The organism is Gilliamella apicola (assembly GCF_000599985.1).
Lineage (GTDB): Bacteria > Pseudomonadota > Gammaproteobacteria > Enterobacterales > Orbaceae > Gilliamella > Gilliamella apicola.
Genome location: NZ_CP007445.1, coordinates 1,211,104 through 1,267,535, shown reverse-complemented (window position 1 = coordinate 1,267,535; position 56,432 = coordinate 1,211,104). Strand labels below are relative to the sequence as shown.

At 33.9% G+C, this 56,432-nt stretch carries 59 protein-coding genes, 2 tRNA genes and 15 pseudogenes (2 of these 76 only partly in view); 19 read left to right on the top strand and 57 right to left on the bottom strand.

The features are described from left to right. Positions 1-100: the 5' end (the start) of a hypothetical protein gene (locus GAPWK_RS05835; protein ID WP_025315317.1), read on the bottom strand. The gene continues 209 nt to the left of window position 1, outside the view; the window shows 100 of its 309 coding nt (coding positions 1-100); it begins with the start codon at positions 98-100; its stop codon lies off the left edge, out of view. 332 nt (positions 101-432) lie between these two features. Further along, positions 433-804: pseudogene (locus GAPWK_RS15660) on the bottom strand (RHS repeat domain-containing protein); the annotation flags it as partial. 36 nt (positions 805-840) lie between these two features. On the opposite strand from GAPWK_RS15660, the gene GAPWK_RS05825 reads away from it, so the two are divergent. Next, complete coding sequence (locus GAPWK_RS05825) at positions 841-1,266, top strand: hypothetical protein (protein ID WP_025315315.1); 426 nt, start codon at positions 841-843, stop codon at positions 1,264-1,266. Positions 1,267-1,338: 72 nt separating this feature from the next. On the opposite strand, the gene GAPWK_RS05820 is transcribed toward GAPWK_RS05825, so the two are convergent. The 4 genes from GAPWK_RS05820 to GAPWK_RS14170 form a co-directional block, all read right to left on the bottom strand. Further along, entirely contained in the window at positions 1,339-1,680 is a 342-nt protein-coding gene (locus GAPWK_RS05820; RefSeq protein ID WP_038517266.1) for a hypothetical protein, read from the bottom strand. A 275-nt stretch (positions 1,681-1,955) separates the two neighbouring features. Further along, a complete protein-coding gene (locus GAPWK_RS05815; protein ID WP_238551149.1) occupies positions 1,956-2,645 on the bottom strand; it encodes an RHS repeat domain-containing protein in 690 nt (229 codons plus the stop codon). Between the two features lie 12 nt (positions 2,646-2,657). Continuing rightward, positions 2,658-2,888: a hypothetical protein gene (locus GAPWK_RS05810; RefSeq protein ID WP_025315312.1), complete on the bottom strand. Its 231-nt coding sequence runs from the start codon at positions 2,886-2,888 to the stop codon at positions 2,658-2,660. Beyond that, complete coding sequence (locus GAPWK_RS14170; RefSeq protein WP_025315311.1) at positions 2,882-3,679, bottom strand: RHS repeat domain-containing protein; 798 nt, start codon at positions 3,677-3,679, stop codon at positions 2,882-2,884. Before GAPWK_RS14170 ends, GAPWK_RS05810 begins: the two co-directional genes overlap by 7 nt. A gap of 60 nt (positions 3,680-3,739) precedes the next feature. On the opposite strand from GAPWK_RS14170, the gene GAPWK_RS05800 reads away from it, so the two are divergent. After that, positions 3,740-4,261 (top strand): hypothetical protein, encoded by a 522-nt coding sequence (locus tag GAPWK_RS05800; RefSeq protein WP_025315310.1) that lies wholly within the window; start codon positions 3,740-3,742, stop codon positions 4,259-4,261. Between the two features lie 242 nt (positions 4,262-4,503). On the opposite strand, the gene GAPWK_RS14165 is transcribed toward GAPWK_RS05800, so the two are convergent. The 8 genes and pseudogenes from GAPWK_RS14165 to GAPWK_RS15655 all read right to left on the bottom strand — a co-directional run. Further along, the gene (locus GAPWK_RS14165; protein WP_025315309.1) at positions 4,504-4,956 is read right to left on the bottom strand and encodes a hypothetical protein; all 453 of its coding nucleotides are present in this window, start codon (positions 4,954-4,956) and stop codon (positions 4,504-4,506) included. 330 nt (positions 4,957-5,286) lie between these two features. Next, a pseudogene (locus GAPWK_RS15550) lies at positions 5,287-5,667 on the bottom strand (RHS repeat domain-containing protein); the annotation flags it as partial. A 22-nt stretch (positions 5,668-5,689) separates the two neighbouring features. Then, complete coding sequence (locus GAPWK_RS05780) at positions 5,690-6,028, bottom strand: hypothetical protein (RefSeq protein ID WP_143421275.1); 339 nt, start codon at positions 6,026-6,028, stop codon at positions 5,690-5,692. A 395-nt stretch (positions 6,029-6,423) separates the two neighbouring features. Continuing rightward, positions 6,424-6,945 (bottom strand): annotated as a pseudogene (locus GAPWK_RS15545) (RHS repeat domain-containing protein); the annotation flags it as partial. Positions 6,946-6,990: 45 nt separating this feature from the next. Continuing rightward, a complete protein-coding gene (locus GAPWK_RS05770) occupies positions 6,991-7,284 on the bottom strand; it encodes a hypothetical protein (RefSeq protein WP_025315306.1) in 294 nt (97 codons plus the stop codon). A gap of 7 nt (positions 7,285-7,291) precedes the next feature. After that, positions 7,292-7,744, bottom strand: a complete 453-nt coding sequence (locus GAPWK_RS05765; RefSeq protein ID WP_146206970.1) for a DUF7587 domain-containing protein — start codon at positions 7,742-7,744, stop codon at positions 7,292-7,294. A 95-nt stretch (positions 7,745-7,839) separates the two neighbouring features. Continuing rightward, positions 7,840-8,304 (bottom strand): Imm9 family immunity protein, encoded by a 465-nt coding sequence (imm9, locus tag GAPWK_RS05760; protein WP_025315304.1) that lies wholly within the window; start codon positions 8,302-8,304, stop codon positions 7,840-7,842. A gap of 367 nt (positions 8,305-8,671) precedes the next feature. Then, positions 8,672-9,019 (bottom strand): annotated as a pseudogene (locus GAPWK_RS15655) (RHS repeat domain-containing protein); the annotation flags it as partial. 135 nt (positions 9,020-9,154) lie between these two features. Here GAPWK_RS15655 and GAPWK_RS05750 point away from each other — a divergent pair. Continuing rightward, positions 9,155-9,676, top strand: a complete 522-nt coding sequence (locus GAPWK_RS05750; RefSeq protein ID WP_025315302.1) for a hypothetical protein — start codon at positions 9,155-9,157, stop codon at positions 9,674-9,676. Positions 9,677-10,214: 538 nt separating this feature from the next. Here the strand turns inward: GAPWK_RS05750 and GAPWK_RS05740 are convergent. From GAPWK_RS05740 to GAPWK_RS05695, 8 genes and pseudogenes are all read right to left on the bottom strand, one after another. Next, positions 10,215-10,667 (bottom strand): hypothetical protein, encoded by a 453-nt coding sequence (locus GAPWK_RS05740; RefSeq protein WP_025315300.1) that lies wholly within the window; start codon positions 10,665-10,667, stop codon positions 10,215-10,217. Positions 10,668-11,020: 353 nt separating this feature from the next. Further along, a pseudogene (locus GAPWK_RS15540) lies at positions 11,021-11,539 on the bottom strand (RHS repeat domain-containing protein); the annotation flags it as partial. Between the two features lie 106 nt (positions 11,540-11,645). Continuing rightward, positions 11,646-11,954, bottom strand: coding sequence for a hypothetical protein (locus tag GAPWK_RS05725; protein WP_025315298.1), 309 nt, complete (start codon positions 11,952-11,954; stop codon positions 11,646-11,648). Between the two features lie 449 nt (positions 11,955-12,403). Next, positions 12,404-12,602, bottom strand: a pseudogene (locus GAPWK_RS15535) (RHS repeat-associated core domain-containing protein); the annotation flags it as partial. Between the two features lie 113 nt (positions 12,603-12,715). Continuing rightward, complete coding sequence (locus GAPWK_RS14505) at positions 12,716-13,219, bottom strand: CPCC family cysteine-rich protein (RefSeq protein WP_025315297.1); 504 nt, start codon at positions 13,217-13,219, stop codon at positions 12,716-12,718. Continuing rightward, positions 13,216-14,010, bottom strand: a complete 795-nt coding sequence (locus tag GAPWK_RS15315; protein ID WP_025315296.1) for an RHS repeat domain-containing protein — start codon at positions 14,008-14,010, stop codon at positions 13,216-13,218. Before GAPWK_RS15315 ends, GAPWK_RS14505 begins: the two co-directional genes overlap by 4 nt. 374 nt (positions 14,011-14,384) lie before the next feature. Next, the gene (locus GAPWK_RS05700) at positions 14,385-14,834 is read right to left on the bottom strand and encodes an SMI1/KNR4 family protein (RefSeq protein WP_025315295.1); all 450 of its coding nucleotides are present in this window, start codon (positions 14,832-14,834) and stop codon (positions 14,385-14,387) included. Positions 14,835-14,843: 9 nt separating this feature from the next. Further along, positions 14,844-15,083 carry an HNH/ENDO VII family nuclease gene (locus GAPWK_RS05695; protein WP_025315294.1) on the bottom strand — a complete coding sequence of 80 codons (240 nt, stop codon included), beginning with the start codon at positions 15,081-15,083 and terminating at the stop codon, positions 14,844-14,846. A 37-nt stretch (positions 15,084-15,120) separates the two neighbouring features. Between GAPWK_RS05695 and GAPWK_RS14500 the strand changes: the two are divergent. Then, positions 15,121-15,453 (top strand): annotated as a pseudogene (locus GAPWK_RS14500) (integrase core domain-containing protein); the annotation flags it as partial. A 122-nt stretch (positions 15,454-15,575) separates the two neighbouring features. On the opposite strand, the gene GAPWK_RS05690 reads toward GAPWK_RS14500, so the two are convergent. The 7 genes and pseudogenes from GAPWK_RS05690 to GAPWK_RS14135 form a co-directional block, all read right to left on the bottom strand. Next, on the bottom strand, positions 15,576-15,929 hold the full coding sequence (locus GAPWK_RS05690; protein ID WP_025315293.1) for a hypothetical protein: 354 nt from the start codon (positions 15,927-15,929) through the stop codon (positions 15,576-15,578). After that, positions 15,930-16,673: pseudogene (locus tag GAPWK_RS15310) on the bottom strand (RHS repeat domain-containing protein); the annotation flags it as partial. It lies immediately after the preceding gene. Between the two features lie 131 nt (positions 16,674-16,804). Further along, the gene (locus tag GAPWK_RS05680) at positions 16,805-17,308 is read right to left on the bottom strand and encodes a hypothetical protein (RefSeq protein WP_025315292.1); all 504 of its coding nucleotides are present in this window, start codon (positions 17,306-17,308) and stop codon (positions 16,805-16,807) included. Further along, positions 17,308-17,526 (bottom strand): annotated as a pseudogene (locus GAPWK_RS15530) (HNH/endonuclease VII fold putative polymorphic toxin); the annotation flags it as partial. The gene GAPWK_RS05680 and the pseudogene GAPWK_RS15530, both read right to left, overlap by 1 nt. A 99-nt stretch (positions 17,527-17,625) precedes the next feature. Then, positions 17,626-18,120: pseudogene (locus GAPWK_RS15525) on the bottom strand (RHS repeat domain-containing protein); the annotation flags it as partial. Between the two features lie 92 nt (positions 18,121-18,212). After that, on the bottom strand, positions 18,213-18,512 hold the full coding sequence (locus GAPWK_RS05670) for a hypothetical protein (RefSeq protein WP_025315290.1): 300 nt from the start codon (positions 18,510-18,512) through the stop codon (positions 18,213-18,215). A gap of 2 nt (positions 18,513-18,514) precedes the next feature. Further along, entirely contained in the window at positions 18,515-19,159 is a 645-nt protein-coding gene (locus tag GAPWK_RS14135) for an RHS repeat domain-containing protein (RefSeq protein WP_158413579.1), read from the bottom strand. 200 nt (positions 19,160-19,359) lie between these two features. On the opposite strand from GAPWK_RS14135, the gene GAPWK_RS15195 reads away from it, so the two are divergent. Then, the gene (locus GAPWK_RS15195) at positions 19,360-19,881 is read left to right on the top strand and encodes a hypothetical protein (protein ID WP_193363736.1); all 522 of its coding nucleotides are present in this window, start codon (positions 19,360-19,362) and stop codon (positions 19,879-19,881) included. A gap of 37 nt (positions 19,882-19,918) precedes the next feature. Here the strand turns inward: GAPWK_RS15195 and GAPWK_RS05650 are convergent, their stop codons facing one another. Continuing rightward, the gene (locus GAPWK_RS05650; protein ID WP_025315286.1) at positions 19,919-20,530 is read right to left on the bottom strand and encodes a hypothetical protein; all 612 of its coding nucleotides are present in this window, start codon (positions 20,528-20,530) and stop codon (positions 19,919-19,921) included. A gap of 10 nt (positions 20,531-20,540) precedes the next feature. Beyond that, positions 20,541-21,362: an RHS repeat domain-containing protein gene (locus GAPWK_RS14485; RefSeq protein ID WP_202961694.1), complete on the bottom strand. Its 822-nt coding sequence runs from the start codon at positions 21,360-21,362 to the stop codon at positions 20,541-20,543. A gap of 60 nt (positions 21,363-21,422) precedes the next feature. Here GAPWK_RS14485 and GAPWK_RS15050 point away from each other — a divergent pair, with 60 nt between their 5' ends. Beyond that, complete coding sequence (locus GAPWK_RS15050) at positions 21,423-21,671, top strand: hypothetical protein (protein WP_025315284.1); 249 nt, start codon at positions 21,423-21,425, stop codon at positions 21,669-21,671. A 65-nt stretch (positions 21,672-21,736) separates the two neighbouring features. Here GAPWK_RS15050 and GAPWK_RS05630 read toward each other — a convergent pair whose 3' ends face one another. The 17 genes and pseudogenes from GAPWK_RS05630 to GAPWK_RS05545 all read right to left on the bottom strand — a co-directional run. Beyond that, positions 21,737-22,051, bottom strand: coding sequence for a hypothetical protein (locus GAPWK_RS05630; RefSeq protein WP_025315283.1), 315 nt, complete (start codon positions 22,049-22,051; stop codon positions 21,737-21,739). Positions 22,052-22,508: 457 nt separating this feature from the next. Next, positions 22,509-22,701 (bottom strand): annotated as a pseudogene (locus GAPWK_RS15520) (RHS repeat-associated core domain-containing protein); the annotation flags it as partial. A 488-nt stretch (positions 22,702-23,189) separates the two neighbouring features. Beyond that, positions 23,190-23,606, bottom strand: coding sequence for a hypothetical protein (locus GAPWK_RS05620; protein WP_025315281.1), 417 nt, complete (start codon positions 23,604-23,606; stop codon positions 23,190-23,192). Positions 23,607-23,972: 366 nt separating this feature from the next. Continuing rightward, a pseudogene (locus tag GAPWK_RS15515) lies at positions 23,973-24,161 on the bottom strand (RHS repeat-associated core domain-containing protein); the annotation flags it as partial. Positions 24,162-24,392: 231 nt separating this feature from the next. After that, entirely contained in the window at positions 24,393-24,869 is a 477-nt protein-coding gene (locus GAPWK_RS05610; protein ID WP_025315279.1) for a hypothetical protein, read from the bottom strand. Positions 24,870-25,139: 270 nt separating this feature from the next. Then, positions 25,140-25,307: pseudogene (locus GAPWK_RS14480) on the bottom strand (RHS repeat-associated core domain-containing protein); the annotation flags it as partial. A 404-nt stretch (positions 25,308-25,711) separates the two neighbouring features. Next, positions 25,712-25,978 carry a DUF6881 domain-containing protein gene (locus GAPWK_RS05605; RefSeq protein ID WP_051516241.1) on the bottom strand — a complete coding sequence of 89 codons (267 nt, stop codon included), beginning with the start codon at positions 25,976-25,978 and terminating at the stop codon, positions 25,712-25,714. Between the two features lie 1,391 nt (positions 25,979-27,369). Then, positions 27,370-27,792, bottom strand: coding sequence for a hypothetical protein (locus tag GAPWK_RS05590; RefSeq protein ID WP_025315276.1), 423 nt, complete (start codon positions 27,790-27,792; stop codon positions 27,370-27,372). Positions 27,793-28,479: 687 nt separating this feature from the next. Then, the gene (gene comJ, locus GAPWK_RS05585) at positions 28,480-28,962 is read right to left on the bottom strand and encodes a competence protein ComJ (RefSeq protein WP_025315275.1); all 483 of its coding nucleotides are present in this window, start codon (positions 28,960-28,962) and stop codon (positions 28,480-28,482) included. Positions 28,963-29,481: 519 nt separating this feature from the next. After that, positions 29,482-29,970: a hypothetical protein gene (locus GAPWK_RS05580; RefSeq protein WP_025315274.1), complete on the bottom strand. Its 489-nt coding sequence runs from the start codon at positions 29,968-29,970 to the stop codon at positions 29,482-29,484. A gap of 405 nt (positions 29,971-30,375) precedes the next feature. After that, positions 30,376-30,780, bottom strand: coding sequence for a hypothetical protein (locus tag GAPWK_RS05575; RefSeq protein ID WP_025315273.1), 405 nt, complete (start codon positions 30,778-30,780; stop codon positions 30,376-30,378). A 742-nt stretch (positions 30,781-31,522) separates the two neighbouring features. Next, complete coding sequence (locus GAPWK_RS05570; RefSeq protein WP_025315272.1) at positions 31,523-31,819, bottom strand: hypothetical protein; 297 nt, start codon at positions 31,817-31,819, stop codon at positions 31,523-31,525. 244 nt (positions 31,820-32,063) lie between these two features. Further along, complete coding sequence (locus tag GAPWK_RS05565) at positions 32,064-32,366, bottom strand: hypothetical protein (protein WP_025315271.1); 303 nt, start codon at positions 32,364-32,366, stop codon at positions 32,064-32,066. Between the two features lie 76 nt (positions 32,367-32,442). Continuing rightward, on the bottom strand, positions 32,443-33,084 hold the full coding sequence (locus GAPWK_RS05560; RefSeq protein WP_038517254.1) for a protein-tyrosine phosphatase family protein: 642 nt from the start codon (positions 33,082-33,084) through the stop codon (positions 32,443-32,445). A gap of 278 nt (positions 33,085-33,362) precedes the next feature. Beyond that, positions 33,363-33,641, bottom strand: coding sequence for a hypothetical protein (locus GAPWK_RS05555; protein ID WP_025315269.1), 279 nt, complete (start codon positions 33,639-33,641; stop codon positions 33,363-33,365). 546 nt (positions 33,642-34,187) lie between these two features. Beyond that, positions 34,188-34,652, bottom strand: coding sequence for an SMI1/KNR4 family protein (locus tag GAPWK_RS05550; protein ID WP_025315268.1), 465 nt, complete (start codon positions 34,650-34,652; stop codon positions 34,188-34,190). A gap of 1,496 nt (positions 34,653-36,148) precedes the next feature. Then, a pseudogene (locus tag GAPWK_RS05545) lies at positions 36,149-36,356 on the bottom strand (IS3 family transposase); the annotation flags it as partial. A 293-nt stretch (positions 36,357-36,649) separates the two neighbouring features. On the opposite strand from GAPWK_RS05545, the gene GAPWK_RS05540 reads away from it, so the two are divergent. From GAPWK_RS05540 to GAPWK_RS05505, 7 genes are all read left to right on the top strand, one after another. After that, the gene (locus GAPWK_RS05540) at positions 36,650-36,910 is read left to right on the top strand and encodes a hypothetical protein (RefSeq protein ID WP_025315267.1); all 261 of its coding nucleotides are present in this window, start codon (positions 36,650-36,652) and stop codon (positions 36,908-36,910) included. 160 nt (positions 36,911-37,070) lie between these two features. Beyond that, positions 37,071-37,781, top strand: coding sequence for an SPASM domain-containing protein (locus tag GAPWK_RS05535; RefSeq protein ID WP_025315266.1), 711 nt, complete (start codon positions 37,071-37,073; stop codon positions 37,779-37,781). Between the two features lie 20 nt (positions 37,782-37,801). After that, positions 37,802-38,995: a hypothetical protein gene (locus GAPWK_RS05530; RefSeq protein WP_024496423.1), complete on the top strand. Its 1,194-nt coding sequence runs from the start codon at positions 37,802-37,804 to the stop codon at positions 38,993-38,995. After that, positions 38,982-40,328, top strand: coding sequence for an MATE family efflux transporter (locus GAPWK_RS05525; RefSeq protein ID WP_024496422.1), 1,347 nt, complete (start codon positions 38,982-38,984; stop codon positions 40,326-40,328). Before GAPWK_RS05530 ends, GAPWK_RS05525 begins: the two co-directional genes overlap by 14 nt. A 4-nt stretch (positions 40,329-40,332) precedes the next feature. Beyond that, on the top strand, positions 40,333-41,163 hold the full coding sequence (locus tag GAPWK_RS05520; RefSeq protein WP_024496421.1) for an SPL family radical SAM protein: 831 nt from the start codon (positions 40,333-40,335) through the stop codon (positions 41,161-41,163). 17 nt (positions 41,164-41,180) lie between these two features. Then, the gene (locus tag GAPWK_RS14125) at positions 41,181-41,684 is read left to right on the top strand and encodes a DUF5680 domain-containing protein (RefSeq protein ID WP_024496420.1); all 504 of its coding nucleotides are present in this window, start codon (positions 41,181-41,183) and stop codon (positions 41,682-41,684) included. 34 nt (positions 41,685-41,718) lie between these two features. Then, positions 41,719-42,468, top strand: a complete 750-nt coding sequence (locus GAPWK_RS05505) for a thioesterase domain-containing protein (protein WP_024496419.1) — start codon at positions 41,719-41,721, stop codon at positions 42,466-42,468. A gap of 286 nt (positions 42,469-42,754) precedes the next feature. On the opposite strand, the gene GAPWK_RS05500 is transcribed toward GAPWK_RS05505, so the two are convergent. Both GAPWK_RS05500 and GAPWK_RS15185 read right to left on the bottom strand, forming a co-directional pair. Beyond that, positions 42,755-43,228, bottom strand: a complete 474-nt coding sequence (locus tag GAPWK_RS05500) for a hypothetical protein (protein WP_143423221.1) — start codon at positions 43,226-43,228, stop codon at positions 42,755-42,757. Positions 43,229-43,257: 29 nt separating this feature from the next. Then, positions 43,258-43,497 carry a hypothetical protein gene (locus tag GAPWK_RS15185; RefSeq protein ID WP_238551147.1) on the bottom strand — a complete coding sequence of 80 codons (240 nt, stop codon included), beginning with the start codon at positions 43,495-43,497 and terminating at the stop codon, positions 43,258-43,260. 353 nt (positions 43,498-43,850) lie between these two features. Between GAPWK_RS15185 and GAPWK_RS05495 the strand changes: the two genes are divergently transcribed. The 3 genes and pseudogenes from GAPWK_RS05495 to GAPWK_RS05485 form a co-directional block, all read left to right on the top strand. After that, on the top strand, positions 43,851-44,729 hold the full coding sequence (locus GAPWK_RS05495; RefSeq protein WP_025315264.1) for a LysR family transcriptional regulator: 879 nt from the start codon (positions 43,851-43,853) through the stop codon (positions 44,727-44,729). 390 nt (positions 44,730-45,119) lie between these two features. Next, positions 45,120-45,326, top strand: a complete 207-nt coding sequence (locus tag GAPWK_RS05490; RefSeq protein ID WP_025315263.1) for a helix-turn-helix transcriptional regulator — start codon at positions 45,120-45,122, stop codon at positions 45,324-45,326. Between the two features lie 33 nt (positions 45,327-45,359). Then, positions 45,360-45,722, top strand: a pseudogene (locus tag GAPWK_RS05485) (ParA family protein); the annotation flags it as partial. 95 nt (positions 45,723-45,817) lie between these two features. On the opposite strand, the gene GAPWK_RS05480 reads toward GAPWK_RS05485, so the two are convergent. From GAPWK_RS05480 to erpA, 4 genes are all read right to left on the bottom strand, one after another. Beyond that, a complete protein-coding gene (locus GAPWK_RS05480) occupies positions 45,818-47,110 on the bottom strand; it encodes a tyrosine-type recombinase/integrase (RefSeq protein WP_025315261.1) in 1,293 nt (430 codons plus the stop codon). Positions 47,111-47,366: 256 nt separating this feature from the next. Continuing rightward, positions 47,367-47,442: transfer RNA gene (locus GAPWK_RS05475), tRNA-Gly, on the bottom strand. A 17-nt stretch (positions 47,443-47,459) separates the two neighbouring features. Beyond that, positions 47,460-47,547, bottom strand: a tRNA-Leu gene (locus GAPWK_RS05470). Between the two features lie 385 nt (positions 47,548-47,932). Further along, complete coding sequence (gene erpA, locus GAPWK_RS05465; RefSeq protein ID WP_025315260.1) at positions 47,933-48,271, bottom strand: iron-sulfur cluster insertion protein ErpA; 339 nt, start codon at positions 48,269-48,271, stop codon at positions 47,933-47,935. A gap of 156 nt (positions 48,272-48,427) precedes the next feature. Here erpA and hemL point away from each other — a divergent pair, with 156 nt between their 5' ends. Continuing rightward, positions 48,428-49,723 (top strand): glutamate-1-semialdehyde 2,1-aminomutase, encoded by a 1,296-nt coding sequence (gene hemL / locus GAPWK_RS05460; RefSeq protein ID WP_202961713.1) that lies wholly within the window; start codon positions 48,428-48,430, stop codon positions 49,721-49,723. A 96-nt stretch (positions 49,724-49,819) separates the two neighbouring features. Next, positions 49,820-50,296 carry a thioredoxin-dependent thiol peroxidase gene (bcp, locus tag GAPWK_RS05455; protein ID WP_025315258.1) on the top strand — a complete coding sequence of 159 codons (477 nt, stop codon included), beginning with the start codon at positions 49,820-49,822 and terminating at the stop codon, positions 50,294-50,296. A gap of 22 nt (positions 50,297-50,318) precedes the next feature. Here bcp and GAPWK_RS05450 read toward each other — a convergent pair whose 3' ends face one another. After that, the gene (locus tag GAPWK_RS05450; protein ID WP_025315257.1) at positions 50,319-51,407 is read right to left on the bottom strand and encodes an AI-2E family transporter; all 1,089 of its coding nucleotides are present in this window, start codon (positions 51,405-51,407) and stop codon (positions 50,319-50,321) included. A 51-nt stretch (positions 51,408-51,458) separates the two neighbouring features. Then, entirely contained in the window at positions 51,459-52,988 is a 1,530-nt protein-coding gene (locus GAPWK_RS05445; RefSeq protein ID WP_025315256.1) for a helicase HerA-like C-terminal domain-containing protein, read from the bottom strand. Between the two features lie 167 nt (positions 52,989-53,155). Here GAPWK_RS05445 and GAPWK_RS05440 point away from each other — a divergent pair, with 167 nt between their 5' ends. After that, positions 53,156-53,386, top strand: a complete 231-nt coding sequence (locus GAPWK_RS05440) for a YdcH family protein (RefSeq protein WP_025315255.1) — start codon at positions 53,156-53,158, stop codon at positions 53,384-53,386. 346 nt (positions 53,387-53,732) lie between these two features. On the opposite strand, the gene mgtA is transcribed toward GAPWK_RS05440, so the two are convergent. Then, positions 53,733-56,432, bottom strand: partial view of a magnesium-translocating P-type ATPase gene (gene mgtA / locus GAPWK_RS05435; protein ID WP_025315254.1) — the 3' portion only. 9 nt of this gene lie beyond the right edge of the window; only the last 2,700 of its 2,709 coding nucleotides appear in the window; its start codon lies beyond the right edge, outside the window; the stop codon is at positions 53,733-53,735.

Genomic DNA, 56,432 nt, shown 5'->3' with positions numbered 1-56,432 from the left:
TGGTAATAACATAGTATTTTATATTTAGGGGAAAAGTTTTTTTTCCACCTTGTTGTATAGGGGTCCAATAAATTTTGACATCAACTCTGCAATTTTCCATTTTGTTTCTCCTCGTTAACATTTTGGTTGATGTATATATTTACTCCATTTAGGCTTTATTTTAGCCTTATTAAGGACTACATTATCAATAAATCTAGCTTTTATACCATCTAATCGAGGATTTTTATAGGCTGCATCTGCTATATTATCAGGAACGCTAACCTGAACGACACGGAAATCACCACCATGTCCCATTTTTTCACCCCATGTAACAGCATCTTTATAGGACTCAGCAAACCATTTTCCTTCTAAGGTGCTTGGAGGTGATGTCCACTTTCCAGTTTTCATTAATTCATCGTATTCTGCAAGATTCATACCTCTATATAAAAGCATTAAACCAAGTGGATCAATCCAAGTCAACCCATTAGGCGCATACTGATACAGATTCAAGCCACCCAGCAGCCCAATCGGGTCTGGCTGGGTAAATCTACCTATATCCGGATCATAGTACCTGAAAGTATTGTAATGTAAGCCGGTTTCTCTGTCTAAATATTGTCCCTGATATCTGAGGTTTTGTTCTACCGATTCGTGTTCGATTTCATGAATCCGCTTTCCCCATAACTGAAAGCTGCATTCCCAGAGTATTTTACCGTTTTCGTCGGTCAGCTCTTCCGGACAGCCGTTCAGGTCGGTATAGATATACAAGCTGGTAGGATGATTCGGGCCGGTTTCCTGAATCATTCTTAACCCGTCCCACAGGAAGCGGGTACGGTTGTAAGGTTTGCCTTCGCGGTCTATTTGATGTTTTTCAATACGCCGGCCAAGGGCGTCATAGAGGTAGCGGTATCGTTCGGTTTTGTTGAGTTGTTCGATGCGTACTTCGCTCAGACGGTGTTCGGCATCGTAATGATAGTGCTGGGTTGCGCCGATGGTCTGTTTGGTCTGAGTTCTGCCGTGCTCGTCGTAGCGGTAGTGGTGCCCTCTGAAATGCAGGAGCTGGTTACAGCGAATCAGGTTGTAGTTGCTGTAGTCCTCTCTGTATTTGCTGTCCAGCAGGTTGGCAGCGGCATCATATTGCAGGGTTTCCCAGTATCTTTGATTGCGACAGCCTTCGATTCTGCCGGTGTGATCATAGCGGTAATCGGTCTGCCCGTGTTTGCTGTGTTTTTTGCTTACCAGCCGGTCGAGGTTGTTACATTAAGAATTATGCTAATCATTAGAGTTTGAGCTAATACATACAATTATCCTATTGGAACATCAGCTTTTATATGTCCATGACCATAGACTTTTATTTTTTAATTAACTTTTAGTTTTTCGAATTTTAGCTAAACCTTTTTCTAGGCGACTTATATTTTTATACTTATCGGGAACTGTACTTTTAGCGAGATATTTATACCATTCATCTACAGTAGTTTTGAATAATTCTAAACCTTCTTGAGTAACATTTGACATCCTAATAACAGTATCAGTTTTTAATTTTCCTGCATCATCAAAAGGCTCAATACCAATTAATAATTCATTATTTTTTAAAAAGTTTAATAAGGCTGTTGAACTTTGAATAATATCCTCTTGCCATTGCTTACTTTTATTTCTTGTAAGCAATAATGGAATATTATGTAAGGTAAAATCAATTTTGCTCATTACTTTACTCCAATAACAGTTGATACATCATCTAATTGTATTAATTGACCGGTATTTTTATTTTTCACAAAAACTCCCCCAGCTTCACGGATTCTTTCTTCTTTCGCTATCTGTGGTCCTTTATTTAAAGCACCGGTTCGACTCGTGACCTCAACAGGCCTCCATTTCCCATCTTGCCCTTTAACTACAAAATCGATTCTACGTCGTTCACCTGTTAAAGGGTCTTTAACTGATTTACCCTTATTATCTCTTAAATAACGTTCACTTAAAACATTTTACTTGCCATAACGTTTTTCCAATATATCTTTCGCCCTCTGTTCACGCTTCATACCTGCTTTTTTGTTTGGTATACATGCCCACCCCCACGGGTCAATCCAAGTCAACCCATTAGGCGCATACTGATACTGATACTGATACAGATTCAAGCCACCCAGCAACCCAATCGGGTCTGGCTGAGTAAATCTACCTATATCCGGATCATAATACCTGAAAGTATTGTAATGTAAGCCAGTTTCCTTGTCTAAATATTGTCCCTGATACCTCAGGTTCTGTTGTATCTGTGTATGAGCAATCTCCTGTACCGGTTTGCCCCACAGCTGGTATGAGCATTCCCAGACGATTTCACCGGCTTCATCCGTTAGCTCCTCCGGCATGCCGTTCAGATCAGTGTGGAAGTAGTAGATATGCTCTTGCTGATTGCCTGTCCGGTCTATCCGCACCAGTGGTTCGTAGCTGTTCTGGTCGGTATAGATATACAGGCTAGTGGGGTGATTCGGGCCGGTTTCCTGAATCATTCTTAAGCCGTCCCACAGGAAGCGGGTACGGTTGTAAGGCTTGCTTTCGCGGTCAATCTGATGTTTTCCGATGCGTCGGCCAGGACGTCGTAGATATTGGAATGTCAATATATCTTCAAACAACAAAATTAAGAAAGGGTAATGAAGATTATTATTCAATAAATCCCACAATATATTTCTAAATTAACTATATATAGCCAGCTCAGGCTTACAAAAACCTACAACAAAATCCACTAATTCTAAAATAATATCTTCCTCGTCAAGATACCTCAGGTTTTGTAAACAATCATACATGCAATTCTGTGGCATGCCTTTATTTTTAAAATAGACTAATACCTTTCTAATTTCCAATAAATCTTTATTTGAAAATATTTCTTTTTTCACACAATCAAGGAATTTCTGTTGTTCTAGCATTTTATCCATTTACTTTTTAAATTAGCCAATGCTGTTTGGTATTTTGAAAGAGGCATAGACTGTTTGGGCTGAATTGTTCCATGTCCTGGTTTGTCTGGTACGTGCTGCAAATCATTACCAAGATCTGCCACATCTAATTTCCAAACAGGATCTTTACCCGTTCCTCCAAATTCTATTGGTTTTCTATGTGGCGGTAAATCTTGAGGCGATGGAGATACGGAAACTCCGCCTGTATTAGGATGAACATTACCATTGGTGTCTACGGGAATATCCCTATTAGGTCTAACACCCAATGTTCTAGCTGAGTCTCCAACTTTGGGTTCACCTTTTTCTTCTGTCATTCCACGAAATATGTATGAACCATTTAATCCCCACGGATCGACCCAAGTCAACGCATTAGGCGCATACTGATACAGATTAAACCCACCCAGCAGCCCGATCGGGTCTGGCTGGGTAAATCTACCTATCTCCGGATCATAATACCTGAAAGTATTGTAATGTAAACCAGTTTCCCTGTCTAAATATTGTCCCTGATATCTGAGGTTTTGTTCTATTGATTCGTGTTCGATTTCATGAATCCGCTTTCCCCAAAGTTGATAGCTACATTCCCACAGTAATTCGCCGTTTGCATCGGTTAACTCTTCCGGGCAGCCATTCAGGTCGGTGTGGAAGTAGCGGATATGTTGTTCTTGGTTGCCGTCTGTGTCTATCCGCGCCAGTGGTTCGTAGCTGTTCTGGTCGGTATAGATATACAAGCTGGTAGGATGATTCGAGCCGGTTTCCTGAATCATTCTTAAGCCGTCCCACAGGAAGCGGGTACGGTTGTAGGGTTGGCCTTCGCGGTCTATCTGATGTTTTTCGATACGCCGGCCAAGGGCGTCGTAGACGTAGCCGTAACGCTGGCTGCGGCCTGTTTGTTCGATGCGTACTTCGCTCAGGCGGTGTTCAGCATCGTAGTGGTAGTGCTGGGTTGTGCCGATGGTCTGTTTGGTCTGAGTTCTGCCGTGCTCGTCGTAGCGGTAGTGGTGCCCTCTGAAATGCAGGAGCTGGTTACAGCGAATCAGGTTGTAGTTGCTGTAGTCCTCTCTGTATTTGCTGTCCAGCAGGTTGGCAGCGGCATCATATTGCAGGGTTTCCCAGTATCTTTGATTGCGACAGCCTTCGATTCTGCCGGTGTGATCATAGCGGTAATCGGTCTGCCCGTGTTTGCTGTGCTTTTTGCTTACCAATCGGTCGAGGTTATCGTACTGGTAGCTGCGTTCGATGAGGATATCAGGCAGGATGGGATTCTGATTGCGCTGTATCTGTTTGCGTTGCAGCCGGCTGTTGCGGTCGTATTTGAACTGGGTGTTCAGGCGTCCCTGAGTGCGTAATATTTCGCGGTACAGGTTGTCGCGTTCAGTTTGGTCGGTGTTGCCGTCACGCTGTGCTTGTTTGATTTGGGTGACGTGCTACGGGCATTTATTCTGTTCGCTGGTCTAAACAATTAATTTTTTGTGGGTATAATGGTGGACGTAAGTAGATTGATTATTACACTCAGGTTGCAGTTTTACTTAACTATAATCTGCTAAAATAAAGTTGGTAACATCAGCAACTGGTATTTTCTGAATCTTTATCAAAAGGATATATTTGCGTAAAAAAATGTTTTTTCATAAGAGAAAATCATTTTATTTCCATTGGGAATTAAAAGAATACTTGTTTCATCACTTGGGTAAAAAAAATCATCCCATGATTTTACAAAAATATCCACTGGTACAATAGCACTCGCTTTTTTCCCCAAAAAGAAAAAAGCAAATGAAATGTCTGTTAATTTATTTTTGAAAAATAAAGAAGATTCGTTAGGATGATCAAAATCCAAATTAATTTTTTCTATAACAGAACAAAATGACGAATGCATTTTCATTAAATGGTTAAATGGGAATGTCACATCCCAAAAATTACTAGATTCCTCCGTATCAAGAAAAATAATCTGTCTTTTTTCATCAAAAGATAGCAAGCAATCTTTAGAATTAAATCTCCATGCAATAGGATATTTTTTTTCATCAATGGTTAATAATTTTTTATTCATAAAATATATGCCCAGCTCCACCAGATTTTTTACCCAAACTCCAATCCTTCCATTTTATGTGGGGTATATTATTCTCTGGTGCATTTATTGTATGCGATTCATTAGGGTGATGTTCATAACCTTTTTTGTATGGAATTTCAGAGTAAGTAGGCTGAATCTCTATCTTTCCTCTAGCATCTTTTAACAGTTGTTCAGCAGTAGCTCTATCCTTCACTCTAAAATTGGATTTACCACCTCTCTGAATTATTTCAGTTGCTTTCTTCCATTCAGGGCTACCACGCTTAATGATAGGTAAGTTAGTTGCATTGCCAACTTCCTTCCCTGTAAGGCCACATTTCATTAACCCCCACGGATCGACCCAAGTCAACCCATTAGGCGCATACTGATACAGATTCAAGCCACCCAGCAACCCAGCAACCCAATCGGGTCTGGCTGAGTAAATCTACCTATATCCGGATCATAGTACCTGAAAGTATTGTAATGTAAGCCGGTTTCTTTGTCTAAATATTGTCCCTGATATCTGAGGTTTTGTTCTACCGATTCGTGTTCGATTTCATGAATCCGCTTACCCCATAACTGAAAGCTGCATTCCCAGAGTATTTTACCGTTTTCGTCGGTCAGCTCTTCCGGACAGCCGTTCAGGTCGGTGTGGAAGTACATTACCCTTTCGGGCTCATTACCTCGTTTATCTATCCGCGCCAGTGACTCATAAATATTACGATTTTTATATTAATTAACTATTCGGATATTTATCTAAATAACCTTGACTTGATGGGTATTTTGTAAAAAAAGAAATTTTATTTTTATCAATAAATTCAATATCAAAAATTCTAGAACAATTTTTTTCCAAACCAATATCATAAGAATATAATTTTTCTTCAATCTCATCCAAAAGAGATATCGCCATATCATTAATAATCGAATTACATTCATTAATAAAAAAAATTACTTCTTTCGGAAAATTAGATTCAATAATCACTCCTTCATAATAATGATCAAACTTTTCAATTTTTTTATATTCTATAAGAGCATATCTCTGTTTATCTCTAAATGAAACAATATAGTCTTTCATCATTACCCTTTACATCCTTTGAAAATGCCAAATAGTTTACTTTTATTAGTATTAAAACCATTAATACCTTCTGAGTGAATTAATCTTGCATGGTTTACTCCCAACTTACCTTTAGATGGATCATGAATAACATCAAATCCAATTTTTCTAAGATCTACGACTTTTGCTTCACCCACACTTGTCGTAGGCCTATTAGGAAAAGCTCCATTCCATATTTTAGTGGCTTCATCGACACCATTAGCCCTAATAACAGAAACACCTGGTGGAGCTAATTTTCCTTTATTAATAGCTTCTATTTCTCGAGGATTGAAATCAAATCCATAATGACCATTAGTACTAATCCTATAAATTTTAGTAGTATCAGAAAGTGGTAAGCCCTTTTCTAGAAGGGTGTCAGTCAATCCCCACGGATCGACCCAAGTCAACCCATTAGGCGCATACTGATACAGATTAAACCCACCCAGCAGACCAATCGGGTCTGGCTGAGTAAATCTACCTATCTCCGGATCATAGTACCTGAAAGTATTGTAATGTAAGCCGGTTTCTCTGTCTAAATATTGTCCCTGATATCTGAGGTTTTGCTCTATGGGTTCGTGTTCGATTTCATGAATCCGCTTTCCCCATAACTGAAAGCTACATTCCCACAGTATTTTACCGTTTTCGTCGGTAAGTTCTTCCGGACAGCCATTCAGGTCGGTGTGGAAGTAGCGGATATGTTGTTCTTGGTTGCCGTCTGTGTCTATCCGCGCCAGTGGTTCGTAGCTGTTCTGGTCGGTATAGATATACAGGCTGGTGGGGTGATTCGAGCCGGTTTCCTGAATCATTCTTAAGCCGTCCCACAGGAAGCGGGTACGGTTGTACGGTTAACCTTCGCGGTCTAACTTCCGTTTTTCAATGCATCTGCCAAGGGCGTCATAGTGTTAGTACCATTAGTCATCCTGATTTAATTTCAGTTTTTCTTTTTAACTTAGAAATATTTTTTCAATATATTCGCTTACTTTTGAATTAATATTACTTATATACTCCATGTCTTCATAAGAGCCAAAGTTTAAAGCACCTTCTAAATTGTCATGCAGGACTAAAAGATTATATGCTAATTCCTTTGAAATAAAATTTTTTTCTTTATAATTAGTTACCATCTCATCCAGTGAAGTATAGAGATCATTCATTGTTTGTTCATCTAACTTATCTAGTAATCTAATTTTTTCAACTACACCGATAATCTTTTCATTAACATCAGAATTTATAATTTTCATAAAATACCTAATTAATTAGTTTTATTGCATTTGCTGGAATAGGTGCGTCAAATAGCACCTCCGAAGAACCTTTAGCTAATCGTCTTGCAAATTGATTACCTAAGAGGTCAAGACCTTTAGTAGAAGATATATCAATTGCCCCACCCGAAATTTTACTCAAGTCTATTTCAACTATTCTATTTCCAGTTTTACTAGCCCATTTTTCAGCGATACTTAAATCTTTGGTTGCAGATATAAACTGAGATGGAGAACGACTTCCTGATGTTACATGTCCTGCAACCGTTTTTATATTATTTGGGTTTAGTGAAAACAATCCAGAAGATATGTTTTCATCTTGTCTAATAACTCTATAGACTTTACCACTTTTTATACGATCAAACTCACTTACTTTAGCACATGGTGCTAATCCTAATGGATCAATCCATATTAGAGAATTAAATGCATACTGATACAGATTCAAGCCACCCAACAATTCTACCTGATCAGTGAATCTACATGTATCAGGATAATAATACTTTGAAAGCCCGTTTTCTTAATAAGTTCATTATTGTTATTTTAATTCTGCAATTTTATTCTCTTGCCGCCACAGACAATACCTTTCGTAAAGGCTAAATCTATTGCACGTTTTGCACTTTCGAAAATATAACTATACAAACTCTCGTACTGTTCAAATTCAGGATCTAAAATAAAAAATTTTTCATTTAACGGTTTAAAAAAACTTTCTTTTACTTCTCTTAACCCATATGGAGCCTGGCTCTTATCAGGAATGCAAATAGAGATAGAAATAACATACTCCTTATCTGATGGATAACGCATTGACCTTTTGAAAACTCCAATACCATTTGTAGCCCGTGAACTAATCATTATTAAAATACGCCACTCATTTAAATCTAAAATATTTATCCGCGGCAACAAGTTATCAATATATTTGTTCAATTCTACCCACATGAAATGCATATTCACATTGTCATTAATTTTTGGTACTTCAGTAGGCAATGACACCATTATTTTTTTTTCCATAATATACCTTGTAAAATAGTTAGCACCACTTGTTCTTTTTAGTACTGGGTCTATAACGTTTATCTCTTTCTCGATTGTGTGGCAATTCATGTCCTAATCTTCTTAAAAGTCTAACTCTTCCTGCCTCAATTCTTTTCATTTTACCTTTGGTTATTCCTCTATAAGTACGGACTACTTTCGATTCTGCATTTTCAAAGTTAGGGTCTTTTCGTACTTTTCTTGCACTCGTATAAGCATGTCTATTTTGTCCATTAGCCATTACATCTTCTGCTTTACCAATTCCTGTTTTAGCACGGCGTCCAGATTCCTTATCAATTACATCATATAAAACCCAATCTCCATTAGTGTCATTACTATTTTTATGCCATCCAAGTGGATCAATCCAAGTCAACCCATTAGGCGCATACTGATACAGATTCAAGCCACCCAGCAGCCCAATCGGGTCTGGCTGAGTAAATCTACCTATATCCGGATCATAGTACCTGAAAGTATTGTAATGTAAGCCGGTTTCTCTGTCTAAATATTGTCCCTGATATCTGAGGTTTTGCTCTATGGGTTCGTGTTCGATTTCATGAATCCGCTTTCCCCATAACTGAAAGCTACATTCCCACAGTATTTTACCGTTTGCATCGGTAAGTTCTTCCGGACAGCCGTTCAGGTCGGTGTGGAAGTAGCGGATATGTTGTTCTTGATTGCCGTCTGTGTCTATACGTGCCAGTAGTTCGTAGCTGTTCTGGTCGGTATAGATATACAAGCTGGTAGGATGATTCGGGCCGGTTTCCTGAATCATTCTTAACCCGTCCCACAGGAAGCGGGTACGGTTGTAAGGTTTGCCCTCGCGGTCTAACTTTTGTTTTTCGATGCGTCTGCCAAGGGCGTCATAGAGGTAGCGGTATCGTTCGGTTTTGTTGAGCTGTTCAATGCGTACTTCGCTCAGGCGGTGTTCGGCGTCGTAGTGGTAATGCTGGGTGGCACCGGTGGTCTGTTTACTGGCAGTTCTGCCGTGCTCGTCGTAACTGTAGTGGTGTCCTCTGAAATGCAGGAACTGGTTACAGCGAATCAGGTTGTAGTTGCTGTAGTCCTCTCTGTATTTGCTGTCCAGCAAGTTAGCAGCGGCATCATATTGCAGGGTTTCCCAGTATCTCTGGTTGCGACAGCCTTCGATTCTGCCGGTGTGATCATAGCGGTAATCGGTCTGCCCGTGTTTGCTGTGCTTTTTGCTTACCAATCGGTCGAGGTTGTCGTACTGGTAGCTGCGTTCGATGAGGATATCAGGCAGGATGGGATTCTGATTGCGCTGTATCTGTTTGCGTTGCAGCCGGCTGTTGCGGTCGTATTTGAACTGGGTGTTCAGGCGTCCCTGGGTGCGTAATATTTCGCGGTGCAGGTTGTCACGTTCGATGTCGCTGATGATGTGGCCGTCGATGTTAATCTGGTGCAGGTGGCCGGAGCCGTAATACAGGTTATTGATGGTGCGCCCATCCGGCAGGGTGGTAGCGATGCGATTGCCCAGTGGGTCGTACTGATAGGTGGTGGTGTCGGGGGTATATTTGCCGATAACACGGCTATAGGCATTATAGCTAAAGTCAAGCCTACTAGAGACTAAACAACTGGTTTTATTGTCACAATTGGTTTATTATTTTTAACTATCTATTTTCTTTAATTGTTTTAAAAACACAATCAATATAATCCTGTCTATTTATAATAAGTAAAGGACAATCCTATTTTTCCCTACTAAATATTCTTTTAATATATTAATGGCATAAATAGTCAGGACCTACATCAAAATATTTACCTTATTTAGGTAATTAAATATTATTTAATGTTAAAAATATTTAATTTATTAATTTTTATTATATGAGTATAATTTTATTTCTAGAATAAACTGAATGTTTAGATCTAATTACAATTTATAAAATTGGAGACTTTAACGTATTTGATATAATTGCTGGTGGTAAATCGGTATCCTGATAAATTATAGTACTTCCACTACAGAAACATATTTCCATTTGTTCTATATTATTTATATGATTTACTTTATACTCTGGTAGTAATTGGATGATGTTGGACTGTAATATATTATTGAAATTCATTGTCATTATTCCATGCATATCATGAATAGCTATATAATTAGAATCCTTTTTATCGTCAGATAAATTAATTATTTCGTAGTCATTATATTCCTTTTTATAAATACCTATTTCTATATCAAAGAATCCTATTTTAGCAGTATACAAAGTTGCTGATTTCATCGTTTCTATTTGACAACAATGAAAAAAAATGTCTCTCTTTAAAGACGGTAGACACTTTAAAAAACTGCCATTGTTAATAATATCAATAATATCTATATTTAACATTTCCATATTTAACACCCTATCTTTTTCATTTTGCCAAGTTTTCCTTTTACTATGTCATGTTTTTTCAATGCTTTTTGTAAATGGTTCCATTCAGCTCCCTTACGTGGCCACCTGACCTTGACATTTTCCAAATAGTCGACAACTTTTGCTTTATTTCTAGGATTTGATAAATAATCATCTAATTTATTAGTAGCTTTTTTCCAAGCAATTGATTCTGCATTCGTATTGCTAAATACAGGTTTGTAAATTATTTTACCATTTTTTCCAGGTTTTATTGCAATCTCCATTTTGTCAATATGAGCATGGGCACCTTTAGTTGCCCAGTCATCAGCGAGAACATCAATTCCGTGTGATACATGTAATCCAAGTGGATCAATCCAAGTAAATCCATTAGGCGCATACTGATACAGATTAAATCCACCCAGCAACCCAATCGGATCCGGCTGAGTAAATCTACCTATATCCGGATCATAGTACCTGAAAGTATTGTAATGTAAGCCGGTTTCTTTGTCTAAATATTGTCCCTGATATCTGAGGTTTTGCTCTATGGGTTCGTGCTTAATTTCATGAATCTGTTTTCCCCATAACTGAAAGCTGCATTCCCACAGTATTTCGCCGTTGGCATCAGTAAGCTCTTCCGGACAACCGTTCAGGTCGGTGTGGAAATAGCGGATATGTTGTTCTTGGTTGCCGTCTGTGTCTATCCGCGCCAGTGGTTCGTAGCTGTTCTGGTCTGTATAGATATACAGGCTGGTAGGATGATTCGGGCCGGTTTCCTGAATCATTCTTAAGCCGTCCCACAGGAAGCGGGTACGGTTGTAGGGTTGGCCTTCGCGGTCTATCTGATGTTTTTCGATATGCCGGCCTAGGGCGTTGTAGCTAGAATTCTGGGTGCTACTGTCATTTTTTATTTAAATTCTAATGGTTAAATCTTATAGATAATCGCTTTGAACCTTTCTATTATTGTATTTACCGATCAACTGGTCAGCGACTCCCATAAACATAAATTACTTCACCTGTATCAACATTTATATCAACATTTATATCATCTATTTCTATTCCACCAACTCCAACATCCATCCAATTATCTTGCGTAATCTCTTTTGAATAGAAACGTATTGTATAATATCTAATCTCTTTTTTTATCGTTATATGATTACTAAAAGAAATATAAAAATTATTAATATCATATTTACATTTGGAAACAAACTCACTATTTTTGGCTGCTTCTATAGCTTTAAATAGAAAAGGGGTATATCTTTTATCAAGCTTAAAAATGTAGTTTTCACACATAATATGCACTTCCTTATAACGGTATAGCATCATCTGGCCCACTAACTTTACCAAATATCTTCCAAAAGCTCCCGCTTGGTGTTCCTAATACATTGGTATAATTAGGAAAGGTTTTATTAGCACGATTATGAATGCTAATATCACTATTAGAAAATTTATCACTATTATGAACATCACCAGCTTTATTCGTTCGATTAAAATTAATATCAGAGTAATCACCATGTGTGTGATATTGACCAACTGGTGTTGAGCCCTTAGGTAAACCTCCTGCTGATTCTTTAAATGTTGGTGCAGTTCTACCCGAACCAAGTCGCCCCTTGTATAGCCATAAGTGCCATCTTTTGCTTTAAATATGATCCCACCATACTCACGATTTTTGAATATCGACATTGGATTATATTTACTAAGTGCTGCTCGCCCCGCATCATTGGCGTTTTTAAAACCTGTTGTACATTTTCTTAGGCCAAGTGGATCCACCCAAGTCAACCCATTAGGCGCATACTGATACAGATTCAAACCACCAGCTAAACCAATCGGGTCTGGCTGAGTAAATCTACCTATATCCGGATCATAATACCTGAAAGTATTGTAATGTAAGCCGGTTTCTCTGTCTAAATATTGTCCCTGATATCTGAGGTTTTGCTCTATGGGTTCGTGTTCGATTTCATGAATCCGCTTTCCCATAATTGAAAGCTACATTCCCAGAGTATTTTGCTGATGTAAGTATATTTATAGCAGGTAAAGTTGGTATAGCTCTATATCTACTCAGCAATGCTACTTGCTAATTTATATGGTATATTATTTAATTCAAGTTTTCTCTCTTCAAATTTTTTTCTATATGCTCTAAGAGTCGAATGATTTACATAACTGTAATTATCTAATTCATTAAATGATTTTCCATCATCTTCCCAATAGCATAATGGACAAATGTCATAATTTCCTCGACTGGTTAAAGTTAAATAACGACAACAAGGGCATATTTCCAAAATATCTTCATCCCCGACAATAGAAAAATTTTCTTTGTATAAGGCGGTAAGAAATTGTTGTAAATATTTATTAGAATATCCCTTTAATCTTACATCAATAAAATAATTTAATAGAAACTCCTGAATAGAATCATTATAAATATTTGTATATTCTATATGCTCGCCTTCTTCATTAAAATAATCAGCAAAAAGAATATTATCAATATCTTTTTCTGAACATTGTGTAATTTCATTTATAGCCAAATGAGTTAATGCTAATTTTCTACTTATTATTTTCATTTATAAATAACATCCGTTGTTGAAAGTCCTGTTTTCCGTAATGCTTCATTGATAGCATCGGTGAAAGGGTCATTTTTAACAAGACTTGATTGAGCTTTATAAAATGAAAGAATTTCTCTATCTTTCGCATGACCAATAAGTACTCTATTTGTATTTGGATCAAATTTAATGAGTTGGTTACCAATTTTTGCTTCTTTAAAATTGTGAGATGATTCAATTAAGAATTTTTCCATTTGCTCGTGATATTGTTTCATACTAATATTACCAAATTCGCTCTGTTTTACAACATGCTTATTATAGTGTTCGCTTAACTTGCCTTTTTTCCAAATACTTTGTCCTTTTTTCCATTTGACACTACTAAAACATAATCCAAGTGGGTCAATCCACATCAACCCATTAGGTGCATACTGATACAGATTAAACCCACCCAGCAGCCCAATCGGGTCTGGCTGGGTAAATCTACCTATATCCGGATCATAGTACCTGAAAGTATTGTAATGTAAGCCAGTTTCTCTGTCTAAATATTGTCCCTGATATCTGAGGTTTTGCTCTATGGGTTCGTGCTCAATTTCATGAATCCGCTTTCCCCATAACTGAAAGCTACATTCCCACAGTATTTTACCGTTTGCATCGGTAAGTTCTTCCGGACAGCCATTCAGGTCGGTGTGGAAGTAGCGGATATGTTGTTCTTGGTTGCCGTCTGTGTCTATCCGCGCCAGTGGTTCATAGCTGTTCTGGTCGGTATAGATATACAGGCTGGTGGGGTGATTCGAGCCGGTTTCCTGAATCATTATTAAGCCGTCCCACAGGAAGCGGGTACGGTTGTAGGGTTGGCCTTCGCGGTCTATCTGATGTTTTTCGATACGCCGGCCAAGGGCGTCGTAGACGTAGCCGTAACGCTGACTGCGGCCTATTTGCTCAATGCGTACTTCGCTCAGGCGGTGTTCAGCATCGTAGTGGTAGTGCTGGGTTGTGCCGATGGTCTGTTTGCTGGCAGTTCTGCCGTGCTCGTCGTAGCGGTAGTGGTGTCCTCTGAAATGCAGGAGCTGGTTACAGCGAATCAGGTTGTGATTGCTGTAGTCTTCTCTGTATTTGCTGTCCAGCAGGTTGACAGCGGCATCATATTGCAGGGTTTCCCAGTATCTCTGGTTGCGACAGTCTTAATTTACGTCCGTAAGTTTACATATTCTTCAAAAAAAAATCTGAATGACGGTGCAAGAACGTTTGATATTTTTCTTGAGAAAAGATCATAATTAACTATTTGTCCATAAGTATTTTTCCTACAATCAACACACCAACATACATCGTCATCTTTAAAATAAATAACTGCCATATCTGATGGTAACGAGTATTCCTTTCGACACTGACAAGTATCATAATAAATAGCTCCTCCAGACTCAGCCAAGGCATCATTATCAACTATGCCTGATATTTCTTCACCAACAACACCTCCGCCACCAACCAATAAAATAAATTCTTTTAATTCATTTGGTAACGACAAATTTAGCTTATTTTCAAGTATGTTAATTTGTGATTCATCACAAGCTCCAAGCCAATATACTTCGTCTTGAGCGCCATGATTTAAACGCGTAACAAGATTTTTAATATCACCCATATAGTTACCTCACATAAAATCCAATGCTCTTAATTTCCAATATTCTTTTCTGAATTTATTATACTGCCTATCTAGAGCAGATGTATTTCTAAAGCTCCCTCCATTTTCAATTAATCCATGAATTTGCTTATGATATTGTTTGTGAGTTGAGGAAACTAACTCGACCATTGGGCCGGGTTCTTTTCCTAATATATGATGAAGGTTCATTTGTTTTCCATCTGGGCCTATTGGAGCATATCCATTCTTCATTAAGTCTAAGTTTGTCCACCCCTCATTTACTTTTGACTTAATATTGGAGGATATAGAGCATACGAAAACAAAAGCCTACAGTCCGCAAACGAATGGTATATGTGAGCGATTCCATAAGACGATAAAGACCGAATGTTATGATATTATGTTTAGACGTAAAATATATACAGAATTGAAAGAGATACAACAAGATATTGAGCTTTGGCTAGAGTTTTACAATCGGGAAAGAGCACATTCAGGGAAATACTGTTATGGTAAGACACCTTGGCAAACTTAGGTAGAGACAAAAGGACTGGCTAAGGAAAAGCAGCTAGAAAATTTATTTTACTCATCAGACAGTCATTGTGTTAGAACGAATGCCGATGAGTAGATAGTGTCTGTCAGATTAAGTTTAAGCTAGTACAAATTAAACTGGATATTACTAATACGTCAAGAAAGTAAAAAGCCAAAATAATCCAAGGAGAGTTTTTACTACAACCTATCAAGTATTGATTAATTTTCTTCATAATATTTGTCACTTATCATCGATAGTATATCGATCTGATTAAGTACATTTTTTAAAAACTTATATCTACTTAATTTATCAGAATTTTTTCCATTAATAAAAGATACTTCTATTAATGTACAGAATTCTTTATTTTCTTCATCTAACCACTCGTCGGATAGCGGGATATAATTATCTGTAATAGTTAATTTGTCCGCATAAAGACCATAGTAAGAGAAGTACACCCCAAAATAAAAGCTATCATGTTCAGAGCAAGTTATATCCCATTTATTATTCAACAATTCACTTATCTCATTTTTAGATTTATTACTGCCGTATTTTAGAAAATATGATTTTTTCATTTATCGCCCGCCACATTTCCCTGGAATTCTGATTCCTTTTCCTTTAGCTTTGACTTCAACTGAAGACTTAAAAATCATAGCATTTACAGGTCTATCTCCAGATATTCTAGATAATCTTTGTAGAATATTATCTATACCTAATTTTTTAGCCGTATCACTACCCATATTAATTGGTCCAATTCGTCCACCTTTTCCTATCCCTAAGTATTCTGCTTTCTGATATAGCTCTGGATGTGATATAGCTACATCAAAATCACTAACACGACCAACATCAAAAGGTTGTCCTGTAGAGAAGCTTACACCAGATACAGAACTTCCTTGCATGTATGAAACTGAGCTAGGATATCCTAATTTACTCAGACCAGCCTGTAATGTTTGACCAAATTGCTTAAATTGCCCAAAGCTCTTAAAGCCATGTGGTACCCCTTCCTTTGAGAATCCTAAAGGATCAATCCAAGTCAACCCATTAGGCGCATACTGATACAGATTAAACCCACCCAGCAGCCCAATCGGGTCAGGCTGAGTAAATCTACCTATATCCGGATCATAGTACCTGAAAGTATTATAATGTAAGCTGGTTTCTCTGTCTAAATATTGTCCCTGATATCTGAGGTTTTGCTCTATGGGTTCGTGTTCGATTTCATGAATCCGTTTCCCCCATAACTGAAAGCTACATTCCCACAGTATTTTACCGTTTTCGTCGGTAAGCTCTTCCGGACAGCCATTCAGGTCGGTGTGGAAGTAGCGGATATGTTGTTCTTGGTTGCCGCTTGCTTCTATGCGAAACCGTGGTTGATTGCTATCTGTGGCGGTGAGGATAAAGAAATTAATTAAGCCATATAGTACCTACTATTTAAGCTTTATAATTTCCATTATTACTTTAGATATTTACGATTTTCTATAGCGTAATTATTACTATTCCATATTCTTAATTCATAAAAATTCTCTGTTGGTAAAATTGAAAACCCAAAAGAGTTATTTATGGCAACTAGCAAACACTCTAGCGTCTTGTTACTATTCTTTACTTTAATATTCCAAAATAATATTGGATTTTGCTTAATGTTATTAATATGCAATTTTAAATAATAATATGTATTACAAGTGATAATTTGGAAAACTACTAAATCATTATTATCAATACTACTCAAAAAATCACAAAATCGGTTAAATAATAAATTTTCATTTACTGATAAATCTACTGGCTGATATTCAATATTATCAATAAATTTTGACAAAAAGACATTATAATCATGCGACTCAAACGTTATCGAGTTGCTGTTATTATCAATCCGTAATTTATTTGAGATATTTTGAAGAATTGCTTTTTTTTCTTTTTTAATAACTGATAATTTCAATTTTTCTTTTAAAGATAATGACATTATTTTCTGCCTTTAGCGTTTGTAATTCCTGTCATATTTTCAGGAATATGTCCACCATGTTGATTATATCTTACTTTTGGTTGGAGAGGATCACCGTGCAAATCATCAGCAGTATGAAAATGAGGGCCGCGACCAAATTTATCTTCCTCGTGTAAAATAATGTATTTCTTATTTCCATCAACTTTATACTCCCAAACCATTCTGTTTTCATACTTATTATCATAAACCTTTACTGGTTTTGGAGTATTTGTATTACGAGGAATTCTTAATCTCCGTTTTGCTTCTCTAAAGGCTGCTTTGAAACTTGTATTACTACACATCAAACCAAACGGGTCAATCCAAGTCAACCCATTAGGCGCATACTGATACAGATTCAAGCCACCCAGCAGCCGAATCGGATCAGGCTGAGTAAATCTACCTATATCCGGATCATAATACCTGAACGTATTGTAATGTAAGCCTGTTTCTCTGTCTAAATATTGTCCCTGATATCTGAGGTTTTGCTCTATGGGTTCGTGCTCAATTTCATGAATCCGCTTTCCCCATAACTGAAAGCTACATTCCCACAGTATTTTACCGTTTGCATCGGTAAGTTCTTCCGGACAGCCATTCAGGTCGGTGTGGAAGTAGCGGATATGTTGTTCTTGGTTGCCGTCTGTGTCTATCCGCGCCAGTGGTTCGTAGCTGTTCTGGTCGGTATAGATATACAGGCTGGTGGGGTGATTCGAGCCGGTTTCCTGAATCATTCTTAAGCCGTCCCACAGGAAGCGGGTACGGTTGTAGGGTTGGCCGTCGCGGTCTATCTGATGTTTTCCATACTCTGGTCAAGTACACTTTTTCAGCACCTGTATAAATCGCATAATGCTGCAAAATTATTTATAATGTTGAACACATTTAATGAATTTTAATCTCCAGTTATCCTTAATTTCTTTATTTTCCTTTTATCTAGATTAATTATTAATTTATCAAGTTCATTCCTCTTAGTTTTAATCCTTTCTCTAATTTCAACCAATTCAGACAAAAAGCTATTGGAACACTTAGAATTAAAATTAATATCTACTTTATAGTAATCTTTTATTTTTTTTAACTCTTTAAAACTACTCCAGCGGGTTGATGAGCTAAATATTTCAGAATGTAGTTCTTCACTCATAACAAAATTATTATTATCTCCATTCTCAAAAATTACTAATATATCCAATCCCATAATTACCTCTGCTTTGAAAAAATTAAAATATCTGTTACTTTCATATCTTTAAATACTTCTTGTGGAAAGGCAGTAACTAAATCACCATTAGACTCCACTACAACTCTAGCTTTATTTAAGTTGGTACCTTCGGGAGTGACGCCTACTATTTTATTAGGCATTGTTTTTTCATATATAAATCGGTCACCATCTTTGATTATTCTATCTGGTTTCCTAAAAACATTTCTTACAGTACTTTTCATTTCAGCATTATTCAAAGTCCATTTACTTTTATGCTCCCAACCAATTTTATTTCCAACATGTCTATGTTTTACATGTTTGACACCAGCTTTCGTTAAATTAATTTTATTGGGAGTACAACTCCAACCCCACGGATCGACCCAAGTCAACCCATTAGGTGCATACTGATACAGATTAAACCCACCCAGCAACCCAATCGGGTCTGGCTGAGTAAATCTACCTATATCCGGATCATAGTACCTGAAAGTATTGTAATGTAAGCCGGTTTCTCTGTCTAAATATTGTCCCTGATATCTGAGGTTTTGCTCTATGGGTTCGTGTTCGATTTCATGAATCCGCTTTCCCCATAACTGAAAGCTACATTCCCACTGTATTTTACCGTTTGCATCTGTCAGTTCCTCCGGCATGCCGTTCAGGTCGGTATGGAAGTAGTAGATGTGTTGTTCCTGATTACCGTTTCTGTCTATCCGTGCCAGCGGTTCATAGCTGCCTTCGTCAGTATACAGATACAGGCTCTGCCGTTTGTCTGCACTGCTTTCCTGAACCATCTGCAGCCCGTCCCACAGGAGTTGGTGCGGTTGCATGGCTTGCCGTCACGGTCCAGCCGGTGTTTTTCAATCCGCCGGCCGAGGGCATCGTAGACGTAGCCGTAACGCTGGCTGCGGCCTGTTTGTTCGATGCGTACTTCGCTCAGGCGGTGTTCAGCATCGTAGTGGTAGTGCTGGGTTGTGCCGATGGTCTGTTTGGTCTGAGTTCTGCCGTGCTCGTCGTAGCGGTAGTGGTGCCCTCTGAAATGCAGGAGCTGGTTACAGCGAATCAGGTTGTAGTTGCTGTAGTCTTCTCTGTATTTGCTGTCCAGCAGGTTGGCAGCGGCATCATATTGCAGGGTTTCCCAGTATCTCTGATTACGGCAGCCTTCGATTCTGCCGGTGTGATCATAGCGGTAATCGGTCTGGCCGTGTTTGCTGTGTTTTTTGCTTACCAATCGGTCGAGGTTGTCGTACTGGTAGCTGCGTTCGAGCAGGATATTAGGCAGGATGGGATTCTGATTGCGCTGTATCTGTTTGAGTTGCAGCCGGCTGTTGCGGTCGTATTTGAACTGGGTGTTCAGGCGTCCCTGAGTGCGTGATACTTCGCGGTGCAGTTAGATAGTTATGTTAAAATAATTATGCCGTTTGAGCAAAAAAAAGACCCGCATTATTAAAATCATCAATTTTCTTTTTTAAAAATAAATACCCAATAGCATCAGATAAAAATAATGCTCCACCATCATGAACTGGAATATCTGATGAATATAATTGACCAATAAAATCATATTCATGCATTAATTTTTCACAAGCAACAATTCCATTGGGTATTTTATTTGACAAAAAAGAAAATGTTGGATAATCACTATTCTCTAATTGTGTTTTTTTTAATTCAAGATATTGAGGAACAAGGTTATTACTATTTTCGCATAGCTTTGATATGTCTGTTAGCGTTACTCTTGTAAATCCTGATTTTAAGTGATCAAGTTCTGCATCATCACCGGAATAAACAATATCGTCCAAGAAATATCTATTTTCATTATATGTTGAAAATACGGAAATATATTTAGCTTTAGGAAGATTAATTCCACTAATAAAGTCAGATAATTTATCATTATCAATTGTGAATAATAATGTTAAATTTTCACCTAATGGATTTTGGGGCCACTGGCCATCAATAAATGCTCCTCCACCAAATTTGATACCACTATTTTCATTTGATGAAGGTATAAGTTCATATACTTGTTGCATGATATCTCCATTAACATTTGCTAATTTTTTTATAAAATCTCTCTGATTTTTTTCTCAGTATACCAATTTTCTCTTCAGGAACACCAGCTCTTCTCAGAGCTTCAGTTGTTATATCCAATTCTTCTTTGATTGTTGACGCGAATTGATTACGACCTAATCCTTTCTCTGCCCTAATTTGTGCTTCATGGTAATGTACTCCTCCAATTCCTCGTAAATCTTTAGAAGGACTTCTAGTATGATGATCAAGATCTAGCGCAATCGAAGGATTCGAAGACAATCGTGCTTTATCAGCCAGACCTAATTGTTTCAGATATTCATGGCGAATAAGTTCATGGGCTTGTAGGTTATCACCTACATGTTTTGTTCCATTTAAGCTGCCATATGTACCTATATCATAAAGTGCTGCAAGTCCTAGCGGATCAATCCAAGTTAACCCATTAGGCGCATACTGATACAGATTCAAACCGCCCAGCAACCCAATCGTGTCTGGCTGAGTAAATCTACCTATATCCGGATCATAATACCTGAACGTATTGTAATGTAAGCCGGTTTCTTTGTCTAAATATTGTCTCTGATATCTGAGGTTTTGCTCTATGGGTTCGTGTTCGATTTCATGAATCCGCTTTCCCCATAACTGAAAGCTACATTCCCACAGTATTTTACCGTTTGCATCGGTAAGTTCTTCCGGACAGCCATTCAGGTCGGTGTGGAAGTAGCGGATATGTTGTTCTTGGTTGTCGTCTGTGTCTATCCGCGCCAGTGGTTCGTAGCTGTTCTGATCTGTATAGATATACAGGCTGGTGGGCTGATTCGAGCCGGTTTCCTGAATCATTCTTAACCCGTCCCACAGGAAGCGGGTACGGTTGTAAGGTTTGCCTTCGCGGTCTATTTGATGTTTTTCAATACGCCGGCCAAGGGCGTCATAGAGGTAGCGGTATCGTTCGGTTTTGTTGAGTTGTTCGATGCGTACTTCGCTCAGACGGTGTTCGGCATCGTAATGATAGTGCTGGGTTGCGCCGATGGTCTGTTTGGTCTGAGTTCTGCCGTGCTCGTCGTAGCTGTAGTGGTGCCCTCTGAAATGCAGGAGCTGGTTACAGCGAATCAGGTTGTAGTTGTATTCTTCTGTCCCTCTTCGGTCTAGAAAATATGTAAAAAAATAAATTTAAAAATATCAAGAAGATTTTTAGTATCACTTCTGCTTTTATTTTACATTTCTTTTAAAAAAATATCTGAATATGAGCTTAAATCATCTTTATTTCTACCAATTGGATATTTTTTTCCTAATTTAAGTAGCCAATCACTAAATTTTTCTAAAAAAAATTTATTATTATTATTAACTTCAAATATTGCAGAATCAGAATAAGACTCAACTAATAAATCTAATATTTCCAAAAAATCTTTGTCATTTTTTAATATTTCCTCAACTTTAAGTAATTGAAGAGACTTTATTATATCTATTATTTGAGATAGTGTTAAAATGGTTGGGCCATTTTTTATGTCATTTAATATTTTTCGAATCATTGCTATTTACCTAAAAATTAAAATGGAGAATTTATTAATGGAATATGTGACTGGTTCATTTGCACATCATCTCTTCCTCTACTATTCACTTTTGTTCCATTAGATAATGTATTGGTTTGTGCCGAATGAGCCCCACCAGTAGGACGTGTCGTAATTGAAGCTGTGGGGCCTTTTGCAGCATTTGAACTCGGATATCTAGCTACAGCATTAGGGTTTGTACCATGTCCATGTACTGAATATGTAATTCCATTGGAGTTTGTTTGATATTTAAAACCTCCTGATGGGAATTGTGATGAAGACATCCACTGATTAGAAATACCACCTTGGTTAGCCCATTTAGTAACGTCATTATATTTAATCTGACCATTATGAACTAATTCTGACGGATCAGTCGGACGTTTGTTAAAACGTCCTGTTTCATTATTACGCCAACGATTCGACTTACTATCAAAACTACAGCTCAAACCAAGTGGATCAATCCAAGTAAACCCATTAGGCGCATACTGATACAGATTCAAGCCACCCAGCAACCCAATCGGGTCTGGCTGAGTAAATCTACCTATATCCGGATCATAGTACCTGAAAGTATTGTAATGTAAGCCGGTTTCTCTGTCTAAATATTGTCCCTGATATCTGAGGTTTTGCTCTATGGGTTCGTGTTCGATTTCATGAATCCGCTTTCCTATAATTGAAAGCTACATTCCCAGAGTATTTTGCTGATGTAAGTATATTTATAGCAGGTAAAGTTGGTATAGCTCTATATCTACTCAGCAATGCTACTTGCTAATTTATATGGTATATTATTTAATTCAAGTTTTCTCTCTTCAAATTTTTTTCTATATGCTCTAAGAGTCGAATCATTATAAAGCTATAACTATATGATATATTATTAATATAATATATAGTATAATTCATAAAATCATAATATCCCTGAGATGTTAAAGTAAAAAATAAAAGCATATTTCTAAAATATCTTGTTTACCTATAAGAATTTCTTTATTTTATTCAAAAAACATATAATTGATATATAACTAGTTATAGACATCGATCTCTTCTAGCCATATCCGCAATTAACTCATCTATTAATAAAACTTATATTCCATTTTCATCGTATTTAATAATAAAATCACCGCTTTTATTAGATTTTTACCCCTTTATAAACATAAATAGGTTGCATTGTCCCTCTTTCGCCATTTTCTCCAAGACAAAAGGTAAAATCTTTATTAACAAAATAGATAGCAGGAAATAAACCATCATTTCTATTTTCTAGATATGATAAAAAATTTTTCAAAGAAGATAAAAATAAGTACATATTTTTTCCTTTTCCATCGACTAATACATAACCCTGTATATTTTTATCTGTATCAAGATTAGTAATATCAATCGCTCCTTTGGGCGCTATATATTGATTCCATAAAGGACCATGAGTCTTCATATCTTTTTTAATAAAAGGTTTTCTGAAAGTATGAATAATAACTTTTCTAATTTCTATTGCTTTATCGTGCTCAATGTTTGTACCAAAAAAATGAGTATATGTCGAAAATAATAGGTCCATAAATTAATTCCATATATCATAAAATACATGTCCGTCTGCCCCTTGTTTAGTCTGCCAGTCATACCATTTTATGTGTTGAAGATCATTATCAAATGGGACTGTAGATTCTGGAGGTCTATGATATTCATAGCCACGGTTTCCAGTTTTGGTTTGAGGTTTATTATGTGGAAAGCCTTTACCAAAAGCCTCTTCAATTAGCTGTCGAGCATCGCGCTGATTTGGAACACGTATATTGTGAATGTTATTGCCATCATTATCAGTTGCATGTCCTCTAGCCATCCTTAATTTTTCTACTGCTTTTTGCCATGCTTTTGTTCCTAGTTTTGTTACAGGCAATTGAGACGCTTTTCGGGGTTTTACAACACCACAACTCCATCCCCACGGATCGACCCAAGTCAACCCATTAGGCGCATACTGATACAGATTCAAGCCACCCAGCAGCCCAATCGGGTCTGGCTGGGTAAATCTACCTATATCCGGATCATAATACCTGAACGTATTGTAATGTAAACCAGTTTCTCTGTCTAAATATTGTCCCTGATAACCCAGATTTTTATTGGGTCGGGATATGTCTGTTTTCCTGTACCTGTTTCATACAGTTAGAAGCTTACTCTATTTACAATTTAATTAATTTTGTCAATTAGAAAAGGGAGATATCCGATTCTTAATTAATATTATATTTTAGATGATAAATCGAAATAAATCTGTCCTATCTCACGAACATCTTCATCATCACTTTCTAAAGCTAGAATAGCAAGCTTTTGGGATAACTCATCGCTTATAGAATTAAATAAATACATACATAAATATTCCAAAGCTTTGATAATCTTGATCATCGAAGACATATTTAGAATATGACCAAATATTTTTTTTTAACCACTCTCTATTCATAGATAAAATGATATCTTGACATAACTTAGTTTTTCCATCTAAGTTTTTCATTATTTCTATAATATTTGGTAGTAAACTAATTTTTATTTCTTCTGGTAATTGTTTGATAATATATAATAAAGATGCATTTATATCACCTATTAAATTTTTTTCTATTAATGTTACTAGATTAGGACATTTCGATAATAAAAATATATTATCTAATAAGTTATCTTGTAATTTTATACATTCATCAAAAAGAATTTGCATTTGATTTGATTTAAACATTTTATTTTTTCCAATATGTTCCCAAGGTAAGGAATTATAAAATTTAACCAAAGTTTGAGGCTTCATTGGTTTAGTGGGATATATTGTTGCATGACCAGTTGACATTGTTCAACCTACATCTTGAGCATCAAATTTGTCAGCTAACCCATTAGGTGAAGTAGTTCCTTCTGGGAGTTTGTGGTAATTTCCAGTTAATGGTGATTGCTCTGGAGTTTTAAATGTTAAAGCACCGCATTGATTTGGTATAGTTAATCCATTTTTGTCTAAATATAAATCTGATTTTTGTCCAGGATTTAAATTGTACCCGTCAATTCAAGGTGCTCTCGACTTTGATTTATTGCCCGTAACACATTAATTTGAATTTATAATACAAATTAAACCATATGGATATACCCAAATTAGCGCATTGGGTGCATACTGATAAAGATTGTATCCGCAGGCTAATCCAATCGGATCAGGCTGGGTAAAGCGGCCTGTATCCGGATCATAGTACCTGAAAGTATTGTAGTGCAGCCCGGTTTCTCTGTCTAAATACTGTCTTTGATCCTCAGGGTCTATTGTATCTTTCTATAGGCAATTTCCTGTATCGGTTTGCTCCATAGCTGGTATGAGTATACTCAGATGATTTCACCAGCTTCATCCGTCAGCTCCTCGGCATGCCGATCAGGTTAGTTATGTCAGCATTGGTCACAAAAACAGTAAAAGAGGCATGACCACATATTATTTACAACACTCCAGCCGCCATCTTAAAGGCGGCTGCTCGCTGAGGTGGAATTTGATACTTGGATAATTGTTATGATGAAGATTTCTGACGGATATCTGATCCTGCTTGCAGACAATAAGAATACTAAATGAATCTCAAATAGCTTTGTCGCTCGATAAGGCGATCAATATTTTTTCTTAATACGTTCAAATAATCAAAAAGTGTATGGAGTAATCGCTTTGCTTTATTTTTGAAATGGAACATATTTATTCCATATGGCAAAAAACTCTTCTTTTGTTATACTCTTCGCTTTAAATTCTGGGTTTGAATTAATATCTTCTAAAGATGGTATTGGACATTTACCTAATAATGTTTCTCCATTTGACTGCTTTTCTTCCGCATAACCTGCTGTATCATCTATAAAAATCTCCACTTTCTTCGTCTCATAACGATCTTCATCTAACTCGCTATATAATTCAATTGGTTCATCTTTATTTTTATGAATCCACAAGACTTTAATATATATCGTAGCAGGTTCCTCCTGTAATCGACTATACGACCGGGTGTATATCTAATAGCAATTAACTTGACATTACATAAATGCCATTCCTTATCGTAATAGATATATGCACTATCATATATATTTAAATGTTTTAAATAATTCTTTGAAATAATTTATATTCTAAAATAAAATTATACTTCAATTTTATTTATTGAAACAATATTAATAGGATCTTTTAAATCTAAGATTATTGTATAGTTAGCACTAGATTCTACTTTAAGAAATGTATCTGGTAATTCTACTGCATTTATAAAAGGATTGGATTCTTCAAAATATATTACCCAATTTAGCTTTTCATCAGATGTGATATATGCAATAAAACCTTCAGATCCATGGCTACCTTCTCCTAATAAGCATGCCCCACCCGTTGATATTTTAATTTTCTCAAAAATATCTATATCAGTTATACAATCAGGATTTTTATTTAAAAAATCAACAAGACTAAATGATTTTCCTTTTTTTATAACAATATCGGGATAAAATTTTGCCAGAAATGAAAAAGATTCTCCGTTTGCAAAATAAATACCATTTCTAATTGGTAATTTTTTTTATTCCATAATTCGTTTATTTTTGACATTTAATAATCCTAACATTTTACAGATCTTATTTTCAATCACATTTTAGATACTAACTCGATGTTTTTTTTATTTTTTTATTATTACATCATTGCTGAAATTATTGAACCAAAACTATACCAATAGAAGGATTAGGATGAGAAACGGGTGGTACGATTGTATGGAATGGTATGGTATGGCTTGGCTTGCCGTCCCGATCCAGTCGGTGTTTTTCAATCTGTCGTTCGAGTACATCATAGACGTTGCCATAATATATGCTATGGTTCTACTATTCAAAACATATTTCGGTCAGATGGTGTTTAGTAATATTTCTAATTAGGGTTGATAAAACAGGCTGTTCATAAACTACTTATTTATTAAAGTGTTAAATATAAACCAAAAGTGCTAAACCAAATCAGACAAATTAGTAATCCAACGAAGCAAATTATATACACCAGATTTTATAAACAACATACTAATAATCATTAATATAAAATATGATTAAATAACGTTTTAACAAGAACGTTAATCTATATTCACTTTAATTCAGACAAATAAATATTCATCATTTATGCGCTTAATTAAATTTCATCTTCCTTATAAAGATAGAGATAGAGATCATTTATAAACTTGGTAAAAGACTGATTAATATAATAAACATTGTCTATATTAGGTGTTTCACCTTCATCTACTTCAAGCTCATGATCCCAAAAATAAATTCTATTACTATTAAATTTCAATTCCATTATAATAAGATTAACCCCAGCATCATGAGCTAAAAGTTATTCAAGAAAGAGAAATCATCTCTACTTTTCCATCCGGTGATAAACAAATAACTATTCCTTTTCCTTCAAGTCGAACTACATCACAAATTTTATTTACATTCCAATTTTTTATTTTAGCCAGCTTTAGCCAATCATTAAGTTTCCAGCTATTTATTCTACCAAGAATTACCATCTTTTTTCTAAAACCATGCATGTCAATATCTATCCTTATTACAGTGTTATTTACAGATAAAATATTGACATTGCCATATAGATGACTAAATATTTTTGATTTTCTGTTCAGTCTTGCTACAGGTAATTCTGGTTCTCCCATCGTTTCATAAATAAGAGAATCAGATGATCCGACATGCAATTTTTTAATGTATAGACTATTAATAATATCCATTAATTCTATTTGAAATATAGGATTCCATTCTTCATTCATTATTAGTAACCTATCTTAGCATTATATCTTTGTACATTACGGCCAATATCACCGAGCTATCTTGATCTATCATTAGCTAACTTACGTAAATTTCCCGTTTCTATTTTTGTTTTGGCATGAGTTAAAACAGAACGTACGCCTTCATCGGATTTATTTATAATATCATTTCTAAATTTGATATCATTTTCAAAGCGTTCTTTTGTTAGTATGATGGCTTTAAATACTTTGCTGATTCAATGCGTTTTTTCGTATTATCAATAATCTAAATCAACAAAAAAACTCCATACATCAGAATAAAAAATATTTTTATAAATTTTCAATAAATTAGTAAAGCTTCTTACATTAATCATATTGGCCTGACTTTTTTATAAACTTTGTTATGCCACCCCATTTTTACGCCCACCAGAACCATAGGGATAATTAGTTTTATGATGCTTATAATCAACAAAACTCAATACACGTTGTTCATTCCCATGATACCATATGCCCCTTGGTGGAGCGCTTGTTTTAAACTTACCTTTTGAGTTTACTTGTACATATAGAACAACTTCCGGGTATTTGGTTTACCTAGATCAATTATATGTATTCTATTTACTATCTAATTTCATTAACCAATAGTGTAATGTTTTAAATATAAAGTGAAATTCATATTTATTAAAAATGAAATTAATTTTATATATTAGTTAGTTATAAAAAACCAAGTTTAAGTGCTTTATCTTTTTCTCCACCCCAAGGATCGTCCATTAGATATTTGGCTACTGTAGGTATTTCTGCAGGAACAAAGGTAAATTTGTAAAAAACTTCATCATCTTCACAAATTTCATAGTAAAGATCATATAAAGAAGTATCAAATTTTATGTTTATTTTGAACTGTTCTGCAGCTGATGCAACTTCAACGTTATTACTATTATTAATATAAAAAGGTGTCACAATACATCGTTGTGTATTTTCGTCCATGACAAAATTATCTGTTAATTTTAAAAAAACATTAGCTCCGAAAGCCTCTTCAGGTAAAGGGTCAAATATAACATAATCTTTATGAATAACAGCACCTTGTTCAATATTCTCTTTGCCCCATTGAGATAATTTTTCAGAGTAAGCTCTAGATCGAACTAAAATCTGATTATGTGAAATCAACAAGTCAACCATTTGATTTTTAGAATTTTCCATCAACAACCTCTACTATAATTTTGGTTCCTTCAGACAAATCTGAGAGAACTTTTAATATGCTTGATCCAGCACCACAATTATCATGTGGAACAATATGAATAACACTTACTGTTCCACTTTTTTTAAATAAAAACGTTAGCTATTCTTCTCGATCAAGTTTTAGTCTTGTTTTTATTTCCATAAAACTATTTTCCCTATTTCTTAAAGCACTAAAAAGATTAATGGTTAATACCGATAGCTATGCATCTGCTATTAAATTTCTAATAAATCCAAATATCTTCGGTTGTTTTTCAATCTAATTTGAGTGTGTAGTTATAATTTTTCGATTTAGTTGTAGCTAGTTTACTTGCCTAACCTTAAAACTCAACTCTGCACGTAAAATTGCAGATAGTTACAGGTTATGGCAACTCAATCTAACCACTCTGTATAAAACCACCTATAACCAGTTTATACTAATTGTAAATACTATAATGCAATCTAGTTTCTGTCTATATTGATTTAATTGCTAACATTATAAATTTATAATGTTTTTAAATAATAAAAATCTTCAAGGTTTTCATTATATCCAACCTTAATCAAATCATCTTTTATTATCTTTAATAAATTATTCCATTCATTTATAAATTCTACTGTGGGAACTATAAGGATACTGTTTTGTTGATTATCATAAGGTTGCAGATCAGAAAATGAAACAGTGATCCATTTAGGTAATATCCTCAAATTTTCTGATTCAACATGGATGCTCCACTGAGCGGTAAAAGTACTGGAAAGGAATGATATAGAAAAGTCTTTTTCATTTCTTTTCAAGGCATTAAGCATACGAATAATATCATTATACATCTCACTAATATCACCTCGTCTGTCTAACGGAATAACAAAATCATTCCAAAATAATGAAATATCATAATGATATTCAGGATATGTGGAATGTATTGCTTCACAAACAGTTTCATCATCATAATCAATTTTACCCAATGAAACTTCATTATTTATTTTTATTCTAAACATAGGTAGTATCCTCAAAAAATCGGTTCTACTATTTTTGAATTTATAGGAAAATCATGAAAAAGTACCATCACCACTAATTCGAACTTTAGTCATATATAGGATATATATTTACTTATCAATAGTAAGTACAACTTATTTATGCTTAGAATTAATTGGAAAGCTTTTTATTTTATCCAGTTTCAATTTAGCTGACCATATCTTCAACCAGTGTTTTTCAATTTACTGGTCAAGAATTTAGTTTAAAATTGTATCTTTTGCTATAGTTTTGTTATTCAATAAGATCTGCTAAAAGAGCTTTATAAGGCTAAAAAATAGTTAAGTGGATTAATTATTTTATTCTTTGATAGATTGAACTAGAGTTAAATAAAAAGGTAAGGAAGAATTTACTTTGTTATCTGTTTTTTATTAGTTGTAGTAGGTAAAACCAAAAAAATTATTTGGATCTAAAAACAATTGCCTTTCTTCTTGCCCATCTTTGTAATTAATCTTAATGTTGGAAAATGGGATTGCTTTATAGTCAATTTGCGTCACTTTTATTTCATGTTCAGTCTTAAATAATTGGGAATATATAGACATCAAAGAAAATTGGTCATCTTCATCAATATCAAACCATAGATTTATATTTTTCAGATTGTTATGTTGAATAATCCCATCATCATCAATATATAATTCAAAGATATTTTCATTAATGATAAAATATATCCTTTCATACATTGGGTGGAATACTGGTAGGGTTTCAGTATCGATATAACCAGAAATCATAACGTCAATTATAGTGCCTTGCATTATGCAGTTAAATAATTGTTTCATAATCCACCCTGTTTATCGATAAAAATAATCTCAATAGCAATATCTTTCACAAATTAAATAAACGTTACAAATTTCCCTGTTCCAGAGGTTAATTTTCTGGGTTATATAAATCATTTCTTGTCCTCATTTTCGAAGGGTATATATAATAATTCTTTATCAAATGATTTGTAACCTAATTTTCGTTTTTCTAAGCATTGTTTCTGATATCTCATTATTGAACATATTTATTGGAATATTAAGTAAAAATTTACATTATCAACAGCTTTAAATTTACCAACTAGATTTTTTATCTGTGCCTATAGTTACATAGTTGAAAAATTTTTTTAAAAGATCTTTGTGATTTTTCTTAGATGTTTTTAATATCTTTCGCAGATTATTTCAATATAAAATATCTCGTTATTAATTTAAAATATCTTTTAGTTCATCCGTATTTTTTGGAATTATACCCTTCCATAACTTTAGCTACTTTTACCGTATATACTACGACAACTAAGACATATTTCTGAACTCTACTCGACTAATAAAAAGGAAATTTTAATCATTAATCTTATTATGTTTAGTACCAATTACACATAAAATTCGAAAACTTTTAATTATTAATTTAAGCAGTATTCTGGACTAAATAGGAATTGCGGTTAAGATTTTGGACAGTTATATAGTGCAGATAGCAGAGCTTTACACTTTGTTAATCAAATATCTGGATTAATAATATTAAAAATGTGAATATTTAAAGAATTAAACATCATATTAATATATCATCAACGCATTCTAAAATTTCTTCCGTTGTATTATTTTTATTATGTTTTTCTCTCCATTTTTCTAAATCTTTTAAGCATAATTTAATGTTTTGACCTCTAGAGTATAAGTAAATATCATCCATTGCGAATATTGCATCAAATTTATTATCGTAAATATCGCTATAGATAAATACTTTAGTTAATAAAATCCATAATTCCTTAACTAAATTAGGGCTAACAATCGACGTTGATATATAAGGTGATGAAAACACATCTCTGATAGAACCAATTAGTTCATACATATCAGAATTTTTAGTATCTATTGCGTATTTTAATTCCTGTATTTTTTTCTTAAATGATCTTCATAATAATCATCATATTTATACATTTTTAATCAACTCTAGTAAAAATGAATTAAGTCTTATTTTTTGCGAATAATGTTATATTATGTAACAGATTTATTTATACAACATTAAAACTGAATAATAAACATATATGCTTATTTATTCTAAAAGAATTTAGTCATTTATTTGATCTCTTTATCATCTAAAAAGGTAATGTCCTTTTAATAGGAGCAAATTTTCTAATATCAACACTTTGTAATTTAAAGTAATTAAAAGCATCTTCTATATTGGAAAACTCACTAAATTCTTCGGTTGCATAATCTTCGTACATTGCCATTTTATTTTCTGGTATGTGGAAAAGATAGGTATGGTAATTTCCATTCTCCTTTTTAATGGCATATTCAAAAAGATAATTTTCGCCATTTATTTCCTTTATTTCATCAAAACCTCTCACCTTACCTTTCTCTATAGCAGTAAGTAGTTTTTCAAAAAATAAATCATACATTTGCACCAATCTTCTCCATTATTTCATATTCATTCCATAGTCTGTATCATTATCTATGCTTATAAATTGATCATACTTATTCTGACAGATATTTCTCTAAAAGTTGTTTATCAAACGATTTGTTGCCTATAATTCTTTTTCTCTTGCTAAACACTGATTCCATGTCTTTATCTGATAAAGACATATTATGTTTTTTGATTAGGTATAAAATTATCAAAAAAGGATAAGCATAATAATTTGGAAATAATATGATATCGTTTACAGTTTCAGGTTTTAACTCAATAAGATTGATAGCTCTTGGCAAATAAATATCTCTCACCTTAGTATAAATCCATTCGCAAGCTTTTTCTCTCTCTTCTTCATTTCTTGGTAAATCCACAGTACCACCAAAGTTGGGAGCGAATGATTTAAAACTACCCTCCATTGAAGTATTCATTGCATAAACGACGCCTTCGGGTTTGTTTGATCTGTATGGTGGGTTTACTTTATTAAAAAAATCAATTAATTCAGGAGAATCAACACTTGTGCAGAGGCAGTAACCACGTGCATTATTCAAGAAATCGAAACATATATAACCACTTGCTTCATTATCTTTTGTTTTTTTTATGGATATTTCCTTTTTTAAACATTTGATATTTGAGGCACATACAAGGTTTGCCTTCAAGTAATTATGTAACTCAGTTTCAAACAACTTTCTTAATTCCGCAGTAACCGACATTTTTTGCTCCTTAATAACTTCAAGCATGGAAAGTTAATCAGCCCCTATACCACAATCACCTAATTGTTTCGTAACAGTTATATTTCAAGTAGTTCAAGTTTATCTTTAATTCTCATTAAACTAATTGTCTTTACTTTAATACTACTGGCAGTATTTTGATGGGTTATTCATATCAAAGATAGTGACTTTAGCTTTTGCTTGATTTTTAGTTAGTTCACTATTACCGTATCTACTTAAATTTTAATAAATATAATATTTCTCAAGTAAATAATCATTTTTTAATCCCCATCAGCTAGTATTATTTCATCTTGAGAAACAGCTTCTCTAAAATAAGCTAATAATTTTTTTATTTCATCGTCTTTATTATTTGATAAATAATTAATTAGGATTTTTTGATGGTCAGGATAAACTTTTGTTGTACCATAAGGATTAATATAAATTCCAGTTTTTTCTTCCAAATAGAAAAGTGCATCATCTAACAATTTAACACTTTTGTCGCTTAAAAGTAACGATGGCTTACCTCCATCAGTATCAGATATATATGATAAATATAACATTATATTAACTCTTTATGTCGGTTGATAAGATATAATTATTTTATCTTTTTGAGATGATAAACAACAATATGTTTTGATATGTCTACCCCAATCAGTGATTTTTAAATTGTTGCTTCAATAGATTGTAAACTAAGAGTTCATTACAGTTAAAAGCTGTTCAATGTATAATTCAATCAGGTAATATCGGCATCGTAATGGTAATATTCGATACTGCCAAGTTTGCTACTGGTAGGTATTTGTTAATTGTGGATGTTCCAATGTGCTCAAGTCGAAAAGCAGATTGGTGACAGTATTATAGTTCCGATCAGAGAACAGAATTATGAAAACAAACAGTCTATTGTTCCCCCGATTTGATGCAGTGTTAAATGCGACTTCAAAGTACTAAAACGTATTTGACAAATTGTTAAGCTAAAGATTCATTGCCTATAGATTTAGATTTTATAAACAGCTGCATCATTATTTAATAATATTTACTCCAAAAATCTATCTATGTTCAATTAAGTAAAAATGGATTAAATTCATGGTTCTATACTGTTAACAATAAATTTATTTTTCCTCAAAGAGATAAAGATCATTTATAAACTTGGTAAAAGATTGATTAATATAATAGACATTATCCATATTAGGTATTTCACCTTCATCTTCATCTGCTTCTAACTCATGATCCCAAAAATAAATTCTATTACTATTAGATTTCAATTCCATTATAATAAGATTACCGCCAGCATCGTGAGCTATGGGTATGAAATCAGAAGGAATTCTGTCCTTATAATTCTCGTAATAACTTAATAAATTGCTATGTTTTTCTCTGCCTAAACTAAGAAATTGATCTACCATAGATTCATCATTTCTATCAGAAAAAAATCCAAATGTATTTGGCTGAGGTTGTCCCCCATTATATTTCATTAAAAAATCTTTATAATCACTTGGCAAATTACCACTAATAATTTTCTCAAAATTGGAAATGTCTTCTATAGTTGCGGGATTTTTAGAGTTAATAATTGTAGTCATAAATTATTTTGATCCTTTACTTGTTAAAATTCCACTTAGTTGCCTTACTGCATCATAAGTATTTGAAAGCATTAGCTGCATATATCTAGAATCCAGATGACAACAAAGATATCCTTGCAAAAACTTTAAGCAAAACTCATTTCTATCATGTTGTTTAGATAATACTGTTTTTCATTTTGCTAAGTTGAAATTTAGATATTGACTAAATAACGATACATACCATTATAATAAGTTTCAATATATTTAAGTAATTTTTATCGGTTAATAGCCCTGTTTTGTAATTATCATCATAATAATATGTTTTGTATAAGTACACATGATTTTTTTTAAATATAATACGCCATTTTTAGCTATTTTACTTCTTTTTCTAAAGCCATAATCAGTTGTTACAATCTGGTTAGTTCACGAGGGCTTGTTTTATTCGGCGAAAGTTGACTTACCTATTTATCAAGGTTGAATTTGTCAACGCCGAGGTGCTTGGCTAGATCTCTAATAAAATATGCGCATTTGATTAGATTTATTCAACCAATTGTTGTTTAAATTCAGTAATAAATTTTTGACCAATATGTTTGTTATACTATGATTGTTTAATCATATTATAAAGACAACATCAGTCTACTTTTTTAGCTAGGATTATTATATTTTTCTGAAAAGGTGAGGTTGCTATACCATAATTATTATTAATCTATACAATTATAAGATTCTATAGATTAGTAATTGGAGCGGGAAACGAGGTTCGAATCCAGCTTTATAACCTGTTGTATATAAAAGAATTATCCAGACACCAATATTGCTTTTGCTAACCTTTTGGACTATTTTTTGGACTAGTTCTTAGCGGTTCTTAATGGATGTTTATGGACTTCTACGGACTCAAAGTACAAAAACCACTTTTTTACTAATCCTTACTTATACATTTTAGAATATTAATTTATTATAATACAAGCTATTTATTAACATCTTGAATAAAATATAATCAGGTCGAAATCCACTATCCGCAGATAAACTCAAATTAAGATAAAAATCGATTTAATAAATTTTAAACTTAATTATGTCAACAAAATCATCATTTTGATGATATCACTATTTTTCTCATTACAAATAATTTTATCTTGATTTCGGAAAGTAATATCATTTCAAGAAAAACTTTCAAATTTTACCAATAGACAAATCAAGCTATCTTTAGATGATAAATTGGTGCAAATAGAGTCCTCACCTTTGCTCTTTTGTCCGCCAGAGCACAAGGGGAGAAATTTCGATATTGATAAGTGCAATACACTGGCCCCCAAATTCCGTTTTGACGGCAAAGAGTTTGTTATTAGCCGGTAAGCCAGATAGCTTAAAGCCGATGATGATGTCGACTTTTCTTTAAAACAGATTTAAGGATAATTATATGCCAAGGGTCATTTTAGTTCGTGATTTGTAGGCAGTGAACACGATGGATATCACACAAGCTCGGTGATTGAAGGCTCTTCTACAGTCACGATAGATAACCGTCAGGTTGCCCACGATAGCGAGGCTAATTTGCACGCTTTTATGACCGATAAACCCGCTTGAATAAGCGAATATGCACACAATTTTTTTTCGGCCATCACTAACCCTTTTTTACGAAATTCTCCTTCATGGCATGGTTTTCGAGGCTGACTCCGCAAACAACTTTTTAAGTTTAAAATTTTCATCTTCAAGCTCTTTTAGTCTTTTAACATCTAACAGTATCTAAATAGCTGGAATGATGTTAACTATTTTGTCTATATTTATGAATAATATGGCCTCAAGATTTAAATAATCTCCTTTATAAACTCAGCAATCCGTTTGCACCTAAAATTCAAAATTAATGATTTATAGGCCAAATTTAATATAAAAATAATTTAACAGTACCATGTATTGAAATTTGCATATTTTCTTTATACAATAAAAATATCCTTACAAAAACAATGGGTATTTTTAGTGTCGACTTATTAATATTTATCTTAACAGTAATATAATGGAGCTTAGTTTATATGAAAAATCAATCAAACAGAAAAATTGACATTATTTATAACATTACTAGAGTTTGTCCATGGGATTGTGCTATATGTTGCGTTGATGCTTTACATGTTAAGAAAAAGAATAATAGTCTCATTATTCGTAGTGAATCTCTTTCTAAAGAAGAAATTTACCCGCGACTTAGTGAGGAAGAAAATATTTATGAAAAAGCAACTAATATTTTAATAAATAATAAAGAGGAACTGAGTTTAGAACAAAAAAAAACAAGTTATTGATAATCTTGAAGGCTTTAATGTAAAAATTGATATATCAGGTGGTGATGCACTAATTAACCCACAAAATATTGAACTTCTTAAATATGCATCAAATAAATTAGGGAAAGAGAACGTAACTTTAACTGCAACGGGACTTGGAATTGCGAAATATGATATAAAAATGTTAGCATCACTCGTGGGTGAATATAATTTTACTTTTGATGCTGAAGATATAGATGATGTTGCAAATAGACCTAATGCTTATGCAATTGGAAACTTAAAAATAGGAGAGCAGTTTCACAAACTCAATTGTAGCACTAGGGCCGAGTTACCATTAACAACAGATATTATTAATCGAGCTCATCTAGTAAGATTATATAAAAAATTACATGAGAGAGGAATTGATAAACTTTTAATTATGCGTTTATTTCCCGTCGGTCGGGGAATGTTGTTAAAAGAAAAAATACCATCTATTGAACAGTACAAATTAGCAATTGAAGTTTTACTTGAACAAGAATCTAAATATGGATCACCACAGATAAAACTACAATGTGCATTGAAACATCTTTTTCCTCAATTTAATAAACATCCAGGTGAAAATCCTTGTGATTTAGTTTCTAATTCATTCGGGATTACCCCCAATGGTACATTACTAGCATCGCCTTGGGCTTATAACGCATCAGGTAAACCATTAGGTGAAGAGTGGGTGCTGGGAAATTTAAGTAATCAGACATTATCCGAAATCTTTGACTCTCAAAAATATAAAATCATGCTATCTAAAGTTAACGAAAATGTAGGCCATTGTAGAATATTTTCTTTCTTTAATTCGCAAAAAAATTTACCTATTGAACGAATATTTGATTCAGCTGATCCGCTTTATAATAACTTATAAAATGAAATTGGAGGAATAATATGTGGGATAAAAGATTATCAACCTCATTAGGACCCATTAAGCTAAAAAATCCTTTTTTAATAGGTGCAGGCCCTGCATCTATGTATCTCGACGATATAAAACGAGCTGAAGAGGAGAATGCTGGAGGGGTCATTTCAAAATCAATTGGTGCGCATAACTCTAATGAATCAATAAAGCCAACAGATATACGTAGGTATAAATGGATTAGAGGATATGGAAATTATTTAAAATCTACTTATTTAAAAGAAATTTTACCAATGGATTATGGAATGAGGTTGATAGAAAACGCCAAAAGTCAGTGTGATATACCTATTATTGCATCTCTTTTTTATCCGTATTTTTTTGAAGAAAATAGTATTGATATCTGGTTATCGCTTTTTAAAGAGGCTGAAAAAGCTGGTGCGGATGGGATACAAATAGATTTTTTTTACTTAGACTTAAAAAAAATGTGTAATGCGGACATTTATAGAGTGATAGAAATAATAAATCGATTAGCTCGATCAGTTAAGATACCTGTATTTCCCAAATTAAACATTAGAATGGATGATGATTTGATTGATGGTATTATAACTAATTGTAATGTAGGGGGACTTATTTATCTTGACTCTATAAATGTCCAACCATACATTGATATTTCTAACAAAGGAAGACCCATTTTTGATGGAGATCTATACGATTCGTTAACTGGAGCATCAAATAGTGTAGTTGCAGGAGAGCCCTTACTGCCTTTTACCTTTAATTATACACAAATCTTACGTTCCAAGACTAATTTATCTTTATCTGCTGGTGGTGGATTAGATAAATGGCAAGATATAATTAGATGTCTGATGCTTGGTGCTAATTCAATTCATTTGACGTCTGTAATTATGAAAAAAGGATTTCAACATATTAATGGGTTAAAGGAAAGTTTAAATAAATTTTTGGATAAAAATGAATATAATACATTACTTGATTTAATCGGAGTCAGTTTAGAACATTATCCAGAACACTTTGGTAAAATAAAAAGTAGAGAAACTTTACAAGTTAAAACAACACTATTAGAGGATAAATGCGTTAAATGTAATATATGTGAAAATATGGTTACTTGTAACTCGTTTAAAAGTATTCCGTATAATTTTGATAAAAATTGTGATGGTTGCTCAATGTGCCATGATTTATGTCCAGCAAAGGCTCTAGTATATGACATACACTAATTCCATGAACAAAAATAAGATGAATATACCAAAGCTACTATTAAATCAGGCTTGGCCTATATTTATAGGCCAATTGGCTGTTACAAGCTATTCCATTATTGACTTGATAATTGTTGGGCATTTCTCTTCTCTTGACATTGCTATTGTGGGCGTTGGGGATAATGTTTTTTTTACTATTTTTATTGGATTTTCTGCAATTTTGTTAATATTACCCCCCCTGTACGCTCAAAAATATAGTGACGGAGGGTTTGAAAATGTAAAAAATTTAACTGCGCAAGGATTCTGGTTAGCAATAATACTTTCGATTATTGTTTGTTTTATATTATTAAACGCAGAGCCACTGATTAACATTAGTCATCTAGATGAACAGTCATTTTTTAAAGTCAATGAATATTTAACAATTTTAATTATAGGTGTTCCTGCGTTATTAATTTATAAAATTATTTTTGCCTATGCCTCAGGAATTTATAAGCCTAAAATAATTATGTTTACAAATTTTATCGGACTTGCGATCAAAGGTGTACTTACTTATCTTTTTGTTTTAGGATTCTATTCCATACCAGCTATGGGAGTTAATGGATGCGCATTAGGAACCGTTTGTGCGTCGTGGTTAGTTCTTATAATAGCTATTTGTATCTTTTTTAAAAAGAAAATCCCATTGTCAATTTCGTTCAAAATTTCAACTAAGACACAACTTTTTTTATTAAAAACTGGAGGCCCAATTGGCCTCACTTTCTTAGTAGATTATAGCTCCTTTACTATTATAGGTCTATTGGTTGCTAATTTGGGATTGACTACAATGGCTAGCCATCAAATCGCTGCGAATGTGTCTTACATTTCTTATCTAATCCCTTTGTCAATAGGTAGTGCCTCTTCAGTAATTGTGGGGAGTTATTTGGTAAAAGAAAATCAATTAGCAAAAAAAGTAGGGTTTTCATGTATCAAATCAGGGGTTTTAATTGCTTTTATATATAGTTTATTGCTTTTTTTGCTAAGAAAACAGATTGCTTCATTTTATACAACTGATCAAATTGTATGTGATGTCGCATCCTTATTAATTGGCTTTGTTGCTTGTTATCATTTTTTTGATGCGATTTATACAATAGTTAGTGGCGTATTGCGAAGTTTTAATAAAACATTTATACCAACTCTTATTCTAGGTAGTTGCCTATGGGGAATAGGATTATGTGGTGGTTATTTCTTGACTTTCGATGGTGAGTTTGGGGTGAAAGGATTTTGGTTTGCGCTGATTATTGCGGCGATTATAGCATCAAAAATTACATTGTTATATTTTCATAATATAACCCTACCAAATAAGTATAAAGAAGGATAGCTTTATGAAATATTATGAAATAGACTGCAAAAATATTATTATAAAATCTAAATTACCAGACACTGATTATGTTGTAAATCCCTATATTGGTTGTAGTTTTTCCTGTTTATATTGCTATGCAAGCTTTATGGGGAGATTCATTGGCGAGCCTGTCGAAAACTGGGGGAATTATGTTTATATAAAAAAAAACTCAGTAGAGATATTTGATAAACAATTAAAAAAATTTTTAGATAAAAATTCGAGCTCAACAATATTTTTTAGCTCAGTAACAGATCCATATTTACCTCTTGAAAAAAAATATCAACTAACGAGGAATATGCTTGAAATATTAAAAAATACCAATTACCCTGGTTTGATAAGCATACTCACAAAGTCAGCTTTAGTGCTTAGGGATATAGATGTTTTGCAAGGTTTAAAAAATGTTGAAGTAGGTTTTACTATTACTTCATCTCAGGATCGTATAAGCCGAGCACTAGAGATAAAAGCGCCATCTATAACGAGCAGATTAGATGCATTACATAAACTGAATAGTCATAATATTAGAACTTATGCATTTCTTGGACCAATATTACCCCATCTTCTTCAAAATCCTTCTGAATTAGAATCTCTTATTTCACTTGTTGCACAAACAGGTACTAAATCTGTTTATGTAGAACATATAAATTTAAGCCCTTATATAAAACAAAAAATAGTTTCATATGATAAAACGTTGGCAAGCACCTATCTATCTTTGAAAAAAAACAAGATCCAAATAAATGACGATTTTATTCGAGGTTTGTTAGATAAATATGGACTTCACTTGCGATTAGGAAATGTGATTGAACATCGTAAATAAAATGAAGGTGAATAACAATGGATATTAACGAGCTATATTTACATCAATTTAAATCTTTTCTCCTTAAAGCAAAGTTGCATGGTTATGCTGGAGGGGATAGATTAAAAATTCGCTCCAGTGATTTTTCCAAAAAATATTTATATGAAGAAGATGAATTTAGTTATGAAGATCGTTACTTCGGCGAGTTTGTTGATATGGGACAGGAAATTGTTAGGTATAAAGGCATCCCTGTGTGGGGAATGAGCTATAGAGGCGGGATATTTTCCTTATATGATGACAATAAACAAAAGGTTTTCAACTTTTTAAGATTAGCATTGAACGAGGTAGATAATCAGCTACCTATTAGAGGTCCAACTCTTTATCAAAACGGCACATATACCTACAAAAATTGTACTTTAGGTGATTTAATGTCATTTACTGGGCATGAGGAAATTTGGGAAGGTAATGAACAGATATGTTTTAGATACTATTTAGGGGGAATGATAAGAGGTAGATATAATAAAGAAATGAAAGTAATTTAAACAAAAAATTCATCATAAAGGTAACATATTGAATATGTGCATAATTAATAAATTCGATTTTATCTTAAGTAGTTCAAATTTAGAAATAAAGTCTAAAGATTTTGATGATAATAAAAATATAATTTTTCTATTCCCCCCATTATCTGGCTGGGGGATTGTTTATGAAAACATTATAGGAAGAGTTGAAAATTATTCTTTTTATTGTTTTGATTTTTATGAAGATATTTTTCCTGAAAAACTAATTGATATTTATTGTCATACCATATTTAAACTTTCAAAAAATAAATCAATTTCAATTATGGGATATTCAGCAGGAGCTAATATTGCTTTTGAAGTTATTAAGAAATTAGAAAGTGTCAGTATAAAAATTGATAAACTGATAGTTCTAGATGCTCCACTTCGAGATAAAAAAATAATAATGGATCATATTGAATTAAAGGAGTTTAATGATGGTTTTTATAATTATCTGGTTGATGTTGGGTTTATAAGAAAATTGAAAAAATATTCTAAGTTAGATCCAGATGTACTAAATAATAAAATTATGAAAAGACATTCAACTTATAAATATTTTTATAATGAACTAATCAATTATGGTTATTTAGCTACTGATGTATATTTAATCAAATCAGAAAAAGCATCAGATCTTACCGATAAAAATATAGAAAGATGGTGTAATCAGGTAAATGGTAATGTTAAAATATTTTCTGGAGGTGGAGATCATTTCTCAATGCTGAGTTACCCAAATGTTCAAAAAACATTAAGTACGTTAAAAAGAATATTTTAAGTGTAGTAGCTCGAATTTAATCTAACAGACGCTAATTATTCATGGTGTTGTTCAAATTGATCCAATTTGTTTTATTTCGTACATTTTGTACGAGGAATTTATGGTAACCAAGGATAAATTTGAGGATAAAGACTTCATCATTTTTTCATAAATAGTGACAATGTAGCAAGAATAACTACTGAAGTGTGATCCACAAGCATTCGCTTCATTAAAAGCAAATATAAAAAATGATAGATTGCAACTCCTATCTACCATTTTGTATTGATTTTATTTTTAATTACTAAGTCTAATATAGTTCTATCTCGTTATTATCTAACGCCTCAAAAATCATTGATGATTGTTGAGGTAAGTCTTTTGCCACTTGCTTGATGAGCTTTTCTCTAAGATCTACTTCAAAAATTTTATAGAGTTTCTTTGAAATGTATTCACATAAATGCTTCGAAGCTGTTTCAATGTCATTACTGGCTAATGCTTTACACAATGCCTTGGAATATTTTTTTGCCTCATTGATATCTACAGTAAATATCCCATCTTTAGTGGCATAAACATTATCAGCAGATTCATACGCAGGTATAGCATTTTTGTAGTACCACAAACTTTTAAAATTTAGTATTTGTAGTTGATGACCATCATCAAAAGCCAAAGCAATTTGAAAGAGTTGGTAAAGTTCGACTTCTCCCTCTTCATTGAGTTCACCAACAGCATTGGCCAGATGATAAACTTGTTCTAAAGTAAAGGCTTCATCATAATCCATGCGCAAGATAAGATCATCTAAATAGTCTCGTTCATTTACAGTATCAGGATCAAGTGGTTCAAAGCGGCGGCTCTTTTTGATGACCTTATGTAAACGTCGGATGATTGTATGCCAAGAAGGATAGGTATACTGTGAATATTTGGCGATATTAAAGTGATTTTTGTATTTTGTGTTTTTTTTAAGAGGTATAACCCAAATAATGCATCAATAACCGGTGTGTGTTTTTTCATCACTAAAATGCCGGTGCCGTTGTATATGGGGAGTTTAATGCTCATATAAATTCCTCTGTATAAGATAAGTTATATACTAGTATTGAGAATTTATTTAATAAAAGAGTGTAAAAATCGAATTTTGACAATGATTTATTTATTAAGATCTATCGAAATTAAATCTCAATACTTAAAAGTAAAGCTTCATTCATCAAAAATGATATATCCTTCAAGTTAATTTAACCAAAATTATTTATTATCTGATAACCATCTGTTCGGTTTATGAACTTTAAATCGATATTTCTCAATAAAAATGATGAAACTTGCATGCTGATAGGCCGAATAACATGTTAGTTTATTTAAGACAAGATCATGTTTTTGTTAAAGGAAAAAATATGTAAAAATTATAGGTGAGAAATATGAATCTAAAAAAACTGATGTATTTTAGAACAGTTGCGCAAGAGCTTAATTTTGGGCAGGCAGCCGCTAAACTTTATGTGGTTCAGTCATCGCTAAGTCGAGCGATACAAGGATTAGAATCACGATTGGGGGTGATTTTATTTGAACGACATTTGCGTCAGCTTAAATTAACTGAGCACGGAAGTCTGCTTTTACAAGAGACTAATCAGATTTTTTGTCTTATTGACAGCATTAATCATCGAATTAAAGCTTCACAACAAGGGCAGTCTTACACCATTGAGCTAGCTATTTCACCCAACATAGATGGATACCGCGTGGCTAAGCTATTACGGCAATACCATGAAAAATATCCACATATACATCTCCATGTTCATGAGGCGGCTTATCAGGATATTTTATCTGGTTTAACTCAAGGGAGGTATCACTTTGCATTATCGCTACACATGGCAAGTCATCGCTATGATTCACTTATTTTTAAAAAATTATGGCAGGAGCGACTAATCATCTTACTTTCAAAACAACATCCTTTAATGTCATTACAACACATAACATTTAATGATATACAAAATTATCCCTTTATTTCATTCCAGCCAAATACCTTGCTTCATGAGTTGATCTATACAGCTACTTTTAGCCCACTTGAAACATTATTCGTGAAATCCTATAGCGTGTTACAAGCACTGGTGATGGCCGGCTTAGGGATAAGTATAGTGACACAAAGCATGTTAGACAATATGCAAAACCAACATGTGGCCACTCGAGCTATTGAACCTGATTTATTGGTTGATACTTATCTTATCTACCAGCCTAATCGATACAGTCATCAGCAAATCAAGAATTTGGAAAGTCTAGTTAATACGTTTTTTATCCGTAGTTAGACGAATGTTATAAAAATACAGTTTAATCGAGTTACAAGTAATATTCTCAATTACATGATCTTGCTGTTCTTTGTGTTTTTTGCATTGGTATGTAAAAAACGCAAAGAACTTATTCCTCAAAATAATCGTCATCCTTGTACATTAATTTATAACCTATTGAAAATTAACGCTTATAAAAACAGTCGATTGATGCCGTTTTTGCATAGCTATGCATTTTTTGCAAAGTCATGCATTTAATACATAGCTATGCAAAAACGGCAATGCACGATTTGTTTTCGACCTTTATCATAAAAAAGCATCCACTATTTTGTATTTAGGCTTTAAGTATCTACTTATGTGGACTATTTTGCGCTGAGACTAAGTACCATTACTGACCAGGGAGTATTGACCATGATTAATGATGACGAACAAACTTATCCCACTATCTTGCGTATGCCCGAAGTTGAAAGACGCACAGGTTATAAAAAATCACACATCTACGAACTGATCAAAAATAATCAATTCCCGCCATCGATTCGTATCGGTGTTCGTTCTGTTGGTTGGAATTCAGCGGAAATTGATAATTGGATTGCTGAGCGACTTGCGAACGTCAATTAACCCTTAATCCTCAAATACAATAAGGAACATGGTATGCAAGTACTCTCAGTGATTTCGACTAAAGGTGGAGTAGGAAAAACGACTGTGGCAGCAAATCTTGGTGGCTTTATGGCTGATGCAGGGCTTAGTGTTTTATTAATCGATTTAGATATACAACCTACGCTGTCGAGTTATTACAAATTACGCCATACAGCAAAATCTGGTATTTATGAGCTGATCTCAACCAATGAAACCAGGCTAGAACATTTAGTTTCTCACACGACAGTAGATAATCTTCATCTTATTTTTTCCAATGACGACAAAGGTCAATTAAATACCCTACTACTTCATGCACCCGATGGCCGTTTTCGGCTTAAGAATTTAATGCCTATTTTCGAGCCTCACTATGATGTGATAGAGAAATCGTTTAAACAGATCAATAAAAATACGATTGATCTGTTTTATCGATCGAAATAAAAAAAAGGAGCTCTAAAAGCTCCACTGTGAATGAATTATTTATTATTTATTTTATCTAGTACTTCTTGTTCCCATTTATCAAGTAAATCAGCCCATTCTTGCATCATTTCACGGCGAGGCTCAATATATTGAGCATGATTATAAGTGGCTCTGACCTTGTTAGTGTCAGAATGGGATAACTGAGCTTCGATAAAATCTTTATCATATTTAAGATCATTTAATGCAGTTGAAATAGTGTGCCTGATTCCGTGAGTACATAATCGACGTTTAAATCCCATATTTTTTAATGCTTGATTGAGTGTATTCTCACTCATGGCCTCAAGAGGATTTGTTCGATTAGCGATTAAATATCGTTGTCCTCTCATGTGATAAGACAGGAGTTCCTTCACAATATCCAACGCTTGACGTGATAAAGGCACAATATAATCAGGAACCCGATTATCCACCTTTTCAATAACTTGTTGTAACTGTTTGACATCCGATGCCGGAATACGCCACAGCGCATTTTTTAAATCAAATTGCCAGGCTTCAGAAAAACGAAGCTCACCTGTTCTGACTCCCGTTAGTAATAATAGTCGTAATCCCAAGATGGTTAAACGACTGCCTTGGTAGGTTGACAATTTAACAAGTAATTCAGGGAGTTCACTAACGTCGATAAACGGGTAGCGATTGTTACGGCGATAAGGTAAGGATGCAATATCCAAATCGGCGGCTGGATTAATTTCTAATCCTTCAGTGACAACGGCATAACGAAAAATTTCATCAAGCCAACTTCTTATTTTTTCGGCGACAGATAATGCACCTCGTTTTTCTACCTTACGAATAATGCACAATAAATCGTTTCTTGTGACTTTATGTATGGATTTATCTTTTAAGACTGGAAAAATGTCATTGGTAAACGCACGACGAATTTGAATTTCGGTGCTGCCACGTCCGTTATTCTTTTTATCTTTAGATGGTTTTGCGTTTAATTTCTTCATTTTAAACTCAAGCCAATGCTGTGCAAATTGAGCAAAAGTGCATTTTGGCTCTTCATCAAGCACTTCATCTACGGGATCAATAGTAGGATTTTCTTTTAAGCGAGGATCGATGCCGCTTAACAATTTAAAGTTGGCTTGCTCACACAAATAGCGGGCTTGCTTAATATCCACAGTAGGATAGGTGCCAAACGACATTCGGGTCTGTTTACCATTCCAAGAAAAACGAAATAGCCAATATTTAGAACCATTGGGATGAATATTTAGAAATAACCCATTGCCGTCTTTGAGAGTGTATTCCTTTGCTTTAGATTTTGATGCATTAATTTTATAGTCAGTGAGTACAGCCATGATAAATTCCTTATGTTATTGATGAACGTAAGGATAGCTAGTCAATATTTAGACGAACTGTTCAAAAAATACATTATCACAATAACATAATTTTTGGACTAGTCAAAAAAACTCATTCCGTTTTTGGACTGTTTTTTGGACTAAATTCTCTTGGATGACTCTGGATTATTCTGTTCTATACTGGAAAGTAAAACCGTTAAACTACTTGCAAACTCTAGGTTTTGCGGACTTTAACGGACTATACTGGATGTTATATTGGAGCGGGAAACGAGGTTCGAACTCGCGACCTCAACCTTGGCAAGGTTGCGCTCTACCAACTGAGCTATTCCCGCATGAGAAGTGTTTTAAATGGTGCCCGGGGCGAGACTTGAACTCGCACGGCCAAAAAGGCCGAGGGATTTTAAATCCCTTGTGTCTACCGATTTCACCACCCGGGCTCAAAACTAATTATCAAAAAGTAATTCGCTTTGAATGCTGTGCATTTTACTCATCTGAAAAATATCGTCAACTAAAAATTAAAAAAAATTGTTCGATTGCTCAATGTTTGTCATATTTTTCGAAATTATTAGGCTTTTCAGGTTTTAATGACGTTTTTATAACCAAAGTGAAATCAAAATTAAATGGGTATCTGTTTTCTAAAACTAAATTGTAATGAAGCTTTTTACGTCAAATTCAATTTAACTTGAAGGTCAGAACATAAAAATATTTCGGATTGCTATATATAAAATTATGTTCTGAAGGGCTACATTAGCAAAATATCATTTAACAATAAGCAATTTTGCTATGATGAATAGATGATATAAATTAAGAACGATAGTTTAATTAAACACTAAAAGATGAGCCACAACCACATGTAGTTGTCGCGTTAGGGTTATCTACCACAAAACGAGAACCTTGTAAGCCTTCAACATAATCAATAGTACCACCGACTAAATATTGCAAACTCATTGGATCGACAACAAGTGAAACGCCATTTTTTTCGATAGCAAGATCATCTTCATTTACTTTTTCATCAAAAGTGAAACCATACTGAAAACCACTACAACCACCACCAGTGATGTAAACTCGTAATTTGAGGTTTGGATTTTCTTCTTCTGTTACTAATAATTTAACTTTATTAGCGGCAGCATCCGTAAAGTTAATCGGAAAAGCATTACTCATTTTTTTCTCCCAATATTTAATTAAGTTATTATATACCTTTGCGGATTGAAAATACAAAACGAAAACTTCTATTAAATAAATTTTCAATAGCTAACTTGAATTTATTTTGATTTTATGAATAAATACAACAAAATTTTTTATAGAGGTGGCCCAATGATGCTAAATAAATTTAAGTCAGAAAAGTTGTATCATCAAGCATTATCTGTAATGCCTGGAGGTGTAAACTCTCCTGTGCGAGCTTTTAATGGTGTCGGTGGTACGCCATTATTTATTGAGCGCGCCGATGGTGCCTATATTTATGATGTTGATGGAAAAGCTTATATAGATTATGTAGGTTCTTGGGGACCCATGATTTTAGGGCATAACGATCCAGATGTAGCCAATGCTGTTATTCACGCCGTTCATAATGGCTTAAGTTATGGGGCTCCAACAGAAATAGAAACCAAAGTTGCTAATCTTGTTACACAGTTAATGCCTTCAATTGAAATGCTACGCATGGTAAATTCGGGTACTGAAGCAACCATGAGTGCGATCCGAGTTGCTCGTGGATTCACGGGGCGCGACAAAATTATTAAGTTTGAAGGTTGTTATCATGGGCATGCAGATTATTTATTAGTTAAAGCAGGGTCTGGCGCCCTTACCTTTGGCCATCCTACATCACCAGGTGTACCTAATGATTTTGTGAAGCATACGTTGGTGTGTGATTATAATAACTTAGCATCTGTAAAACAACAATTTGAGCAATACCCTAACGATATTGCGGCTATTATTATTGAACCTGTAGCAGGAAATATGAATTGTGTACCTGCAAAAAAAGAATTTTTACATGGATTACGGGCATTATGTGATAAATATGGAGCTCTACTAATCATAGATGAAGTCATGACTGGATTTAGAGTCGCACTAGGCGGAGCTCAAGATTATTATGATGTAGTACCTGATTTAACATGCTTAGGAAAAATTATTGGTGGTGGCATGCCTGTAGGTGCTTTTGGTGGGCGCGCTGATATTATGCAACAACTGGCCCCGACTGGACCTATCTATCAAGCGGGTACCTTATCTGGCAACCCTGTTGCTATGTCTGCAGGGTACACAACTTTAAATAAACTAATGGATGTGGGTGTCTATCAAGAATTAACAGATAAAACCGCAACTCTAGCTAATGGTCTAAAAATAGCGGCTAAAACACATAATGTACCATTGGTAGTCAATTATGCCGGTGCCATGTTTGGACTATTTTTTACAACTGCTGACGAAGTAACCAGTTATCAGGATGTTATGCAGTGTAATATTGAATTATTCAAAAAATTCTATCATCATATGCTCGCTGAAGGTGTTTATTTTGCACCATCTGCATTTGAAGCGGGCTTCATGTCGATTAAACACACCGACAGGGAGATCAATCACACAATTGATGCAGCAAATCGTTTTTTTAGTAATTTAAATTTTTAGTTTTTAAATTCTTTATTTTTTAACTGAAAACATGACACTATTTTTTAATACACTACAAAGATAAAAAATTAAACTATTAAAATAGGTAAATATTATATGGTTAATCCACTAAAAGAAGGTGAAAAAGCACCTGAGTTTTCATTACCTGATCAAGACGGAGAGTACATCAGCTTAAAAGATTTTAAAGGTCAACGTGTTTTAATTTATTTTTATCCCAAAGCCATGACACCAGGTTGTACCGTGCAAGCTTGTAATTTACGGGATAGCTCTGACGATTTTAAAAATTACGATGTGGTGATCCTCGGTATTAGTACCGATAAGCCTGAAAAATTATCTCGATTTGTTGAAAAAGAACTGTTGAATTTTACTTTACTTTCTGATGAAAATCATGAAGTCGCCCAAGCATTTGGAACTTGGGGTGAAAAGGAATTCATGGGTAAAACCTATGAAGGTATTCATCGAATTAGTTTTTTAATTAGCCAAGATGGTAATATTGAAAAAGTCTTTGATAATTTCAAAACGAGTGATCATCATGAAGTCGTTTTAGATTATCTAAAAAATCAATGTAAATAATTTCTAAAGCAGATTAAATTACTTAATCTGCTTTAATTTCTTCTAAAGTATTATTATTAATATCTTCAGGTGTTGGCCAAGCGTTGATAATAGCTTTAACTAATGTTGCCAAAGGTATAGCAAAAAATATTCCCCAAAATCCCCATAATCCACCAAACACGATCACTGCAACAATAATAACTAAAGGATGAAGATTTAATTTCTCTGAAAATAAACAAGGAACTAATAAATTACCATCCAAAGCTTGTATTAAAACATAACAGAGAATTAAATAGCTAAATTCAGGACTTATTCCCCATTGAAAGATAGCTATTAAAACCACTGGAATGCTTGAAATAATAATACCAATATACGGAATCAATACCGATAAACCTACAAAAACAGCAAGTAATAAACCATAATCTAATCCAAAATAACAAAACGGAATATATACGCATATAGCTAAAATGACGATGTGTAATACATTACCAACGATATAATTTGAGATTTGCATGTCCATCTCAGCGGCAACTTTATCTAAAATTGTACGATTTTTAGGTAAGATTTTAGAACAATAAGCCCATATCTTGGTTTTATCTTTTAATAAAAAAAACATCATTATTGGCACCAAGACTGCGTTAATTGCCACAGAAACAAATCCTAATAAAGAAACAATCGAAAATTGCAATAATGAGTTACCAGTTTGCACAACTCTATTGGTAATACCTTGAATTATGGAATCAAATAACCCTACATCAATTAACTCAGGATAATGTTCAGGTAGTGTAGTTAAGAAATTATTAGCAAAATTGAGCATATTAGGGATATTGGTTATCAAGCTAATACTTTGTTGCCAAATTAATGGTAGTAAAATCATAAATCCAACAAAAACTACCATAATAAACAGTAATAAAACAATTACGACGGCGAATGTTCTTGGTAGACCTCGTTTATGTAAAAAGTTAACTGGGCTATCAAGTAAATATGACAGTACAATGGCAATTAAGATAGGTAACAGAATTTTATTGAAAAAATAGATGATAATAAATAAGCCTAAAATTACCGCCATTAATGACACTACATGCGGATCACTGAAACGCTTTTTATACCATTCCATAAACATTTTTAACATTAAAATTCTCCTATCATACTTATTTCTTTAAATTATACACTCTTTGATTGATTATTTTTTAAAACCACCTAATATACCACGGGTGATTTTTCTACTAATTTGATTAACTACTTGTCTGGTGGCACTTTTAGCTAATTGTTGAGCGATACCATCATGCTGTCCCCCTTTTGGTCCTTTCGAACCAAAAAATATTGAACTGAAAAAATCAAGCAATCCACCACCGTTTTTATTTTGTTGGTTATCAGCGTCATTATTGATGTTTTGATTATTTTTATCGGTTTGAGAGTTAGATAAGTTATCAAATGAAAATCCATTTTTTAATATCTCATAAGCAGATTGACGATCTATAGTTGATCGATATTTATTGTAATACTGGGAATGTTGAATAATTGCCAATTGATTTTCTGGTGACATAGTCCCCATTTTCGATCCTGGCGCAATCACAAAACCACGTTCGACCATATTTGGACGACCTTTTTCATCTAAAAATGAAATTAAAGCTTCACCAACACCCAATTCCATGATCGCTTTTTCAGTATCAAAACTTGGATTAGCACGCATTGTTTGTGCAGCAGTCTTAACAGCTTTTTGATCTTTCGGAGTAAAAGCCCGTAGCGCATGTTGAACACGATTACCTAATTGCCCGAGAACGGTATCTGGTATATCGGTCGGATTTTGTGAAGCAAAATAAATACCCACACCTTTGGAACGAATTAAGCGTACTACTTGTTCAATTTTTTCTAATAATGCTGGCGAAATATCATTAAACAATAAATGGGCTTCATCAAAAAAGAATACTAATTTCGGTTTATCTGGATCGCCTATTTCTGGTAAATGTTCAAAAAGTTCGGATAACAACCATAAAAGGAAGACAGAATATAATTTAGGTGAATTATATAATTTCTGTGCGGATAAAATATTGATAATCCCTCTTCCTTCTCTATTTACTTGCATTAAATCTTGAATATCAAGCATTGGTTCGCCAAGAAAGAACGCCGCGCCTTGTTGTTCGAGTGTTAACAATCCGCGTTGAATCGCTCCTATTGACGATAAAGAAATATTACCGTATTGAGTGGTAAACTGCTTGGCATTATCACCTACAAATTGAATTAATGACCGCAGATCTTTGAAATCGAGTAGTAATAAACCATTATCATCAGCAATTTTAAAAACTAATTGTAATACGCCAGACTGAATATCATTTAGATTGAGTAATCGAGCAAGTAAGATCGGTCCTATATCTGATACAGTACTACGAACAGGGATCCCTTTTTCAGCAAATACATCCCATAGTTCAATGGGCGATGCATCAGGTTGCCAATTATAAACTTCTATATTGTCTAAACGAGCTTTTAATTTTTCTGTTAAAACAGCCTTTTCGCCAAGACCAGTTAGATCGCCTTTAACATCAGCAAGAAAAACCGGCACACCAATTTGTGAAAACCCTTCAGCCATTTTTTGTAATGTGACTGTTTTACCGGTACCGGTTGCGCCAGTAATTAAACCATGACGATTAGCTAATGCTGCTACGATGGATAAATCTTTGCCATGACTTTTGGCTATGATGATCGATTCACTCATGGATTAACCTCATGTAAAATTGTTATTTAATATTTGATGTTATAAAAATAATTGGCCAATTTTATCAATTATTTGCTTTTTACTGTTAAAGTTTAAAAGAATATTGTATTCTGAATTAGCAGTAACCGCTATTTTTATTATCCATCTAGCCAATATAAGGAGCCGTTATGTTTCCAGAATATCGAGAATTAATCTCTAAATTAAAAAATAATGATTTACGTTTTCAAAAACTGTTCGATTTACATAATGAACTTGATCAAAAAATTAAAAATATTGAATCTGGAATTACCGTTGATACTAGCGAAACAATAGATGCATTGAAAAAACAAAAATTAAAGCTGAAAGATGAAATTTATGATATTTTAAAGAAAACTAATGATAACCATTTAAAATTATAATTAATTAGATAGTTATGATAAATTAGCAAATAAATGTGAAATTAATGTGTAATAAAAAACCCCAATTACTGGGGTCTTTTATTTTATATCAACTCAAATAGTTACACCAACGATTTCATTACAATGTTGATGATTAAGCTTTTTATTACTTAACTGATTGTTGTTGAGCCTTTTTTTGTTTACGGCTTTTAATTAATACAATTAAGTTTTTATGTGGTGTTTTCATGTGTTATTTCCTTTTTGTTGTAATTGTATGATTCACAAGATATTTTTAATAAATAAAATTTCAAGATATAATTTTACTATATAAGTGAAATTATCATCACTTATATAGTCATCAATAAAGCTAAAACCATTGCCCAAAACGCTTGATATAGATACGTTTCATTAATTGAGCAACACAGCAATAGCTAAATAAAGTTGCTAATAGCCATGGGAAATATGACCAAGGTAATGGTTGTAATCCAATTAATCCACCTAATGGTGAAAATGGAATATATATACCTACTGCCATAATTAGCATTGTCATCACAATAACTGGAAATGCAGCTGTACTTTGCACAAACGGAATTTTTTGTGTTCTAAGCATGTGCACAACGAGAGTTTGTGATAACAATCCTTCAATAAACCAACCAGAATGGAACAGTGATTGCGCTTCAATATTGTTAGCACCGAATATAAACCACATTAGTGCATACGTTGTGATATCAAAAATAGACGATGTAGGCCCTATCCAAATCATAAAACGTCCAATATTTCGTGCATCCCACTTACGTGGTTTTTGTAAAAACTCTTCATCCATCTTATCCCATGGTAAGGAGAGTTGTGAAATATCATACAGCAAGTTTTGAATAAGTAAATGTATTGCTAGCATTGGCAGGAACGGTAAAAACGCACTAGCTACTAATACTGAGAATATATTACCAAAGTTAGAACTCGCCGTCATGTTAAGATATTTCATGATATTACCGAAAGTTTCACGACCACAAATAACACCTTCTTCTAATACCATCAAGCTTTTTTCCAAAAGGATAATATCTGCCGATTCTTTGGCAATATCTGTCGCGGTATCAACTGAGATCCCCACATCAGCATCACGTAATGCAGGCGCATCATTAATACCATCACCTAAAAACCCAACGGTATGACCATTTTCTTGCAATAAACGAATTATGCGTGATTTTTGTAACGGTGTTAATTTGGCGAAAATAGTACGTTGTTCAATTTGTACTTTTAGCTCTGCATCATCCATTGTTTCAATTTCAGTACCAAGTAAAGGAATACCAGGTTCTAAACCTACTTCACGACAGACTTTAATGGTGATTATTTCATTATCACCTGTTAACACTTTCACGCCAACCCCATGTTCGTTTAATGCTGAAATAGCTTCATAAGCACTCTCTTTTGGCGGATCTAAGAAAGTTAAAAATCCACGAATCGCTAAAGCTTTTTCATCTTGAACATTGTATTGCGTTTTAGTCTGGGTAGCTGGAATGTCCTTTATACCAACAGCTAATACCCTAAAACCATCTTTATTATAGTTATGCGCCAATTCAATCAATGCTTTTTTACGATTTTCATCTAATGGCAAATATTCTCCGTTTTCATAAACAAAATCCGAAATTGATAGCATTTCTTCAACGGCACCTTTACAGATCATTAGATGATTATCATCATTGCCTTGAACAACAACAGATAAGCGACGACGAACAAAATCAAAGGGTAATTCATCAATTTTTTTATAAAAACCCTTACCTACTTTTTTCACACTGGTCTTTTCTTCTGCAAAACGGATGATAGCTTTATCCATTAAGTTTTTCATTCCACTTTGATAGTAACTATTGAGCCATGCTAGTTGTAAAACAGATGGATCAATTTGCCCATTAATATCTAAGTGGTGTTCTAAAATAATTTTGTCTTGAGTCAATGTACCAGTTTTATCAGTACATAAAATGTCCATTGCACCAAAGTTCTGAATGGCATTTAAACGTTTCACAACAACTTTGCGCTTCGCCATCCCAACAGCACCTTTGGCAAGGTTTGCACTAACGATCATTGGTAACATTTCAGGAGTTAAACCAACCGCAACAGCTAAAGCAAATAATGCAGCTTCTCCCCAATCGCCTTTCGTAAACCCATTTATTAATAAAACAATAGGAACCATTACTAACATAAAGCGAATCAATAACCAACTTACGCTATTCACCCCACGATCAAATGAAGTTTCGGCTCTCGACCCTACTATTGATTTTGCTAACGAACCAAAATGGGTATCAGCACCAGTCGCTACCACAATAGCAGTTGCTGTTCCACTCACTACATTAGTGCCCATAAAACAGATATTATTAACATCCAATACATTATCTTTATCGATATCGGTAGTATCAACATTGTCACTGTTTTTTTGTGTTACAGCACCTAATGTGTCATATTTTTCAACAGGAATTGATTCACCTGTCAATACAGCTTGGCTAACAAATAAATCGCGTGATTCAATCAAACGAATATCGGCGGGGATCATATCGCCTGCTGACAAATAAACAATATCACCTGGTACAATTTCACTCAATGGTATTTCAATGCGTTCTGGGCTCATATCTTTATGCGTTCGGCGCAATACCGTTGCAGTCGTTCTAATCATGGATTTTAAAGCTTCAGCAGCCTCGTTTGATCTAAATTCCTGCCAAAAACGTAATATCCCACTCAGTGTCACCATAGTGAGGATAATAATAACACCAGTCAGATCAGTCTCTTCACCCCCTTGTAGTGGTAACCAGTAATCAGTAACAAAACTAACTACCGCTAATGTCAACAATACAAATATAAATGGATTTTTAAAAGCTAATAGTAATTGAGTGAAAGCAGAAGGTACTTTTTCACGAGCGACTTCATTTTTTCCATATTGTTCTAATCTTGATTTTGCACTTTCTTGAGTTAATCCAGAAAGACTTGATTGGAAATTAGATAAAATGTTATCAAGACTGTTTTGAGCCTCTTTAAGTGCTTTTATGTTTGAAGTATTTTCTGTCTTTACTTTAGATGTTTT

What these genes read in the sequence shown, in the direction of transcription:
- GAPWK_RS05630 (WP_025315283.1), bottom strand. Translation starts at nt 22,051, where the DNA reads ATGATTCGAAAAATATTAAATGACATAAAAAATGGCCCAACCATTTTA.
- GAPWK_RS05550 (WP_025315268.1), bottom strand. Translation starts at nt 34,652, where the DNA reads ATGACTACAATTATTAACTCTAAAAATCCCGCAACTATAGAAGACATT.
- GAPWK_RS05575 (WP_025315273.1), bottom strand. Translation starts at nt 30,780, where the DNA reads ATGAAACAATTATTTAACTGCATAATGCAAGGCACTATAATTGACGTT.
- imm9 (WP_025315304.1), bottom strand. Translation starts at nt 8,304, where the DNA reads ATGGAAAAAAAAATAATGGTGTCATTGCCTACTGAAGTACCAAAAATT.
- GAPWK_RS05555 (WP_025315269.1), bottom strand. Translation starts at nt 33,641, where the DNA reads ATGTTATATTTATCATATATATCTGATACTGATGGAGGTAAGCCATCG.
- GAPWK_RS05700 (WP_025315295.1), bottom strand. Translation starts at nt 14,834, where the DNA reads ATGGGTGATATTAAAAATCTTGTTACGCGTTTAAATCATGGCGCTCAA.
- GAPWK_RS05570 (WP_025315272.1), bottom strand. Translation starts at nt 31,819, where the DNA reads ATGTATGAACTAATTGGTTCTATCAGAGATGTGTTTTCATCACCTTAT.
- GAPWK_RS14125 (WP_024496420.1), top strand. Translation starts at nt 41,181, where the DNA reads ATGGATATTAACGAGCTATATTTACATCAATTTAAATCTTTTCTCCTT.
- GAPWK_RS05680 (WP_025315292.1), bottom strand. Translation starts at nt 17,308, where the DNA reads ATGTCATTATCTTTAAAAGAAAAATTGAAATTATCAGTTATTAAAAAA.
- GAPWK_RS14165 (WP_025315309.1), bottom strand. Translation starts at nt 4,956, where the DNA reads ATGAATAAAAAATTATTAACCATTGATGAAAAAAAATATCCTATTGCA.
- GAPWK_RS05670 (WP_025315290.1), bottom strand. Translation starts at nt 18,512, where the DNA reads ATGGGATTGGATATATTAGTAATTTTTGAGAATGGAGATAATAATAAT.
- GAPWK_RS05560 (WP_038517254.1), bottom strand. Translation starts at nt 33,084, where the DNA reads ATGTCGGTTACTGCGGAATTAAGAAAGTTGTTTGAAACTGAGTTACAT.
- GAPWK_RS05520 (WP_024496421.1), top strand. Translation starts at nt 40,333, where the DNA reads ATGAAATATTATGAAATAGACTGCAAAAATATTATTATAAAATCTAAA.
- GAPWK_RS05610 (WP_025315279.1), bottom strand. Translation starts at nt 24,869, where the DNA reads ATGTCAACTGGTCATGCAACAATATATCCCACTAAACCAATGAAGCCT.
- GAPWK_RS05650 (WP_025315286.1), bottom strand. Translation starts at nt 20,530, where the DNA reads ATGCAACAAGTATATGAACTTATACCTTCATCAAATGAAAATAGTGGT.
- GAPWK_RS05780 (WP_143421275.1), bottom strand. Translation starts at nt 6,028, where the DNA reads ATGAAAGACTATATTGTTTCATTTAGAGATAAACAGAGATATGCTCTT.
- GAPWK_RS15185 (WP_238551147.1), bottom strand. Translation starts at nt 43,497, where the DNA reads ATGAGCATTAAACTCCCCATATACAACGGCACCGGCATTTTAGTGATG.
- GAPWK_RS15050 (WP_025315284.1), top strand. Translation starts at nt 21,423, where the DNA reads ATGTTTTTCAATACGCCGGCCAAGGGCGTCATAGAGGTAGCGGTATCG.
- GAPWK_RS05770 (WP_025315306.1), bottom strand. Translation starts at nt 7,284, where the DNA reads ATGAAAATTATAAATTCTGATGTTAATGAAAAGATTATCGGTGTAGTT.
- GAPWK_RS05505 (WP_024496419.1), top strand. Translation starts at nt 41,719, where the DNA reads ATGTGCATAATTAATAAATTCGATTTTATCTTAAGTAGTTCAAATTTA.
- GAPWK_RS14170 (WP_025315311.1), bottom strand. Translation starts at nt 3,679, where the DNA reads ATGATTCAGGAAACCGGCTCGAATCATCCTACCAGCTTGTATATCTAT.
- GAPWK_RS05725 (WP_025315298.1), bottom strand. Translation starts at nt 11,954, where the DNA reads ATGTGTGAAAACTACATTTTTAAGCTTGATAAAAGATATACCCCTTTT.
- GAPWK_RS14505 (WP_025315297.1), bottom strand. Translation starts at nt 13,219, where the DNA reads ATGAAAATAATAAGTAGAAAATTAGCATTAACTCATTTGGCTATAAAT.
- GAPWK_RS05580 (WP_025315274.1), bottom strand. Translation starts at nt 29,970, where the DNA reads ATGTTTAGAATAAAAATAAATAATGAAGTTTCATTGGGTAAAATTGAT.
- GAPWK_RS05490 (WP_025315263.1), top strand. Translation starts at nt 45,120, where the DNA reads ATGATTAATGATGACGAACAAACTTATCCCACTATCTTGCGTATGCCC.
- GAPWK_RS05530 (WP_024496423.1), top strand. Translation starts at nt 37,802, where the DNA reads ATGTGGGATAAAAGATTATCAACCTCATTAGGACCCATTAAGCTAAAA.
- GAPWK_RS05820 (WP_038517266.1), bottom strand. Translation starts at nt 1,680, where the DNA reads ATGAGCAAAATTGATTTTACCTTACATAATATTCCATTATTGCTTACA.
- GAPWK_RS05810 (WP_025315312.1), bottom strand. Translation starts at nt 2,888, where the DNA reads ATGCTAGAACAACAGAAATTCCTTGATTGTGTGAAAAAAGAAATATTT.
- GAPWK_RS05590 (WP_025315276.1), bottom strand. Translation starts at nt 27,792, where the DNA reads ATGAATGAAGAATGGAATCCTATATTTCAAATAGAATTAATGGATATT.
- GAPWK_RS05525 (WP_024496422.1), top strand. Translation starts at nt 38,982, where the DNA reads ATGACATACACTAATTCCATGAACAAAAATAAGATGAATATACCAAAG.
- GAPWK_RS05825 (WP_025315315.1), top strand. Translation starts at nt 841, where the DNA reads ATGTTTTTCAATACGCCGGCCAAGGGCGTCATAGAGGTAGCGGTATCG.
- GAPWK_RS05740 (WP_025315300.1), bottom strand. Translation starts at nt 10,667, where the DNA reads ATGGAAATGTTAAATATAGATATTATTGATATTATTAACAATGGCAGT.
- GAPWK_RS05540 (WP_025315267.1), top strand. Translation starts at nt 36,650, where the DNA reads ATGAAAAATCAATCAAACAGAAAAATTGACATTATTTATAACATTACT.
- GAPWK_RS05440 (WP_025315255.1), top strand. Translation starts at nt 53,156, where the DNA reads ATGTTTCCAGAATATCGAGAATTAATCTCTAAATTAAAAAATAATGAT.
- GAPWK_RS05480 (WP_025315261.1), bottom strand. Translation starts at nt 47,110, where the DNA reads ATGGCTGTACTCACTGACTATAAAATTAATGCATCAAAATCTAAAGCA.
- GAPWK_RS05695 (WP_025315294.1), bottom strand. Translation starts at nt 15,083, where the DNA reads ATGAAGAATGGATATGCTCCAATAGGCCCAGATGGAAAACAAATGAAC.
- GAPWK_RS05565 (WP_025315271.1), bottom strand. Translation starts at nt 32,366, where the DNA reads ATGTATGATTTATTTTTTGAAAAACTACTTACTGCTATAGAGAAAGGT.
- GAPWK_RS05495 (WP_025315264.1), top strand. Translation starts at nt 43,851, where the DNA reads ATGAATCTAAAAAAACTGATGTATTTTAGAACAGTTGCGCAAGAGCTT.
- GAPWK_RS05450 (WP_025315257.1), bottom strand. Translation starts at nt 51,407, where the DNA reads ATGTTAAAAATGTTTATGGAATGGTATAAAAAGCGTTTCAGTGATCCG.
- GAPWK_RS05535 (WP_025315266.1), top strand. Translation starts at nt 37,071, where the DNA reads ATGTTAGCATCACTCGTGGGTGAATATAATTTTACTTTTGATGCTGAA.
- GAPWK_RS05620 (WP_025315281.1), bottom strand. Translation starts at nt 23,606, where the DNA reads ATGGACCTATTATTTTCGACATATACTCATTTTTTTGGTACAAACATT.
- erpA (WP_025315260.1), bottom strand. Translation starts at nt 48,271, where the DNA reads ATGAGTAATGCTTTTCCGATTAACTTTACGGATGCTGCCGCTAATAAA.
- comJ (WP_025315275.1), bottom strand. Translation starts at nt 28,962, where the DNA reads ATGGAAAATTCTAAAAATCAAATGGTTGACTTGTTGATTTCACATAAT.
- GAPWK_RS14135 (WP_158413579.1), bottom strand. Translation starts at nt 19,159, where the DNA reads ATGCCGGAGGAACTGACAGATGCAAACGGTAAAATACAGTGGGAATGT.
- GAPWK_RS05690 (WP_025315293.1), bottom strand. Translation starts at nt 15,929, where the DNA reads ATGAAAAAATCATATTTTCTAAAATACGGCAGTAATAAATCTAAAAAT.
- GAPWK_RS14485 (WP_202961694.1), bottom strand. Translation starts at nt 21,362, where the DNA reads ATGATTCAGGAAACCGGCTCGAATCAGCCCACCAGCCTGTATATCTAT.
- hemL (WP_202961713.1), top strand. Translation starts at nt 48,428, where the DNA reads ATGCTAAATAAATTTAAGTCAGAAAAGTTGTATCATCAAGCATTATCT.
- bcp (WP_025315258.1), top strand. Translation starts at nt 49,820, where the DNA reads ATGGTTAATCCACTAAAAGAAGGTGAAAAAGCACCTGAGTTTTCATTA.
- GAPWK_RS05800 (WP_025315310.1), top strand. Translation starts at nt 3,740, where the DNA reads ATGTTTTTCGATACGCCGGCCAAGGGCGTCGTAGACGTAGCCGTAACG.
- GAPWK_RS15315 (WP_025315296.1), bottom strand. Translation starts at nt 14,010, where the DNA reads ATGATTCAGGAAACCGGCTCGAATCACCCCACCAGCCTGTATATCTAT.
- GAPWK_RS05445 (WP_025315256.1), bottom strand. Translation starts at nt 52,988, where the DNA reads ATGAGTGAATCGATCATCATAGCCAAAAGTCATGGCAAAGATTTATCC.